General features: G+C 64.2%; 57 protein-coding genes (2 of these 57 running past the window's edge). 33 read left to right on the top strand and 24 right to left on the bottom strand.

Features of this window, described 5'->3' with window-relative positions; genetic code table 11:
* Positions 1-428, bottom strand: the 5' end (the start) of a protein-coding gene (tgt, locus tag ACEWPM_RS00780; RefSeq protein WP_393960587.1) for a tRNA guanosine(34) transglycosylase Tgt. The gene continues 703 nt to the left of window position 1, outside the view; the window shows 428 of its 1,131 coding nt (coding positions 1-428); the start codon lies at positions 426-428; its stop codon lies off the left edge, out of view.
* A gap of 102 nt (positions 429-530) precedes the next feature.
* On the opposite strand from tgt, the gene ACEWPM_RS00785 reads away from it, so the two are divergent.
* The 9 genes from ACEWPM_RS00785 to tpiA all read left to right on the top strand — a co-directional run bounded on the left by ACEWPM_RS00785 (position 531) and on the right by tpiA (position 6,659).
* Positions 531-1,421 carry an SPFH domain-containing protein gene (locus tag ACEWPM_RS00785; protein ID WP_393934608.1) on the top strand — a complete coding sequence of 297 codons (891 nt, stop codon included), beginning with the start codon at positions 531-533 and terminating at the stop codon, positions 1,419-1,421.
* Positions 1,418-1,714: an NfeD family protein gene (locus ACEWPM_RS00790; RefSeq protein WP_393960588.1), complete on the top strand. Its 297-nt coding sequence runs from the start codon at positions 1,418-1,420 to the stop codon at positions 1,712-1,714. The genes ACEWPM_RS00785 and ACEWPM_RS00790 overlap by 4 nt, the downstream gene beginning before the upstream one ends.
* 105 nt (positions 1,715-1,819) lie before the next feature.
* On the top strand, positions 1,820-3,220 hold the full coding sequence (rimK, locus tag ACEWPM_RS00795) for a 30S ribosomal protein S6--L-glutamate ligase (protein ID WP_393960589.1): 1,401 nt from the start codon (positions 1,820-1,822) through the stop codon (positions 3,218-3,220).
* A 78-nt stretch (positions 3,221-3,298) separates the two neighbouring features.
* Positions 3,299-3,661, top strand: coding sequence for an SUF system Fe-S cluster assembly protein (locus ACEWPM_RS00800; protein ID WP_393960590.1), 363 nt, complete (start codon positions 3,299-3,301; stop codon positions 3,659-3,661).
* 95 nt (positions 3,662-3,756) lie between these two features.
* Positions 3,757-4,374 (top strand): MarR family transcriptional regulator, encoded by a 618-nt coding sequence (locus tag ACEWPM_RS00805; protein WP_420767988.1) that lies wholly within the window; start codon positions 3,757-3,759, stop codon positions 4,372-4,374.
* A gap of 73 nt (positions 4,375-4,447) precedes the next feature.
* Positions 4,448-5,167, top strand: coding sequence for a DUF3307 domain-containing protein (locus ACEWPM_RS00810; protein WP_393960592.1), 720 nt, complete (start codon positions 4,448-4,450; stop codon positions 5,165-5,167).
* 29 nt (positions 5,168-5,196) lie between these two features.
* A complete protein-coding gene (locus ACEWPM_RS00815) occupies positions 5,197-5,562 on the top strand; it encodes a HesB/IscA family protein (protein WP_393960593.1) in 366 nt (121 codons plus the stop codon).
* Entirely contained in the window at positions 5,559-5,885 is a 327-nt protein-coding gene (locus tag ACEWPM_RS00820; RefSeq protein ID WP_393960594.1) for a TfoX/Sxy family protein, read from the top strand. Before ACEWPM_RS00815 ends, ACEWPM_RS00820 begins: the two co-directional genes overlap by 4 nt.
* Positions 5,886-5,897: 12 nt before the next feature.
* On the top strand, positions 5,898-6,659 hold the full coding sequence (gene tpiA, locus ACEWPM_RS00825) for a triose-phosphate isomerase (protein WP_393960595.1): 762 nt from the start codon (positions 5,898-5,900) through the stop codon (positions 6,657-6,659).
* Here the strand turns inward: tpiA and ACEWPM_RS00830 are convergent.
* Positions 6,654-7,115, bottom strand: coding sequence for an Lrp/AsnC family transcriptional regulator (locus ACEWPM_RS00830; protein WP_393960596.1), 462 nt, complete (start codon positions 7,113-7,115; stop codon positions 6,654-6,656). The genes tpiA and ACEWPM_RS00830 overlap by 6 nt on opposite strands.
* A 140-nt stretch (positions 7,116-7,255) precedes the next feature.
* Between ACEWPM_RS00830 and ACEWPM_RS00835 the strand changes: the two genes are divergently transcribed.
* The 6 genes from ACEWPM_RS00835 (at position 7,256) to ACEWPM_RS00860 (ending at position 11,565) form a co-directional block, all read left to right on the top strand.
* Positions 7,256-7,486: a hypothetical protein gene (locus tag ACEWPM_RS00835; RefSeq protein WP_393960597.1), complete on the top strand. Its 231-nt coding sequence runs from the start codon at positions 7,256-7,258 to the stop codon at positions 7,484-7,486.
* Positions 7,486-7,788, top strand: a complete 303-nt coding sequence (locus tag ACEWPM_RS00840) for a DUF2849 domain-containing protein (RefSeq protein WP_393960598.1) — start codon at positions 7,486-7,488, stop codon at positions 7,786-7,788. Before ACEWPM_RS00835 ends, ACEWPM_RS00840 begins: the two co-directional genes overlap by 1 nt.
* Positions 7,788-9,479, top strand: coding sequence for a nitrite/sulfite reductase (locus ACEWPM_RS00845; protein WP_393960599.1), 1,692 nt, complete (start codon positions 7,788-7,790; stop codon positions 9,477-9,479). The genes ACEWPM_RS00840 and ACEWPM_RS00845 overlap by 1 nt, the downstream gene beginning before the upstream one ends.
* Positions 9,466-10,227 (top strand): phosphoadenylyl-sulfate reductase, encoded by a 762-nt coding sequence (locus ACEWPM_RS00850; RefSeq protein ID WP_393960600.1) that lies wholly within the window; start codon positions 9,466-9,468, stop codon positions 10,225-10,227. The genes ACEWPM_RS00845 and ACEWPM_RS00850 overlap by 14 nt, the downstream gene beginning before the upstream one ends.
* Positions 10,224-10,628, top strand: coding sequence for a DUF934 domain-containing protein (locus ACEWPM_RS00855; protein WP_393960601.1), 405 nt, complete (start codon positions 10,224-10,226; stop codon positions 10,626-10,628). Before ACEWPM_RS00850 ends, ACEWPM_RS00855 begins: the two co-directional genes overlap by 4 nt.
* 73 nt (positions 10,629-10,701) lie before the next feature.
* Positions 10,702-11,565: a ferredoxin--NADP reductase gene (locus tag ACEWPM_RS00860; protein WP_393960602.1), complete on the top strand. Its 864-nt coding sequence runs from the start codon at positions 10,702-10,704 to the stop codon at positions 11,563-11,565.
* A gap of 79 nt (positions 11,566-11,644) precedes the next feature.
* Here the strand turns inward: ACEWPM_RS00860 and ACEWPM_RS00865 are convergent, their stop codons facing one another.
* Positions 11,645-12,493 (bottom strand): translation initiation factor 3, encoded by an 849-nt coding sequence (locus ACEWPM_RS00865; protein WP_393960603.1) that lies wholly within the window; start codon positions 12,491-12,493, stop codon positions 11,645-11,647.
* Positions 12,494-12,703: 210 nt separating this feature from the next.
* On the opposite strand from ACEWPM_RS00865, the gene infC reads away from it, so the two are divergent.
* The gene (infC, locus tag ACEWPM_RS00870; RefSeq protein ID WP_393960983.1) at positions 12,704-13,249 is read left to right on the top strand and encodes a translation initiation factor IF-3; all 546 of its coding nucleotides are present in this window, start codon (positions 12,704-12,706) and stop codon (positions 13,247-13,249) included.
* Positions 13,250-13,325: 76 nt separating this feature from the next.
* On the opposite strand, the gene ACEWPM_RS00875 is transcribed toward infC, so the two are convergent.
* The 8 genes from ACEWPM_RS00875 to ACEWPM_RS00910 all read right to left on the bottom strand — a co-directional run bounded on the left by ACEWPM_RS00875 (position 13,326) and on the right by ACEWPM_RS00910 (position 23,505).
* Positions 13,326-14,114 (bottom strand): FAD binding domain-containing protein, encoded by a 789-nt coding sequence (locus ACEWPM_RS00875; RefSeq protein WP_393960604.1) that lies wholly within the window; start codon positions 14,112-14,114, stop codon positions 13,326-13,328.
* Positions 14,115-14,199: 85 nt separating this feature from the next.
* Positions 14,200-16,581 carry a xanthine dehydrogenase family protein molybdopterin-binding subunit gene (locus ACEWPM_RS00880; protein ID WP_393960605.1) on the bottom strand — a complete coding sequence of 794 codons (2,382 nt, stop codon included), beginning with the start codon at positions 16,579-16,581 and terminating at the stop codon, positions 14,200-14,202.
* Between the two features lie 30 nt (positions 16,582-16,611).
* Positions 16,612-17,109 carry a (2Fe-2S)-binding protein gene (locus ACEWPM_RS00885; RefSeq protein ID WP_393960606.1) on the bottom strand — a complete coding sequence of 166 codons (498 nt, stop codon included), beginning with the start codon at positions 17,107-17,109 and terminating at the stop codon, positions 16,612-16,614.
* Between the two features lie 76 nt (positions 17,110-17,185).
* On the bottom strand, positions 17,186-18,181 hold the full coding sequence (locus ACEWPM_RS00890; RefSeq protein ID WP_393960607.1) for a molybdopterin-binding protein: 996 nt from the start codon (positions 18,179-18,181) through the stop codon (positions 17,186-17,188).
* A complete protein-coding gene (locus ACEWPM_RS00895) occupies positions 18,178-19,143 on the bottom strand; it encodes an XdhC family protein (protein WP_393960608.1) in 966 nt (321 codons plus the stop codon). Before ACEWPM_RS00895 ends, ACEWPM_RS00890 begins: the two co-directional genes overlap by 4 nt.
* 70 nt (positions 19,144-19,213) lie before the next feature.
* The gene (locus tag ACEWPM_RS00900; protein WP_393960609.1) at positions 19,214-21,142 is read right to left on the bottom strand and encodes an OmpA family protein; all 1,929 of its coding nucleotides are present in this window, start codon (positions 21,140-21,142) and stop codon (positions 19,214-19,216) included.
* A gap of 115 nt (positions 21,143-21,257) precedes the next feature.
* Positions 21,258-22,532 (bottom strand): vWA domain-containing protein, encoded by a 1,275-nt coding sequence (locus ACEWPM_RS00905; RefSeq protein WP_393960610.1) that lies wholly within the window; start codon positions 22,530-22,532, stop codon positions 21,258-21,260.
* Positions 22,533-22,596: 64 nt separating this feature from the next.
* A complete protein-coding gene (locus tag ACEWPM_RS00910; RefSeq protein ID WP_393960611.1) occupies positions 22,597-23,505 on the bottom strand; it encodes an AAA family ATPase in 909 nt (302 codons plus the stop codon).
* A gap of 185 nt (positions 23,506-23,690) precedes the next feature.
* On the opposite strand from ACEWPM_RS00910, the gene ACEWPM_RS00915 reads away from it, so the two are divergent.
* The 12 genes from ACEWPM_RS00915 to purF all read left to right on the top strand — a co-directional run bounded on the left by ACEWPM_RS00915 (position 23,691) and on the right by purF (position 35,784).
* Complete coding sequence (locus tag ACEWPM_RS00915) at positions 23,691-24,689, top strand: phosphoadenosine phosphosulfate reductase (RefSeq protein WP_393960612.1); 999 nt, start codon at positions 23,691-23,693, stop codon at positions 24,687-24,689.
* A 72-nt stretch (positions 24,690-24,761) separates the two neighbouring features.
* Positions 24,762-25,811, top strand: coding sequence for a dihydroorotase (gene pyrC, locus ACEWPM_RS00920; protein ID WP_393960613.1), 1,050 nt, complete (start codon positions 24,762-24,764; stop codon positions 25,809-25,811).
* A gap of 51 nt (positions 25,812-25,862) precedes the next feature.
* Positions 25,863-26,537, top strand: a complete 675-nt coding sequence (locus ACEWPM_RS00925; protein ID WP_393960614.1) for an orotate phosphoribosyltransferase — start codon at positions 25,863-25,865, stop codon at positions 26,535-26,537.
* Between the two features lie 179 nt (positions 26,538-26,716).
* Positions 26,717-28,231, top strand: coding sequence for a replicative DNA helicase (locus tag ACEWPM_RS00930; protein WP_393960615.1), 1,515 nt, complete (start codon positions 26,717-26,719; stop codon positions 28,229-28,231).
* A 63-nt stretch (positions 28,232-28,294) separates the two neighbouring features.
* Entirely contained in the window at positions 28,295-29,332 is a 1,038-nt protein-coding gene (alr, locus tag ACEWPM_RS00935) for an alanine racemase (protein WP_393960616.1), read from the top strand.
* Entirely contained in the window at positions 29,329-30,114 is a 786-nt protein-coding gene (locus ACEWPM_RS00940; RefSeq protein WP_393960617.1) for an MlaE family ABC transporter permease, read from the top strand. The genes alr and ACEWPM_RS00940 overlap by 4 nt, the downstream gene beginning before the upstream one ends.
* Complete coding sequence (locus ACEWPM_RS00945) at positions 30,111-30,857, top strand: ABC transporter ATP-binding protein (protein WP_393960618.1); 747 nt, start codon at positions 30,111-30,113, stop codon at positions 30,855-30,857. The genes ACEWPM_RS00940 and ACEWPM_RS00945 overlap by 4 nt, the downstream gene beginning before the upstream one ends.
* 161 nt (positions 30,858-31,018) lie before the next feature.
* Complete coding sequence (locus tag ACEWPM_RS00950) at positions 31,019-31,684, top strand: DNA repair protein (RefSeq protein ID WP_393960984.1); 666 nt, start codon at positions 31,019-31,021, stop codon at positions 31,682-31,684.
* 47 nt (positions 31,685-31,731) lie between these two features.
* On the top strand, positions 31,732-33,099 hold the full coding sequence (radA, locus tag ACEWPM_RS00955; protein WP_393960619.1) for a DNA repair protein RadA: 1,368 nt from the start codon (positions 31,732-31,734) through the stop codon (positions 33,097-33,099).
* 23 nt (positions 33,100-33,122) lie between these two features.
* Entirely contained in the window at positions 33,123-33,740 is a 618-nt protein-coding gene (locus tag ACEWPM_RS00960) for a CvpA family protein (protein ID WP_393960620.1), read from the top strand.
* A gap of 7 nt (positions 33,741-33,747) precedes the next feature.
* Positions 33,748-34,194, top strand: coding sequence for a DMT family transporter (locus ACEWPM_RS00965; RefSeq protein ID WP_393960621.1), 447 nt, complete (start codon positions 33,748-33,750; stop codon positions 34,192-34,194).
* Positions 34,195-34,305: 111 nt separating this feature from the next.
* Entirely contained in the window at positions 34,306-35,784 is a 1,479-nt protein-coding gene (gene purF / locus ACEWPM_RS00970) for an amidophosphoribosyltransferase (protein WP_393960985.1), read from the top strand.
* A 94-nt stretch (positions 35,785-35,878) separates the two neighbouring features.
* Here the strand turns inward: purF and ACEWPM_RS00975 are convergent, their stop codons facing one another.
* Positions 35,879-37,186, bottom strand: coding sequence for an acetamidase/formamidase family protein (locus ACEWPM_RS00975; protein WP_393960622.1), 1,308 nt, complete (start codon positions 37,184-37,186; stop codon positions 35,879-35,881).
* Positions 37,187-37,335: 149 nt separating this feature from the next.
* Here ACEWPM_RS00975 and ACEWPM_RS00980 point away from each other — a divergent pair, with 149 nt between their 5' ends.
* Positions 37,336-37,974 carry an SDR family NAD(P)-dependent oxidoreductase gene (locus tag ACEWPM_RS00980; RefSeq protein ID WP_393960623.1) on the top strand — a complete coding sequence of 213 codons (639 nt, stop codon included), beginning with the start codon at positions 37,336-37,338 and terminating at the stop codon, positions 37,972-37,974.
* Positions 37,975-37,993: 19 nt separating this feature from the next.
* On the opposite strand, the gene ACEWPM_RS00985 is transcribed toward ACEWPM_RS00980, so the two are convergent.
* Positions 37,994-38,227, bottom strand: a complete 234-nt coding sequence (locus tag ACEWPM_RS00985) for a hypothetical protein (RefSeq protein ID WP_393960624.1) — start codon at positions 38,225-38,227, stop codon at positions 37,994-37,996.
* Between the two features lie 147 nt (positions 38,228-38,374).
* Here ACEWPM_RS00985 and surE point away from each other — a divergent pair, with 147 nt between their 5' ends.
* The 3 genes from surE to ACEWPM_RS01000 all read left to right on the top strand — a co-directional run bounded on the left by surE (position 38,375) and on the right by ACEWPM_RS01000 (position 41,088).
* Complete coding sequence (surE, locus tag ACEWPM_RS00990) at positions 38,375-39,157, top strand: 5'/3'-nucleotidase SurE (protein ID WP_393960625.1); 783 nt, start codon at positions 38,375-38,377, stop codon at positions 39,155-39,157.
* Positions 39,154-39,813 (top strand): protein-L-isoaspartate(D-aspartate) O-methyltransferase, encoded by a 660-nt coding sequence (locus ACEWPM_RS00995; protein WP_393960626.1) that lies wholly within the window; start codon positions 39,154-39,156, stop codon positions 39,811-39,813. Before surE ends, ACEWPM_RS00995 begins: the two co-directional genes overlap by 4 nt.
* Positions 39,814-39,876: 63 nt before the next feature.
* Positions 39,877-41,088, top strand: coding sequence for a LysM peptidoglycan-binding domain-containing protein (locus ACEWPM_RS01000; RefSeq protein ID WP_393960627.1), 1,212 nt, complete (start codon positions 39,877-39,879; stop codon positions 41,086-41,088).
* 94 nt (positions 41,089-41,182) lie between these two features.
* Here the strand turns inward: ACEWPM_RS01000 and ACEWPM_RS01005 are convergent, their stop codons facing one another.
* Complete coding sequence (locus tag ACEWPM_RS01005; RefSeq protein WP_393960628.1) at positions 41,183-42,055, bottom strand: NAD(P)-dependent oxidoreductase; 873 nt, start codon at positions 42,053-42,055, stop codon at positions 41,183-41,185.
* 91 nt (positions 42,056-42,146) lie between these two features.
* On the opposite strand from ACEWPM_RS01005, the gene ACEWPM_RS01010 reads away from it, so the two are divergent.
* Positions 42,147-44,621, top strand: a complete 2,475-nt coding sequence (locus tag ACEWPM_RS01010; RefSeq protein WP_393960629.1) for a penicillin acylase family protein — start codon at positions 42,147-42,149, stop codon at positions 44,619-44,621.
* Position 44,622: 1 nt separating this feature from the next.
* Here ACEWPM_RS01010 and hflX read toward each other — a convergent pair whose 3' ends face one another.
* The 10 genes from hflX to dusB form a co-directional block, all read right to left on the bottom strand.
* Positions 44,623-45,951, bottom strand: coding sequence for a GTPase HflX (gene hflX / locus ACEWPM_RS01015; protein WP_393960630.1), 1,329 nt, complete (start codon positions 45,949-45,951; stop codon positions 44,623-44,625).
* A gap of 24 nt (positions 45,952-45,975) precedes the next feature.
* Positions 45,976-46,215: an RNA chaperone Hfq gene (hfq, locus tag ACEWPM_RS01020; RefSeq protein WP_336424422.1), complete on the bottom strand. Its 240-nt coding sequence runs from the start codon at positions 46,213-46,215 to the stop codon at positions 45,976-45,978.
* Positions 46,216-46,393: 178 nt separating this feature from the next.
* A complete protein-coding gene (locus ACEWPM_RS01025; RefSeq protein ID WP_393960631.1) occupies positions 46,394-47,938 on the bottom strand; it encodes a TrkH family potassium uptake protein in 1,545 nt (514 codons plus the stop codon).
* A 3-nt stretch (positions 47,939-47,941) separates the two neighbouring features.
* A complete protein-coding gene (gene trkA, locus ACEWPM_RS01030) occupies positions 47,942-49,318 on the bottom strand; it encodes a Trk system potassium transporter TrkA (RefSeq protein ID WP_393960632.1) in 1,377 nt (458 codons plus the stop codon).
* A 184-nt stretch (positions 49,319-49,502) separates the two neighbouring features.
* Entirely contained in the window at positions 49,503-49,745 is a 243-nt protein-coding gene (locus tag ACEWPM_RS01035; protein ID WP_393960633.1) for a hypothetical protein, read from the bottom strand.
* Positions 49,745-51,127, bottom strand: a complete 1,383-nt coding sequence (ntrX, locus tag ACEWPM_RS01040; RefSeq protein ID WP_393960634.1) for a nitrogen assimilation response regulator NtrX — start codon at positions 51,125-51,127, stop codon at positions 49,745-49,747. The genes ACEWPM_RS01035 and ntrX overlap by 1 nt, the downstream gene beginning before the upstream one ends.
* 5 nt (positions 51,128-51,132) lie before the next feature.
* Entirely contained in the window at positions 51,133-53,379 is a 2,247-nt protein-coding gene (locus ACEWPM_RS01045; RefSeq protein ID WP_393960635.1) for a sensor histidine kinase NtrY-like, read from the bottom strand.
* A 120-nt stretch (positions 53,380-53,499) separates the two neighbouring features.
* Complete coding sequence (locus ACEWPM_RS01050; RefSeq protein ID WP_393960636.1) at positions 53,500-54,852, bottom strand: response regulator; 1,353 nt, start codon at positions 54,850-54,852, stop codon at positions 53,500-53,502.
* Positions 54,852-55,955: a two-component system sensor histidine kinase NtrB gene (locus ACEWPM_RS01055; RefSeq protein WP_393960637.1), complete on the bottom strand. Its 1,104-nt coding sequence runs from the start codon at positions 55,953-55,955 to the stop codon at positions 54,852-54,854. Before ACEWPM_RS01055 ends, ACEWPM_RS01050 begins: the two co-directional genes overlap by 1 nt.
* A protein-coding gene (gene dusB / locus ACEWPM_RS01060; protein WP_393960638.1) for a tRNA dihydrouridine synthase DusB crosses the window boundary here: on the bottom strand, positions 55,952-56,253 show its 3' portion. It continues 700 nt past the right edge of the window; the window shows 302 of its 1,002 coding nt (coding positions 701-1,002); the start codon falls outside the window, past its right edge; the stop codon is at positions 55,952-55,954. The genes ACEWPM_RS01055 and dusB overlap by 4 nt, the downstream gene beginning before the upstream one ends.

Raw genomic sequence — 56,253 nt, forward strand, 5'->3', positions numbered from 1 at the left:
ACGATGTCACTGCCCAGCAGCCTCTGGATCTCCATCGACCGCTCGGGCGTCAGCATGTGTTTCGAGCCGTCGATATGGCTGCGAAAGGCGACCCCCTCCTCGGTCAGCTTGCGCAGATCGGCCAAGCTCATCACCTGAAAGCCACCGCTATCGGTCAGGATCGGCCCCTGCCAATTCATGAAGTCGTGCAGCCCGCCCAGCCGTGCGATCCGCTCGGCCGTGGGGCGCAGCATCAGGTGATAGGTATTGCCCAGAAGGATGTCGGCGCCGGTGGCAGCGACGCTTTCAGGCATCATGGCCTTGACCGTGGCGGCGGTGCCCACGGGCATGAAGGCTGGCGTGCGGATATCCCCCCGCGGCGTCGTGATCACGCCCGTCCGCGCCCGCCCATCCGTTGCCGCCAGCTGAAAGTCGATCCGCTTTGTCATCGCGCCAAGCCCTTATTCACTTTTGCCGCTGCATAAAGCGCATTAGGCTGCTTTGCAAAAGCGAACGCGCGGATCCTTCGCGCCGGTACCCGGGACGGTGATATGAACGAAGACGAACTACTGGACCTTTTGTCCTCCAACCTGCTGTGGCTCTTGCTGGCGCTGCTTGTCGTGCTGGTCATTTTCAAGGCCATCAAGATCGTGCCGCAATCCGAACAGCATGTGGTCGAGCGGTTCGGCCGCCTCCATTCGGTGCTGGGACCGGGCATCAACATGATCGTGCCCTTCCTAGACAAGATCGCGCACAAGATTTCGATTCTGGAACGTCAGCTGCCGACGGCCAGCCAGGATGCGATCACCAAGGATAACGTGCTGGTGCAGGTCGACAGCTCGGTCTTCTACCGGATCGTGCAGCCTGAAAAGACGGTCTACCGCATCCGCGACATCGACGGCGCCATCGCGACCACCGTCGCCGGCATCGTCCGGGCCGAGATGGGCAAGATGGACCTAGACGAGGTCCAGTCGAACCGCGCGCAGCTGATCCAGACGATCAAGAACTCGGTCGAGGACGCCGTGGACAACTGGGGCATCGAGGTGACGCGGGCCGAGATTTTGGATGTCAATCTGGATCAGGCCACCCGCGACGCGATGCTGCAGCAGCTGAATGCCGAACGCGCCCGCCGCGCCCATGTGACCGAGGCGGAGGGCCAGAAACGCGCGGTCGAACTGAACGCCGACGCCGAGCTTTACGCCGCCGAACAGATCGCCAAGGCCCGCCGCATTGCCGCCGATGCCGAGGCCTATGCGACCTCGGTCGTGGCGCAGGCCATCGCCGATAACGGGCTGGAGGCGGCGCAGTATCAGGTCGCTTTGAAACAGGTCGAGGCGCTCAATGCGCTGGGCGCCAGCCCGTCCTCGTCGACCATCCTCGTGCCCGCCAACGCGCTCGAAGCGTTCGGCAACGCGTTTTCGATGCTGAAGGGCAAGGCATGATCGAGGCGACCCAAGTCATCCCGCTCTGGTCCCTCTGGTGGGTCTGGATGGCGGCGGCGCTGCTTCTGGCCATTGCCGAGGTGGTCTTGCCGGGTTTTCTGGCGCTGGGCTTTGCCATCGCGGCGGCAATTATCGGCTTTTTTCTGATCTTTGCACCGACCGCGCTGGGTCTACCTGCCCTTCTGGCCATCTGCGCCATCCTGGCGCTCATCACATGGCTGATCCTGCGCCGGTTTTTCCGGCTGGAAAACGGTCAGGTGCGCCGGGTGCGCGGGGATATCAACAAGAACTGACATTGGGCCGGCACCCGCCCATGGCGCCGCAAAGGCTGTATCTTCGTTCGAATCGCGATAGAGAGGCAGTCCGCATTTACGCGTCCCATGAAAGGATTTCTGCCCATGTCCCCTTCCGAGCCGCCCGAGCCGCTGCAATTCGGATGGGAGGAATGGGTGGGCCTGCCCAAGCTGGGTGTGCCCGCCATTCGCGCCAAGGTGGATACCGGCGCGCGCACTTCCGCGCTCCATGCCTTCGATATCGAAACATTCGGACCCGCCACGCGGCCCAAGGTGCGCTTTACCCTGCATCCAATTCCGGGGCGCGACGATCTGGTCATCCCCTGCTCGGCACTGATCATCGACCGGCGCGAGGTCACGTCGTCCAATGGCGAGAGCGAGTCGCGCTTCGTGATCGAGTCGCCGCTAGCGGTGAATGGCGATAGCTGGCCGATCGAAATCACGCTGACCAATCGCGGTGGCATGGCCAGCCGGATGCTCCTGGGCAGGCAGGCGCTCAAGGATCACATCTCGATCGTGGCGACTGACCGCTTCTTGCAGCCTGAACTCAGCTACGACGTCTATTCGACCTCCAAGATGCGCAGCGAAGCGCCCGACCGCGCCCTGCGTATCGCCGTGCTCAGCCGCGAGGACAATTACAGCACCCGGCGTCTGGTGGAGGAAGGCGAGAAGCGCGGACACACCGTGGAGGTCGTCAACACCACCCGCTGCTACATGGCGATCAACGCCATGGCGCCCGAAGTGCATTACGATGGCAAGCGCCTGCCTCGTTTCGACGCCGTGATCCCCCGCATCGGTGCATCGATCACGCCATACGGCGCCGCGATCCTGCGCCAGTTCGAGACGATCGGCACCTATTGCGTCAATGGGTCAGCTGGAATCGTCGCCAGCCGTGACAAGCTGCACGCGCATCAGATCATGGCCCGCGCCAAGATCGGGATGCCCAACACCGCCTTCGCCGCCTCGCCCCGCGATACCGGCAATATCATCGGCCTCGTCGGAACCGCGCCGCTGATCGTCAAGCTGCTGGAATCGACCCAAGGCAAGGGCGTCGTTCTGGCCGAGACGAAAAAGGCCGCGGAATCAGTGATCGACGCCTTTAGAGGCCTCAAGGCCAATTTCCTCGTTCAGGATTTCGTCAAGGAGGCTGCGGGCGAGGATATCCGCTGCCTCGTGATCGGCGGCAAGGTCGTCGCCTCGATGAAGCGCACCGGGGCCGAGGGCGATTTCCGCTCGAACCTGCACCGGGGCGGCAGCGCCAAATCCGTGCGGATCACCAAGGAGGAGCGCGACACCGCCTTGCGCGCGGCGCGGGCGTTCGATCTGAACATGGCGGGCGTTGACCTTTTGCGCGCCGAAAAGGGGCCGAAAGTGCTCGAAGTCAATTCATCGCCCGGCTTCGAGGGGATCGAAGGCTCGACCGGCAAGAATATCGTCGGCAAGCTCTACGAGACGATCGAGGCGCGGGTGCGACCGGCACCCATTCGCAAGCGCAAGGGCGGCTGAAACCCCGACGGGTCGCGCACTTTACGCAGAGCGGCATAAACCCTATATAAACCCTCAGGCAAAGCTGCAGGAAATGACATGACCGAAAATCCACAGCCCTTCGAAGGCATTCCGCTGATCGCACCCTCCTCGACCGGACATCCGAAATACGAGGAGATCGTCGAGGCATGCCGAAGTGTGTTCGATCCGGAAATCCCAGTAAATATTTATGATCTGGGCCTGATCTACACCATCGACATCGACGAGGAGAACGCCGTCAAGGTCATCATGACCCTCACCGCGCCGGGTTGTCCCGTTGCGGGCGAAATGCCGGGATGGGTCGCCGACGCGATTGAGCCGCTGGACGGAATCAAGCAGGTCGATGTCTCGTTGGTGTGGGAGCCGCCTTGGGGCATGGACATGATGTCCGATGAGGCGCGTCTGGAATTGGGCTTCATGTAAGGCAAGTTAATTTGCTTGCTTTTTAAAAATGCAAGCCTTATTGCTTGCTTGTGAATTGGACCGTCTTCACTGGTGATATCGTGGACTCGTCTGCCATGCCGGCAGATGCGCTGGACGCGATCATGCGGGATGTCCAGAAAATATCTTGGGAATGTTCCGGCTGGGGTCATTCGGATGATGACGATACCATAACCGGATTTGCCCGGCGCGGCGGCGATGGTTGGCAGATCGCCATCAATCGTCCTCGCTTCGCGCTGCGCTTTTCCCTCTATATCAAGGCGCGTTTGCGGCTGATGGAGTCCGAGTATTCCACCCGCATCGCGGTCGCCTTCGGTGAAGGTGAGTTGCCGGATGTGATGAGTGAGAGCTCGAAAACCCCTGACGGCCTCGCCTTTGCAGATCTCAACAGCGCGCATGGCCCGGCTTTCATAGCCTCCGGGCGCCTTCTGGAAGAGCTTGCCGGCGATACCCTCATGGCCCATGCCGACGGCGGTGCAATGGACGCAGCCTTTCGCCTTGCAGACTACATTTCACAAAGCTGGACGCAGGCGCAAGCCCGCTCGCTTTGCTTGATGCTCCCCCCCGGCGCCGGTCCCCGCCGCGCCGCGGCCGAACAGATCGGCATCTCGCGCCAAGCGGTGGATCAGGCGCTGAACAGCGCTGGGTATCCTGCGATCATGGCGGCAATCGAGGCGATCGAGGCAAAGGGATGACGCGCTGCAAGCCAAACCCGTTGCCTTTCGGAAAAGCAAGCTCAATAACTTGCCCGATTGAGGTGTTTATCCGATGATCGCCACCTTCGCCGCCCTCCTCTTTGCCCATGTGGTCGCGGATTTCGTCCTGCAGACCGCGTGGATCAATGCCCGCAAACACCGCCCCTCCGTCATGATGCTGCACGGGGCGCTGGTACTGCTCTGCGCGCAAGTCGCGCTGGGACAATGGACCAGCCCGTGGCTCTTGGCGCTGGCGGCGGCACATATCGTCATCGACGCGGTCAAGATCCGGGGCGGGTTTCACCACCTGCGCGGCTTTCTGACGGACCAGGCGGCGCACATCGCCACGCTGGCCCTGCTCGCTGCCTTCGTGCCCGAGCTATGGGCGACCGGCGCCTGGCAGGCATTGCCCGCGCTTTTACCCCTGATGGCACTTCTGACCGGCCTGATCGTGACACTGATCACGGGACAGTATGCCGTGGCCCTGTTGATGCGCCCGCATGGAAACCGTATCCGCAACAATGGCTTGAAGGATGGCGGGCGCCAGATTGGCCTGCTGGAGCGGGGTCTGATCTTTGCGTTGATTCTGATGAGCCAGCCCCTGGGTGTCGGGTTTCTGATCGCAGCCAAGTCCATCCTGCGCTTCGGCACTGCAACGCGCGATCAGCGCACGGCGGAATATGTCATCATCGGAACGCTCGCCTCCTTCGGCTGGGCCATCCTGACCGCCGAGGCGACCCGCCGCGCCCTCGATCTGCTGCCCCCGCTTGAGATTGCGGGCCTCAGCCCCTAGATTAGGCGCAAAGGCAAAGGATCGCACTCATGTTCGGAATTCCCGGCAAACAGGCCGTCACCATCACCGACCGCGCGGCGACGCAGATCGCCAGGCTCATGGCCAAGGACGGCCATCAAGGCCTGCGCATCGGCGTCAAAAAAGGTGGCTGTGCGGGCATGGAATACACGATGGAATACGTGACCGAGGTCGATCCCCATGACGAGGTGGTCGAAGAGTCCGGCGCGCGGGTGATGATCGCGCCCATGGCCCAGATGTTCCTTTTTGGAACAGAGATCGACTACGAGGTCGGCCTTCTGGAATCAGGCTTCCGCTTCAACAATCCCAACGTGACCGAGGCCTGCGGCTGCGGCGAGTCGATCAAGTTCGACGAAACCCTCAGCCAGAACGGGTGAGCGTTTCGGACGCAGAGATTGCGCATGTCCGCGATCTCTTTGCGCCCCCCGGATCCATTACCCAGCGCAAGATGATGGGCGGCGCCACCTTCTATTCAAATGGTATGATTGTTGCCATTCTGTCCAGCGAAAGCACTGCCTGCCTAAAGGCCGAAGGCGTCCTGGCGCAGCGGCTGGAGCGGGCGGGCACCGAGACATTCAGCATGACGCGCAAGGATGGCCACGTCACCACGATGGGTTACCGGGCCTTATCCGAGGCAGCGCTTGACGATCCGGCCACAGCTTGCGATTGGGCACGGGACGCGCTGAGCGCGCAAGCTTGAGGGGCGAAGAAAATGCGGCGCAAACTTGCAGCAGGCAATTGGAAGATGAACGGGCTGAGCGCAGATCTGGACACGCTGGACGCGCTTTGTGCCGCACATCAGGATGCGGCGGTCGATTTGCTCGTCTGCCCGCCCTTCCCCCTCATCCCCGGCGCCGCGGCGCGGGTTAAGGGCCATGCACTGGCCATAGGCGGGCAGGATTGCCACGCAGAGACGTCGGGCGCTCACACGGGCGATACCTCAGCCGTGATGCTGGCGGATGTCGGCGCCAGCGCTGTCATTCTGGGGCATTCCGAGCGGCGCAGCGATCACGGCGAGACGTCGGATGACGTGCGCGCCAAGGCCAAGGCCGCCCATGCCGCCGGGCTGCTGGCCATCATCTGTGTTGGGGAAAGCCTCGCGCAGCGCGAGGCGCAGAACACGCTCGACATCATTGGCGGGCAGCTTTCGTCCTCTATTCCCGACACGGCGACGGGCGAGAATACCGTTGTTGCCTACGAGCCGTGCTGGGCCATTGGCACGGGCCTCACCCCGACGACGGATCAGATCGGCGAGGTGCATGACTTCATCCGCGCCCGGCTGGAGCGACGCTTTGGTGCTGGTGTGGGTCGCTCGGTCCGCCTGCTCTATGGCGGATCGGTCAAGGGCGCCAATGCCGCCGAGATTTTCGCCGTGTCGAACGTGGACGGCGCGCTGGTCGGTGGGGCGAGCCTAAAGACGGATGATTTCTCGCCTATCATCAGCGCCTTGGAGGGCGCGGCTAAAGCGTCATAGCGGCAGAATTGTGGTCGATTTGATCTCTTCCATCGAGAGCAAAGCCGTCACATTATGCACTTTCACCTCTGAAATCAGCGCCTGGTAGAACGTGTCATAGGCGCGGGCATTCTTGACCCGCACCTTGAGGATATAATCGATATCACCCGCCAGCCTGTGCGCCTCCTGCACCTCGGGGCGCCCCTTGAGCGCACGCAAGAACGCCTGCTGCCACGCTGCGTCATGCTCGGATGTTCGGATGAGGACAAAGAAACAGGCCTCGAATCCCAGCGAGTCAGCATCCAGCAGATAGGTCTGGTGCTTGATCACACCCGCCTCCCGCATCTTGCGGATGCGGTTCCAGACCGGAGTCTTGGAGCTGCCTACCGACTTGGCGATGTCATCCAGTGATTGGCCGCCATTGACCTGCAACTCGCCAAGGATCTTCCGATCCAGATCATCCAAACGAACAGCCATTCCAGTTTTTCCTCAATCATGGAATTTCGCGGTGGATGCCGGTGCAATATGGAACGTATGTCCTTATTGATCCGCCCCCATAGCGCTTTGGTGGGAATATTTTCTATATATGAAGGCAAGTCAAACGGAATGGACAGGCCATGAGACATTTTTCGATCGTCATCGCATTGCGCGGCAGCCGCGTCGTCCGGTCGGCTTGCGGCAAAGCCGTTCCGGCCCGCGCCGCAGGCGGTGATAAGATGGACTGCCTGCTGGCAGCCACGCCCGATGCGGGCTTTGGCATAGGCTTTCACAAGGCAGGCCCGCCGCCGCAGATCATACCGGGCGCTTCAACCGTATCCGCCCTCTTCCCATTTGAGGAGACCGTCTGATGCCCCGCGACTTTACGCCCAAAGTCATCACAGCCAATGCGCTCTTGGAGGGCGATGTTGTCTACCTGACCGAAGCGGACACGTGGACCCGCGACCTTGCCGAGGCCGAGATCCTGACCGACGAGGCCGATGCGGAATTGCGCCTGCTGACCGCACAGGGCCGCGCCCGCGAGGTCGTCGGCGCCTACCTGGCCGAGGTTGCGTCCACCGCGAGCGGTCCGAAACCGGCACATTTCCGCGAGGAATTTCGCCGCACCGGCCCTTCCAACTACTTTCATGGCAAGCAGGCAGGGACGCTCTGATGTATAGCTATTCCGAATTCGACGCTGCCTTCGTGGCCGAGCGTAACCGCCAGTTTCGTGCGCAGGTCGCCCGGCGGCTGGACGGCTCGCTGACCGAGGCTGAGTTCAAGCCGCTGCGCCTGATGAACGGCCTATACCTACAGCTCCACGCCTACATGCTGCGCGTTGCCATCCCCTACGGCACGCTGAACGCGCGCCAGATGCGCCAACTTGCAATGATCGCAGAGCGATGGGACAAGGGCTATGGGCATTTCACCACACGTCAGAACATCCAGTATAACTGGCCCAAGCTGGCCGATGTGCCCGATATCCTCGATGCGCTTGCCGAGGTGCAGATGCACGCGATCCAGACCAGCGGAAACACGATCCGCAATGTGACGGCGGATCACTTCGCCGGTGCAGCCGCGGATGAGGTCGCCGATCCGCGCCCCATTGCCGAGCTGATCCGTCAATGGTCGACCGATCATCCCGAGTTCCAATTCCTGCCGCGCAAGTTCAAGGTCGCCGTGACCGGCAGCCCGATGGACCGCGCCGTGACGCTGGCGCATGATATCGGTCTGCGCATCGTCAGCCGGAACGGTGTGACGGGTTACCGCGTCATCGTCGGCGGCGGTCTGGGCCGGACGCCCATGATCGGCAAGGTTCTGCATGACTTTTTGCCCGAGGAGGATCTGCTCCCCTATCTGGAAGCGGTCGTCAGCGTCTGGAACAGCATCGGGCGGCGTGACAACAAGTTCAAGGCGCGGATCAAAATTACTGTCCATGAGCATGGCGTCGACGATATCCGCGCCCGCGTCGAGGAACGCTATGCCCTGATCCGCCCGGCCTTCTCCGGTGTCGATCAAAAGCTACTGGGCGCCATCCGCGCGCAATTCGCGCCGCCCGTGTTCCGCGAGGCGGGCACGGATGGCTACTACGCGGCGCGCGCCACTGATCCGGTGTTTCGCGCCTGGGCCGACACCAACATCGCCGCGCACCGCGCGCCGGGCTATGCCATCGTCTCGATCAGCCTCAAGGCCCATGGCGAGACCCCCGGAGACGCCACCGCCGAGCAGATGCGCCTCATGGCCGATCTGGCCGAGCGCTACGGCCATGATGAGCTGCGCATCAGCCACGAGCAGAACGTGATCCTGCCGCATGTCCAAAAGTCGGACCTACCCGAGCTCCACGCCGCTCTGCGCGAAGTGGGCCTCGCCACGGCTAATATCGGCCTCATCAGCGATATCATCGCCTGCCCCGGCATGGATTACTGTGCGCTGGCCACCGCCCGCTCGATCCCCATCGCGCAGGAGATTGCAACACGCTTCGACGCTCTCAAGCTCGAGCATGAGATCGGCGAGATGAAGATCAAGATCTCCGGCTGCATCAACGCCTGCGGGCATCACCATGTCGGCCATATCGGCATCCTTGGCCTCGACCGGGCGGGGGTCGAGAATTACCAGATCACCATCGGCGGCGATGGCGGCGCGGATGCCCAGTTGGGCGACCGCACTGGACCGGGTTTTTCGGCTGAGGAAATCGTACCCGCCATCGAGGCGATCATGCTGGCCTATCTGACGCATCGCAGCGAGGCATCCGAAACCTTCCTGCAGACCTATCGCCGCCTTGGGATGGCGCCGTTCAAATCCGCGCTTTACGGCGAGGAGGCTGCACGCCCGCGCAGAAAGGCCGAGGCGCATGTCCCGGCATGAAACGCCGATAAGCCCCTTGCAAGCACGCGCTGACGCGCTGAACGCGGCCTATCGTCACCACTCTGCGATAGCTGTGCTGGCACGTGCGCTGCATGATCGGGACGTCGGCCAACTGGCGCTGGTCTCGTCCTTCGGCGCGGAATCCGTCGTGCTCTTGCATATGGTGGCGCTGGCGCGGCGCGAGACGCCGGTGATCTTCCTCGAGACCGGCATGCTCTTTGCCGAGACGCTGGTCTACCAGCAGGAGCTGGCCGAACGGCTGGGTCTGAAGGACATGAGGATCATCCGCCCCGATGCGGAGAGCCTAAAGGCCGGCGATCCGGCCGCGATGCTGAACCAGACCGATCCCGACGCCTGCTGCGCCCTGCGCAAGACGGTGCCATTGGCCCGCGCGCTGAGCGGGTTTGACGGCTGGATCACCGGACGCAAGCGCTATCAGGGTACGGCGCGTGAGGATCTGGAATTCTTCGAGGTCGACGAGGCCAATGGGCGGCACGAAGGCCGGCTCAAGATCAATCCGCTGGCCCATTGGCAGCGCGGTGACGCGCGCACTTATATCGAGGAGAACCGTCTGCCGCGCCATCCGCTGGTGGCGCACGGCTACCCTTCGATCGGTTGCATGCCCTGCACGTCCCCTGTCGCAGCGGGCGAGGATGACCGCGCGGGCGGTTGGAAGGGCCGCTCCAAGACGGAATGCGGCATTCACTTCCAAAACGGCAAATTAATCAAACAAGGAGAAAGCGCATGAGCGTTATCGTGAAGGATGCGGGCTTTGGCCCCGATGACTGGACCGCGCCCATCACGGCGCTTGAGGATGCGCGGGCAGGCTACGGCATCGACCTTGCTTCCTCGGTCGACCCAGCCGAACTTGCCGGTCGCCTGCCCGAAATCGCGCTGATCCGGGTGGATTTTCCCAACTCGGCGGATGGTCGCGGCTTTTCCATCGCACGCCAGCTGCGCCTGATGGGCTACAATGGGCGTCTGCGGGCGCGGGGCCATGTTTTGGCCGATCAATACGCAATGGCGCGGCGTTGCGGCTTTGACGAGGTCGAAATCGACGAGGCGCTGGCCGACCGCCAGCCCGAGGAGCAGTGGCTTTTCCGGGCCGAATGGCGCGCGCATGATTACCAGGCCCGCCTGCGCGGCTGAACGCGGCCTTTATTTGATCCAGCCCAAGGACTATACGGAAGGCACCGGTTTAAAACGCCGGTGACATGAACATATGAACGAGATGACCCACGTGCCCAATACCGCCGCCCAGAAGACGCCGCCGCGCGCCACACCCGCCCTGCCCGACGCACAAACCGTCACGCAAGTCACGCATTGGACCGACCGGCTCTTTTCCTTCCGGGTGACGCGCCCGGTTTCGCTCCGGTTCCGCTCGGGCGAGTTCGTGATGATCGGCCTGATGGGCGATCCCGATCCCGTCACGGGCAAGCAAAAGCCGATCCTGCGGGCCTATTCCATCGCCTCGCCGTCTTGGGATGACGAGCTGGAATTCTATTCGATCAAGGTGCAGGATGGCCCCTTGACGTCGAAGCTGCAGCATATCCAGCCCGGCGACGAGGTGATCCTGCGCCCCAAGCCTGTGGGCACGCTGGTGCATGACGCACTCCTGCCCGGCAAGCGCCTGTGGCTCTTCGCAACCGGCACGGGCTTTGCGCCTTTCGCGTCGCTGCTGCGCGATCCTCAGACCTACGAGGATTACGATGAGGTCATCATCACCCATACCTGCCGCACCGCGGGCGAGCTGACCTATGGCGCGCAGCTGATCGAGGATGTGCGCGGCGATGAGATGCTCGAAGAGCTGATCGGCGATAATTTCGCGGCCAAACTGCGCTATTACCCCACCACCACCCGCGAGGAGAGCCCCAAGATGGGCCGCATCACCGACCTGATGCGCTCGGGCGAGGTGTTCGAGGATCTGGGCGTGCCGCCCCTCGCCCCCGAAACGGACCGCGCGATGATCTGCGGCAATCTTGCCTTCAACCTAGAACTGAAGGACCTACTCGAGGAATACGGGCTGCGAGAGGGGGCAAATTCCGCGCCCCGGGAATACGTCGTGGAGAAGGCTTTTCTGGACTGATCCGCCCCTCTGAAAGACATGAAAAAGCCCGCGCCGGACAATCCTGCGCGGGCTTCTTTTTCGGCGGGATGGCGCGGGTTTACATCCCCAGCGCAGCGCGCGCCTGCTCCAGCGCGGCGCGCAGCAATTCGGGATTGTCCCGTGCCTGCTGCAGCGTCGTCTTGAGGAGCGTCTTTTGCGTCTCGTTGATGTCGGAATTCTCGATCATCTGCGCAGCGGCATCCATGTCGAAATTCTCGACAGTCAGCGGAGCTGCAGAATCGGAAGCGGCATCAGTCGCGGTATCCGCGCCCTCGGTCGCAACATCGGTTGCCGCTTCGGACGCGGCCTCTTCGGCGGATTGGCCTGCTTCGGTTGCTACTCCCGTTTCTGCGTCTGCACCTTCTGCAGCCGTATCCGTCGCAGCGTCGCCGGCCTCAGTGGCCGTATCGGCAGCCTCATCTGCAGCTTCCGTCGCTGCATCCGCCGCCTCAGTCGCGGTGTCGGCGGCCGCATCGGCGCCCTCGCTGACAGCCTCGTCAACCGCCTGCACCGCCTCGCTGCCCTCTTGGGACATCGCGTCTACGGCCTCTTGCGCTCCTTCGACTGCGGCATCCGCCGCGTCTTCTGCCACGTCGGCGGCATCCTCGGCAGTCCCCTCGACGGCGTTCATCGCATCGTCGGATTGATCTTGAACCTCGTCGCTGGCCGCCTCGATGGCATCACCGGTCTTCTCCGCAGCAGCCTCGGTCTCAGCCGCCGCCTCTGCTGCGGCGGCGTCCGCCTCATCCACGGCTTCATCCGCCGTCTGCTCGATCTCGGCGGGCGCGTCGATCGTCTCGCCCTCGGTCTCGGTCTCGATGATTTCGGTCGGCGAGTTGCCGGTGACCAGCACATAGCCGCCGATCAGTACGATCGCGGCCAGCGCGATCCAAAGAAGGTTTCTCATCTCATCATCCCCATAATGTCCGTGCCGCGCCCTGTACAAGGCGACGAGGCTATATTTAACACTGTGATATCTGCCTGCCGCTCCGGCAAGGTGCAAGGGCCATCCCCCCGATATCGGCGCGTATCGGCCTATTTTGACGCTTGAATCCCGGCCGGGCCATGACTACCTTGCCACCTCATAGATTTTATCAACCATCGAAGGAGCAAAGCCATAGCCCGCAGACCGCACAACGCGCCGCCGACGCGCGACACAGGCCCCCGCGTCAACGAACGTATCCGTGACGCCGAAATCAGACTGATCGGGGCCGATGGTGATAATGTCGGTGTCGTCTCGGGCGCGCGCGCCCTCGAGATGGCCGAAGAGGCAGGGCTGGATCTGGTCGAGATTTCGCCGAATGCCAAGCCTCCGGTTTGCAAGATCATGGACTTTGGCAAGTATAAGTACGAGACGCAGAAGCGCGAGGCCGAGGCGCGCAAGAAGCAGAAGATCATCGAGGTGAAAGAGGTCAAATTCCGGCCCAACACCGATACGCATGACTACGACGTCAAGATGCGTAACGTCTTCAAATTCTTGGAAAATGGCGACAAGGTCAAGATCACCTTGCGTTTCCGCGGCCGTGAGATGGCGCACCAGGATCTGGGCCGCGAGCTGCTGCAACGGATCGCCGCCGATGTCGAAGGCACTGGCAAGGTAGAGAACATGCCGAAGATGGAAGGCCGCCAGATGATCATGATCATTGGTCCTCTCTCGCGCTGAACCACGAAGCTCTCGTTAGAATGCGAAAACGGCCCGGATCGCTCCGGGCCGTTCTACTTTGCGCTGCCTTTCCGTTCTAGCGGGCCGCCGCCAGTGCGCGGCGGGTCATGACACCCACAAGATGCGCGCGGTATTCAGGCGTGCCGTGCAGATCGCCCATCATGCCATCCGCAGGTACGCTCAGCCCCTCCAAGGCCTCCGCGTTGAACGATTTCGACAGCGCGTCCTCCGCCTCCTCCCAGCGAAAGACACCCCCCTCGGATGCGCCCGTGACTGCCACGCGCACACCCTCCGCAAATTTGGCCACGAACACGCCCACCAGCGCGAAACGCGAGGCCGGCTGTTCGAACTTGGCATAGCCCGACGCTTCGGGCACCGGGAATTTCACCTCGACTATGATCTCGCCCTCTTCCAGCGCCGTATCGAACATGCCCTGAAAGTAGTCATCGGCCGCGATCTCACGATTATTGGTGCGGATGGTCGCGCCCGCCGCCAACGCCGCGGCCGGATAGCAGGCCGAGGGATCGTTATTTGCAAGGCTTCCGCCGATCGTACCGCGATTGCGCACCGCCGGATCGCCGATTCGCGAAGCCATGGCTGCAAGCCCGGCAAAGTCTCCCGCTTCCGCCGCGATGTCGCCATGGGTGGTGCTGCCACCGATGCACATCCGCCCCGCATCATCGGTGCAGATGCCCTTCATCTCGGCAATTCCCGACAGGCTGACCAAAACCGACGGCATCGCCAGTCGCTGCTTGAGCGTCGGGATCAGTGTCTGGCCCCCGCCCAGTGGCTGTGCCTCCTCTGTGGCGAGCGCCTTGACCGCCTCCGCTATGGTCGTGGGTCGCTCGATTTCGAATGCATACATCCCGTCATCTCCCAAACTGCGACAAGCCATTCTTCTTGCCGGAAATATCCCGGGGCCCGGGGCAGAGCCCCGAAACGCCCACTTCTCAACTCTGCTGCATCGCCTGCCAGACGCGGCTCGGCGTGACGGGCATGTCCACATGGTCCACCTTGTACCCGCCCGATTGCAGCGCATCGACGACCGCGTTGATCACCGTAGGCGTCGATCCGATGGCCCCCGCCTCGCCGCAGCCCTTTACGCCCAGCGGATTGTGCGTGCAGGCCGTCCCGTTCGAGTGGTCGATCTTGAAGAACGGCACGTCATCTGCGCGCGGCATGCAGTAATCCATGTAGCTGGCCGAAAGGAGTTGCCCGTCCGCATCATAAGTGCAGTTTTCCAGCAGCGCCTGGCCAATGCCTTGCGTTAGCCCGCCATGCACCTGTCCGTCCACGATCATCGGGTTCACGATATTGCCGAAATCATCGGCGGTGGTGAATCGCTCGATCGTCACCTTGCCGGTCTCCGGATCGACCTCGACCTCGCAGGCATAGGCCCCCGCCGGGTAGGTGAAATTGTTGGGGTCATAAAACGCGGTCTCCTCCAGCCCAGGCTCCACCTCGTCCAGCGGGTAGTTATGCGGAACGTAAGCCGCCAGCGTCACGTCGCCCCAGGCCAGCGATTTGTCGGTGCCCGCCACGGTGAACTTGCCGTCCTTCAGCTCGATATCCTCGTCCGAGGCTTCCATGATATGGGCCGCGATCTTCTTGGCCTTGGCAATGATCTTCTCGGTGGCGCGCACCATCGCACTGCCACCCACGGCGATCGAGCGCGAGCCATAGGTGCCCATGCCCATCGGTGTATTGGCGGTATCGCCATGCTCGATCTCGATCATCGAGGCATCAATGCCGATCATGTCCGCCACGACCTGCGGAAATACCGTCTCATGCCCCTGCCCGTGGCTATGACTGCCAGTCATCACGGTGATGCCGCCGGTGGCATTCACGCGCACCGTCGCACTCTCGTAGAGACCCGCGCGTGCGCCCAGTTGCCCGACGAGGTTCGAGGGCGCGATGCCGCAGGCCTCAATGAAGCAGTTGACGCCGAGGCCGCGCAGCTTGCCGTTCTTTTCGCTTTCCTTGCGGCGCGCCTCGAAGCCAGGAAGGTCCGCCTGCGCTTCCAGTTTGTCGATCAAGCGATTGAAATCGCCCGAGTCATACTCGACCGCCACGGGCGTCTGGTACGGGAACTCCGTGATGAAATTCTGCCGCCGCAGCGCAATGGGGTCGATCCCCAACTCGCGCGCGGCCTTGTCGATGACGCGCTCCAGCTGGTAGGTCGCTTCGGGCCGGCCCGCGCCGCGATAGGCATCGACCGGCACGGTATTGGTAAAGACCGCGCGCACGTTCACATAGACCAGCGGCGTCTTGTAGTTTCCGGCCATCAGCGTGCCGTGCAGCCATGTGGGAATCGACGGCGCGAAGGTGCTCAGATACGCGCCCATATTGGCCAGCGTGTCGGTGCGGACGGCGGTAAAGTTGTTGTCCTTGTCCAGCGCCAGTTCGATCTTGGTCACATGGTCGCGCGCCTGCGCGTCGCTCAGGAACGCCTCGGACCGCGTGCAGGTCCATTTTACTGGCCTGTTCAATGCCTTGGCGGCAAACGTGCAGAACGCTTCCTCGGCGTAATGATAGATTTTCGAGCCAAATCCGCCGCCCACATCGGGCGCCACGACGCGCAGCTTGTGCTCGGGGATGTTCAGGACAAACGCGCCCATCAGCAGGCGGATCACATGCGGGTTCTGGCTGGTGGTGTAGAGCGTCGACTCGCCGGTCCCGCGGTTGAAATCGCCGATCGCAACGCGCGGCTCCATCGCGTTGGGCACGAGGCGGTTGTTGATAAGCTCGACTGTGGTGACATGCGCGGCGTTCTTGATCGCATCATCGACCGCCTGCTTGTTCTCCTCGACGAAACCCCAGTCAAAACAAAGGTTACTGGTCAGCTCTTCATGTACTTTCGTGCTGCCATCCTCAAGCGCCTTCGCCATGTCGATGACCGCTGGCAGTTCCTCGATATCGGGAATGATCGCCTCGGCGGCGTCCCGTGCCTGCTCGCGCGTTTCGGCCACGACGGCGGCGATGGGATCGCCCACATGGCGCACATGAGTCTCGCACAGCACCGGGTGGCGCGGCTCCTGCATCGGGTTGCCGAAGCGGTCCGTCACCTGCCAGCCGCAGGGAATACTACCCAGATCCTTGAAATCCTCGCCGGTAAAGATGCGCAGCACGCCCGGCATCTTTTCCGCCTCGCTCAGGTCCAGCCCGTTCAGCTTGCCGTGGGCAACGTCCGAGCGCAGGAAGTGCACATAGGCCTGACCGCGCAGGTTGATATCGTCCGTATAGTTGCCGGTTCCGGACAGGAACCGGACATCCTCGCGCCGTTTCGGGCTGGCGCCGATGCCGCCGTGATCGGGTGCATTATCCTTGGGCATATGTCTCTCCCTGGGGTTGGCGGGTGGGCGTCACTCGGCAGCGATGCTGCCGGCGATCTGGCTCACGTCCTGGCCGCTTGCGGCGAGGATCGCCTTGACGATGTTATGATAACCGGTGCAGCGGCAGATATTACCGCTGAGATAACTGCGCACCTCGGCCTCGGTCGGCTTTGGGTTATCCTTGAGCAGGGCCGCCGCACTCATCACCATGCCGGGCGTGCAAAAGCCGCATTGCAGGCCATGATAGTCCTGAAACGCCTGCTGGATCGTGTTGAGCGTGCCATCGGGCGCCGCCTGCCCCTCGATCGTGTCAACCTCGGCGCCCTCCGCCTCAGCGGCGAAGATGGTGCAAGCCTTGACCGCCTTGCCATCGACATGCACGACGCAGGCGCCGCATTGGCTGGTATCGCAGCCGACATGCGTGCCGGTCAAACCCAGCGTTTCGCGCAGGAAATCGACAAGAAGCGTGCGGCCTTCGATGGTGCCGCTCGCGGTCTTGCCATTCACGGTCATCGTGACCTGTGACATGGGCGCCCTCCCTATGAGCTATCTTTGTTGTTGCCCCGGAGTTAAGCACGGAGATACGCCGTTGAGAAGTCTGTTTTTACACCGATTTCTTGCCGCGGCGCGGCATCGGGCGGCTGGGTATCTCTTTGAGCAGGCCGCCCACACCCATAGCGGCAATATCACGCGAGGTGACGGGGATACCGCAGGCGATGCGCGACAGAACCCAATCAGCGCCATTCAGGCTGGGCGCACGCGCGCAGCCGGGCAGGCCGATGACCGGCCGCGCGCCCAGATCGCCCAGGAAGAGCAGGTTGCCGGGATCGACAGGCATGCCAAAGCGTGTCACGACGCCCCCCGCCGCGCGCAGCGCTTCGGGTCCCGTATCATGCGCGTCGGACGTGGCCGAGGCGGTCAGGATCAGTACGATATCACCCTCGGCGCGCGCTACGGCTGCGGCCAGCGGCGCGGTGTCATGAGGCACGTGGACCACGTCGCAAAGCGTCATGTCGAGCGCCTCGACGCGGGCTGCAATCGCCTCTCTGCCCTTGTCCCCCGCCCCTGCAGATGTCTCGGTCACGATCAGCGTCGCGGTCCGGTGCTGCGGTGCGGCAAGGCGCATGGCGCCGCGCGATATGTCGCAGGCGCGGGTCAGATCCGCGCCCGGCACGGCGTATGAGATGATCTTGACCGTGGCAATCATGCCGCCCCGGCGCATCTGGGCCATGTCCGGCACGGTGGCGATGGTGATCATTGGATCGACACTATTTGCCGCATGGATCGCTTCGGCGTTCAGTTGCACCACCCCCGGCCCATCGGCGATCAGGTTGACGCGCCCGGTGCCCGGCGCGCTGAGCCGGATGCCTTCGGCCCCCTCTGCCAGCGCCTCGGCCAGATGCTGCGCGGCGGTATCCTCGTGCAAATCCTCCGGCACCAGCCTTGCGACCGTGACCGTCTCCAGCCCCGCCGTGCGAAGTTGATCCAGATGCTCGCGCTCCAGCAGCAACCCCTTGCGGAGGCGCCCACCCGGCACGGCCTCGGAATGGGCGAGGATGGCGCCAATCGCCGCCTTTAGGGGAACAGGCCCGAACTTCACGCGCCGCGCCTCAGCACCTGCGTCATCTGGGCAAGGATGCTCAGCGCGATCTCGGCCGGACCTGCCGCGCCGATATCGAGGCCGACAGGCCCATGAATGCGCTCCAGATCCGAGTCACTAAACCCGACCTCGCGCATCCGGTCCAGCCGCGCGGCATGGGTCCGACTGGACCCCAGCGCGCCAATATAGAAAACATCGCTGCGCAACGCCTCGGTCAGGGCCGGATCGTCCAGCTTGGGATCATGCGTCAGCAGGACCAGCGCCGTGCGCCCGTCCAGCCCCAGCGCGCGCAAGCCATCATCGGGCCATTCGTCCATCAGGGTCACACCTGGAAAGCGCGCGGCGCTGGCGAAGGCGGCGCGCGGGTCGATCACGGTGGGGTCATAGCCCACCTGCCGCGCCATCGGCACCAGCGTCTGCGCGATATGGACCGCGCCCACAACAATCAGGCGCAGGGGCGGATTGTGGATGGCAACGAATGTTTTGCCGTCCTCGGCAAACCCCGAGCGGTCCATGCGAAAACGGTCCTCGTGGCCCTCCGTCTCGATCCGGGGCGGCCCGTCTGGCGGACTGACCAAAGCGGCGGCGCGGCGCGCCTCGCGAGCTTTCACCAATTCGGCCAAGACTGCCTCGGGCAGTGCAGTGCTGATAGGCTGGACCAGAACGCGAATCGTGCCACCGCAGGCAAGGCCCACCGCAAAGGCATCGCCATCCGCGACGCCGTATTCCAGCATCCGCGCGCTACCCTCCGCAATGGCTTCGGCCGCCTCTGCGACGACCGCGCCCTCGACGCAGCCGCCGGAGACTGAGCCCGCCATATCTCCCGCGCCGGAAATGGCCAGCATCGCACCGACACGGCGCGGCGCGCTGCCCCAGGTCTGAACCACGGTGGCGAGCGCGGCGCCCCGCCCATCCCGGTGCCAGTCGAGCGCGATGCGCGGAATATCGTCCAGATCATCCATGCGAAAACCCTCCGCCCCCAATATGGGGCGAAGGGCCGGAACACTCAATCGGAACCGTCAGATACGGAGCTTAGCGGTCGCCGCCCAGCAATGGCGTGATGTTACGCACGGCACCGCGGCGGTTGGCGCGAATGTCGCCTTGCTGGCGGATACGCAGATCCTGTTCGCCATAGCCCTGCACGATCATGTTCGACGGTGGCACGTCGAAATATTCGGTCAGCGCCAGAGCGACCGATTCGGCGCGGCGGTCCGACAGGGCGAGGTTGTAGCTGGCATCGCCCACTGTGTCGGTATGACCCTCGATCAAAAAGACCTGGCCGGGGTCTTCGTCGATGGCTGCGGCCATCGCGCGGCCCAGATCGGACAGGTCCTGCGCCTCTTCCGATCCGATCACCGCTGAGCCAGTCTTGAAGTTGATCGCATCCAGCGCGATCACCGGCACCAGGTGGCGCACCGCGTCGATGCGGCGGATCTGGTTCAGCGAATACGTCCGGTCCGGCAGCGTGCCATTGGCCGAATCAAGTGCGGCGCGCAGCTGATCGACATCGGACGTGCTGTAGTCGTAGTCGCTTGCCCGGTTGGCCTGCGCGCGCTCCAGCTCGCTCACATCGACGCGGGCATAGCTCTTGGTATCGTCAAAAAGCACGACACTGCGCCCGTCCGGCAAGATCCGCGTGCGGCGCAGAACCCGGCCATCAGCGGCGCGGATGGTCACGGTCTGGCTGCCATCGGCGGCGGTCACGGCGCTGCGCGTCGAGCCGTCGGAATAGGTCTGGGTCTGCACATCGCTGCCGGGGCGCCGCAGAAGCGTGTCGTCATCCTTGATGATTCGGTAGCCGCCCGAGGGCTCCTCCACCACAACGCGGTCGCCGGTGTTGGACACGACGCGCCCGCCACCATCCAGCATCCGGCCGATTGCATAGGCGCCAAGGCCCGCCGCGGCAGCGATACCAAGGTTCTGCAGCAGATCATTGTCATCATCTGCGGTATTCGGCACGACCGTCTGCGCCGTCGCTGCATTCTGGCCGCTGGCGGAGGTGTCGAATTCCTCGTTTGAGGCGCGTGCGTCCTCTTCGGTCACGGTCACGTCCTGCGTCTCGATGACCTCGCCTTCGCCAGATGCGGCTGCAGCGGCAGCGGCGCTTTCGTCAGCGATCTCGGCAGCGGTGGCCTGATCAGCGGCGCTGACCTCGGGCAGGATATCAGGTGTGTCATTCTCCGTAGATTCCGTCCGTGGAGCCTCCCCAATGATGTCAGGCGTGTCATTCTCTCCCGATTGTGGCGCCGCTCCCTGCTCGGCGGCTTCGGCGGCCTCACTCTCAGCCCCGGACGGAGCCTCGGCTTCGGATTGTGCGTCTGCGGTGGCCTCTGTCTCGGCGGCCTGCTCTGCTTCTGCTTCGATCGTCGCCGCTTCGGCCTCGGTCTCAGCTTGGTCGGCTGCTTGCGCTTCGGCTTCGGCCTTCTGGGCAGCTTCGGCTTCGGCCTCTGCCGCTGCGGCCGCTTGGGCCTCGGCTTCCGCCTGCCGCGCTGCTTCTGTTTCTGCCTGTTGGGCGGCCTCTGCCTCGGCTTCCGCCTGCGCGGTAGCCTTCGCTTCGGCCTCGGCTTGCCGGGCGGCCTCTGCGGCTTGTTCTTCCGCAGCCTTGGCTTCGGCAGCAGCTTGGGCTTCCGCCTCCGCGCGCGCGGCCTCTTCTGCAGCGGCCTTGGCGGCTGCTGCCTGTGCAGCCTCCTCCGCAGCCGCAGCTTCTGCCGCGACTTGTGCTGCCGTAGCCGCGTCTGGTTCCTGTTCAGTCGATCCTGTCGTTGGGGCATCGCCGAGAACATCCGACATCAGCTCCTGGGCGGCAGGGTTATTCTCGTTCTCGGCCAGCCGCATGTCGACAGCGGGCTTGCTGGCAGCAGCTCGGGGCTGCGCCTTGTCATAGGCGGCGCCGGGCAGTGGTCCGGCAGCGTTCAGGACGAGGGCGAGGGCGGTTGTAGAGGTCAGCCAATGGCGAATCATTTGAGTACTCCTGTGGGCTAGGGTGCAATCGGGCACGGCGTGGCGCGCCGGGCAGGAATTTGCACCTACAACGCGCGCATATCCCTGATCGTTCCCCACATGAGCAGCGGCCCTGTCAGCGCAGGCGCATCAGGCGCGTCTTGTCGCCCGCCGAATTCGGAATGGCGAGGGCAGTGGCCAGATCCTCGAGCGTGGCGACCGAGTGGCAGGGCAGCAGCGCGTCCACATGCGGCAACATCGCGGCGATACCCTGCGCCTTGGGTGCAAACCCGTCCCAGCGCAGCAGTGGGTTGAGCCAGACCAGCCGCCGCGCCATTAGCCGCAGGCGCTGGACCTGCGCCGCCAGCGCTTCCGGCGCGCCACGGTCCAGCCCGTCGGTGATCAGAAGGACCAACGCGCCCTGCCCCAGCACCCGGCGCGCCCAGTCGCGGTTGAAGGCGGTCAGGCAATCGCCGATCCGTGTGCCGCCCTCCCAATCCTGCACCTCGCGCCCTGCCGCGGCGAGAGCGGCATCGACATCGCGCGTGGCCAGATGCCGCGTGACGTTGGAAAGCCGCGTGCCGAAGGTAAAGGCATGGACCTGTCCCCAGCCGCCCTTGGCCGCGGCCTGACTGCCGGCGCGGGTATTGGCGACGGCATGCACGAAATGCAGAACCATGCGGCTATATTGGCTCATTGAGCCCGATATGTCGCACAGCACGACCAGATCGGGCGGTTTGGCGCGCGGGGCGCGGCGGGCGATCTGGGTGATCTCGCCGCCCCGGCGCATGGCCAGCCGCAGGGTCGCGCGCGCGTCCAGCACGCGGCCCCGCGCATCCGCCCCCATCCGGCGCGAGGGCAGCGGCGGCACCGGGAGCGTCAGCTGGGACAGCATACGCTTGGCGGCGGCGATCTCATCTGCGCCCATCTGCTCGAAATCGAGGCTGCGGAGCCGCTCGCGCGCCGAATGCGTGGCGCTGGAATCGATCTCCAGTACGGCCTCGTCGCCTTCAGGCTCGGGCATCTCGCGCTCGGGCGCCTCGGCCCCGTCCAGCAGCGCCTCGGCGGCGCGCTTCTCCGCTGCCTGTGCCGTGCGGTCCTCGTTGAGGCCGCGCATGGCCGGCAACAGCGTGGCCATCATATGCTCGAGAAAGCGCGGATCGCGCCAGTAGAGGCGGAAGATCTGGGCGAATACGGCGCGATGCTCGGGGCGGGTCACGCAGGCGGCATGGAGTGTCCAGTAAAAATCAGTGCGCGAGGTGAAACCCGCCGCCGCCACCGCGCGCACCGCATCGACGATACGGCCCGTGCCCACGGGCATCCCGGCGCGCCGCAGGGCACGGGCGAAATGCACGATATTCTGTGCCAAGCGCGGGTTTTCCGGGATATCGATGTCGGGATATTCTGGCATGGCGGCAGCGCCGGGGGCTACCCCCGGACCCTCGGAGTATTTCGGGAAGGATGAAAGACCAGACTCATGCGGGCGCGATGGCGGCGCGGGCCTGATCGAGGATGCGCGTGGCCTCACTGGCGTTCAGCTTGGCGATGTCATCCTGATATTTCAGCAGCGCGCCAAGCGTATCCGCGATAACCTGCGGGCTGAGCGCGACGGCATCGAGCGCCAGCAGGCATTTGGCCCAGTCGATAGTTTCGGCAACGCCGGGTTTCTTGAAAAGATCCTCGGTGCGCAGGGCTTGCACGAAAGCGACCACCTCGCGGCTGAGCGTGTCGGGCAACTCGGGGGCGCGGGCGGCCAGGATCTGGGCCTCGCGCTCGAAATCGGGGTAGTCGACCCAAGCGTAGAGGCAGCGGCGCTTGAGCGCGTCATGCACTTCGCGGGTGCGGTTCGAGGTGAGGATAACAATGGGTGGCACCTCGGCGCGGATCGTGCCCAGTTCGGGGATGGTGACCTGGTAGTCGCTGAGCGCCTCCAGCAGGAAGGCCTCGAAGGGCGCGTCGGTGCGGTCCATCTCGTCGATCAATAGGACCGGAGCGCCGCCGGGCTGGGGGCGCATGGCCTGCAAGAGCGGCCGCTCGATCAGGAACTCATCGGTGAAAAGGTGATCCTTGAGCGCAGTGCCATCTACGGTGCCGCCCGCCTCGGCGGCGCGCAGGGCGATCATCTGAGCGGCGAAATTCCACTCGGCCACGGCGCTGGAGGCATCGAGCCCCTCATAGCATTGCAGGCGGATCAGGCGGCGACCAAGCGCCGCCGCGATGGCTTTGGCGATCTCGGTCTTGCCGGTGCCCGGCTCGCCCTCAAGAAACAAGGGACGGCCCAGCCGCAGCGCCAGGAAAAGCGCCGTGGCAAGCGCGCGCCCACACACATAGCCCTCGGCGGCGAGCATGCTTTGCACGTCCTCGATCTTGGTTACCTGCCCCATCTTGCCCCGCCTTCATGTTCCGGTCAAACGGGCCGCGCCGCGGCCCTTTCGGGCATCCTGTCGCGCCCCCGGCGTGCTGTCCAGCAAACCACACGGATTTTTCAAAATTTCGCCTGAATTGAGGCATAGACAAATGAATGATACCTGCCTTTTGGCAACCGCCGGCAGAAGCGAGGACGATATCGATGCAAGACGCGCCCGACAGTTTGGATACGCCCCTCGCCGATCTTGGCGGGCGCGATGCGTGGCTGGAGAAGGTCGCCGAGATCGCGTCGGAGGACGGCTATGTTGAGCGTCTGGGCCTGCGTCACAGCGCGATTTTCATCGAGGACAAGCCGACGCTGCTGGTCACGTTCGAGACGCATCAGGGCATCGAGGCGCTGTCGCGCGAGGCGCAACCGCTGGGCTGGGACATGGTCAAGGCGCTGGGATGGTCGCATCTGTGCCTCGTCTCCGAGGGCGATACCTGGTTTCGCGACAAGGCTGTCTACGGGTATTTCGACCGGCTGATCGATGACGGCTTCTTCGAGGATTTCGATCAGGTCATCTTCTACGGCGCCGGTCCTTGCGGCTATGCCGCCGCCGCGTTTTCGGTCGCTGCCCCCGGCGCCAAGGTGGTGGTCCTCGCCCCCCAGGCGACGCTGGACCCTCGAGTGACCGAATGGGATAACCGCTATCGCCACATGCGCCGCACCTCCTTTACAGATCGCTATGGCTATGCCCCCGACATGCTGGACGCCGCGGCAGAGGCCTTTGTCCTTTACGACCCCGAGGACGACCTGGACGCGATGCATGCCTCGCTTTTCGCGCGCAAGAACGTCACGCTCTTTCGTATGCGCTTCATGGGCCCCGAACTGGAAGCCGGGCTGATGCGCCTGCAGATCCTCTTTCGCATTCTCGCGCAGGTCAGCGCGGGCAAGCTGGACCGCGCGGCCCTCGCCCACATGTTCCGTGCGCGTCGGCGCGATGGCGGCTATCAGTTCAACCTGTTGCAGCGCCTCAAGCGGGATGCACGGCACTACCTGATCGTGCTGCTTGCGCGCAAGGTGCTGGCGCAGCGCAACGCCCGGCCGTTCCGCCGGGCGCTGGAATCTGCGACCAGGACAGCCGAAGAGGATGGCATACGCCTGCCGCCGCTCCGGGATGCAGAAGCCAGCGCGCCAGACAACCGCAACGACGACTAGGCCTGAGCGAGGCATCATCTTTTGCCCGCCAAGGTCTGGCGCGCTTGGCTGCAGCGGTGTATTGAGCGCGCCATGACAGATCAGCTGACCCTGCGCGTTCCCGATGACTGGCACCTGCACCTGCGCGATGGCGCGATGCTGCGGGCGGTCCTGCCGTGGACAGCCGCACATTTCGCCCGCGCCATCATCATGCCCAACCTCGTGCCGCCCGTGGTCACCCGCGCCGATGCCGATGGCTACCGCTCCCGCATCATGGCGGCCCTGCCCGAGGGCGCGACGTTCCAGCCTCTGATGACGCTCTACCTGACCGAAGAGACAGACGCTGATGACGTGGCCGCGGCCCATGCCACCGGACTGATCACGGCGGTCAAGCTTTACCCCGCGGGCGCCACAACGAACTCCGCCAGCGGCGTCAGCGATTTTGACCGCGTGCAGGGCGTGCTCGAACGAATGGCAGAAATCGGCCTGCCGCTTTGCGTGCATGGGGAAGTGACGGACCCCAGCGTTGACATCTTTGACCGTGAGGCGGTCTTCATCGACCGTGTGCTTGATCCGCTGCGGCGCCGCGTGCCGGGCCTGAAGGTGGTGATGGAGCACATCACGACGTCGCAAGGCGTGGATTACGTGAAGGCGCATGACGCGGGCCTCGGCGCCACGATCACCACGCATCATCTGGTGATCAACCGCAACCACATCCTCGCAGGCGGCATCCGCCCACATTACTACTGCCTGCCCGTCGCCAAGCGCGAAGAACATCGACTGGCCCTGCGCGCCGCCGCCACCTCGGGCGATGCGCGCTTCTTTCTGGGCACAGACAGCGCCCCCCATACCGACCCCGCGAAGCTGCAGCCTTGCGGCTGCGCCGGCTGTTTCACCGCGCCCAACACGCTGCCGATCCTCGCGCATGTCTTCGAGGACGAAGGCGCGCTCGACCGGCTCGAGGCTTTTACGTCGCTGAATGGCCCCGCCTTCTACGGGCTGCCGCCGAATGAGGCCACGTTGACCCTCAACCGGGGTACACCCGATCTGATCGCCCAAATCGAAACCGAGGATGGCCCCGTTACCGTGTTCGATCCCGGCTTTGCGCTGAACTGGCACGTGTCGGATGTATCTTCTGGCTGAAAATATCCTCGCCGAAGGCGAAACCCTATCCGCGCAACAAGGACCGCACCCATGATTCCCAGCACCTATCCCTCCGCCGACGAGATCGCCCGCCTGACCGCGCGCATGCTGCTGGAAATCGGCGCGGTCCACTTCAACGCCGAGACACCCTACATCTATTCCTCGGGCCTGCCCGGCCCGACCTATATCGACTGCCGCAAGCTCATCTCCTATCCGCGCATCCGTAGCACCCTGATGGACTTCCTCGCGGTCACCGTCATGCGCAATGCCGGCTTTGAGGCGTTCGACAACATCGCCGGCGGCGAGACAGCGGGCATCCCTTTTGCCGCCCTCATGGCCGAGCGGTTGGCGCTGCCCATGACTTATGTGCGCAAGAAGCCCAAGGGCCACGGGCGCGGCGCGCGGATCGAGGGCACGATGGACGAGGGCCAGCGCGTGCTGCTGGTCGAGGATCTGACCACCGATGGCGGCTCCAAGATCGGCTTTGTCGATGCCATCCGCGAGACGGGCGCAACCTGCGCCCACACCGCCGTGATATTTTACTACGGCATTTTCCCCGACACGGTCAAAACGCTGGGCGATCACGGCGTGACGTTGCATCACCTTTGCACATGGTGGGACGTATTGGCCGAAGCGCGCGCGCAGGGCACGTTCGACGACGCGACGCTGCGCGAAGTCGAGGCGTTCCTCAAGGCGCCCCGTGCCTGGCAGGACGCGCGCAGCTAGCCTCTGGCGCATTTAGGCAACAGGTGGCACGTCGAAATACCACATATTGACAGACAGTCGCGCTGCACCGCAATATACGTCCAGTCAAGGTGCCGCGCGTTCTATCCACAGAGATATACAATTTGCCCCGGCGCCTGCCCTGCCTGTAAGAGCTTGGGCCGAGCAGCCGGGAATCGGAAATGAACGAAATCACCACATTCAACGCCACCGGAACCGCCGCAGGCGCCGAGGTGCAAGCCGCTGACACGATGCCCCATTCGATCGAGGCCGAGCAGCAGCTATTGGGCGCGATCCTGACCAATAACGATGTCTTCGACCGCATCGCCAGCATCATCGGTCCGCAGCATTTCTACGATCCGGTTCATGCTCGCATCTTCGAGACCGCCTCGGCCCGCATCGCCAAGAACAACCTCGCCTCGCCCGTCACGCTCAAGGCCTTCATGGAAGAGGATGAGGGCCTGAAAGAGCTGGGCGGCCCGGCCTATCTGGTGAACCTCGCCGGCGCGGCCATCAGCACCTATGCAGTCCGCGACTATGCCCAGATGATCTATGATCTCGCGATCCGCCGCGAGCTGATCGGCCTTGGCCATGACATCGCCGGCAAGGCCGCGCGCATGGACGTGGACTCCGAGCCGAAGGACCAGATCGTCGAAGCCGAGCAGATGCTCTACAAGCTGAGCGAGCAGGGCCAGACCGAGAGTGGATTTCAAAGCTTTCTCAAGGCGGTATCGGATGCGGTTAATGTCGCCAACGCCGCCTATCAGCGCGAGGGCGGCCTTGCCGGCGTCTCGACCGGCCTCGTCGACATGGACAAGAAACTGGGCGGTCTGCACAAGTCCGACCTTCTGATTCTCGCTGGGCGCCCCTCGATGGGCAAGACATCACTGGCGACCAACCTCGCCTTCAACATTGCCAAGGCCTACCGGCGCGGCACAAGGCCCGACGGCACCGAAGGGTCCATCGAGGGCGGCGTCGTCGGCTTTTATTCACTTGAAATGAGTGCCGAGCAGTTGGCGGCGCGCGTCCTGTCAGAGGCGTCCGAAGTGCCGTCCGAGCAGATCCGGCGCGGTGACATGACCGAGGGCGAATTCCGCCGCTTTGTCGATGCCGCGAAACAGTTGGAATCCTGCCCGCTTTATATCGACGACACGCCGGCCCTTCCCATCAGCCAGCTGGCAGCGCGCGCCCGTCGGCTAAAGCGGACCCATGGCCTCGACGTGCTGATCGTGGACTATCTGCAGCTGGTGCGCGGCACCGGGCGCAGCGAAAACCGCGTGAACGAGATTTCCGAGATCACCATGGGTCTCAAGGCGATCGCCAAGGAATTGGACATTCCCGTCATCGCGCTGTCGCAGCTGTCGCGCCAGGTCGAGTCCCGCGAGGACAAACGCCCGCAGCTGAGTGACCTTCGCGAATCGGGATCGATCGAACAGGACGCGGACGTGGTCATGTTTGTCTTCCGCGAGGAATATTATGCCGAGCGCGAGAAGCCTTCCGACGACAAGCTGGAGGAGATGGCCGCCTGGCAGGAGCGGATGGAGCGGCTGCACGGCAAGGCCGAGGTCATCATCGGCAAGCAGCGCCACGGTCCCATCGGCACGGTCGAGCTCAGCTTCGAGGGCCGTTTCACCCGCTTTGGCAACCTGGTGCAGCCCTGGCAGAATGGCGGCGGTGGCGGCGAGCAGGAATTCTGATGCGCCGCCCCTGCCCCGCGCTTTGGTCTTGACCCTGCGCGCGCCCGTGTCAAAAGGCCGACCATGAGCACAGCCACCCTTACCGTCGATCTGAATGCAGTGACCGCCAACTGGCAGGTCTTGGCCGCGATGAGCCGCGCCGAGACCGCCGCCGTCGTCAAGGCAGATGCTTATGGCCTGGGAGCCGCGCGGGTGGGTCGTGCCCTGGCCCGTGCTGGCGCGCGAACTTTCTTCGTTGCCGTGGCCGAGGAAGGCGCGGCCCTGCGCACCGCCCTTGGCCCCGGTCCGATGATCTACGTGCTGTCGGGTCATATGGCCGGAGATGCGGACATGCTGGGCGACATGGATCTGACGCCTGTGCTCAATTCTCTTGACCAGATGATCCGCCATCTGGAGGCATTGCCGGGCCATCCCTTTGCGCTGCAACTCGACACGGGCATGAACCGTCTGGGCATGGAGCCCAGCGAATGGTCAGCCGTGCGTGACATCGCCATGGCCAAAGGCCCGCAGCTGATCCTCAGCCATCTGGCCGCCTCCGAAGATCCCGGCGACGATATGAATCGCCAGCAACTCCAGACTTTCCGCGAGATGACAGCAGGGCTCGACTGCCCGTTGAGCCTGGCCAATACCGGGGGTGTGCTGCTGGACAAGGCTTTTCACTTCGATGTCACCCGGCCCGGCATCGGCCTTTTTGGCGGGCGCCCTTTTACGGATGCACGTCCCGTGGTGTCGCTGGATATTCCGGTGATCCAGTGTCGCGACGTCGCCGCCGGCGAAGTTGTCGGATATAACGGCACTTGGCGTGCACAGCGCCCCAGCCGCATCGCGACCCTTTCGGCCGGCTATGCCGACGGGCTGTTTCGGTCGCTGGCCGGACGCGCATCGGTATGGGTGGATGATGTTTGCTGCCCTTTGGCCGGACGCGTGTCGATGGACCTGATCGGCGTCGATATCACGGAGGTGGCAGGTGATCCCAAGTCGGTTTCGCTGCTGGGGCCAGATCAGGGTATCGACGACATCGGCGATGCGGCCGGCACCATTGGCTACGAAATCCTAACCGCGCTTGGCGCGCGCTATACACGGCGGTACCTGGGCGCATGAGCGTGATTTTCAGCCTCTTGGCGGCGTTGGGACGTCATGTTCTGGCGGCGCTTGCCGGGGTTGGGCGTGTCTCGCTCTTCGCCGGTAGGACGGTGTCGCATCTGGCCCGGCCGCCCTTTTACGGGCGCGAGTTCTATCATGCGCTGATCCAGATCGGCTGGCTCTCCTTGCCGGTCGTCGGCCTGACTGCGCTGTTTACGGGCGGGGCGCTGGCTTTGCAGATCTATGCGGGCGGCGCGCGTTTCAATGCGGAGACGGTGGTGCCCTCCATCGTGGCCATTGGACTGACGCGCGAGCTTGGGCCCGTCTTGGGCGGGCTGATGGTGGCGGCGCGCGTGGCCTCCTCGATTGCTGCCGAAATCGGCACGATGAAGGTGACCGAGCAGATCGACGCGCTCACAACACTTTCCACCAATCCGATGAAATACCTCACCCTGCCGCGCGTTCTGGCCGCGACGCTTGCCGTGCCGCTGCTGGTGGGCGTGGGCGACGTGATCGGCATCATGGGCGGCTTCGCGGTGGGGGTCGCACGGCTGGATTTCAATGCGGCCACCTACATGCATAACACGCTGGATTTTCTGGAATCCTGGGACGTCATCAGCGGCATGATCAAGGGGGCCGTCTTTGGCTTTATCGTGGCGCTGATGGGCTGCTATTACGGAATGAATTCGGGCCGGGGCGCGCAGGGTGTGGGCCGTGCGACCAAATCCGCCGTCGTCACCGCCTCGGTGCTGATCCTCGCCAGCAACTACGTCCTGACAGAGGTGTTTTTCTCGGCATGATCACCCTCGAAAACGTCCGCAAGGCCTTTGGCACCAATCACGTTCTGCGGGGCGTGGATCTGACGATCGACAGCGGCACGTCGATGGTCATCATCGGGGGCTCCGGCACCGGCAAGTCGGTCCTGCTGAAATCCATCCTCGGCCTCGTGCCACCCGATAGCGGCACGATCCTGCTGGATGGCAAAGACGCCACGCGCGGCGACCGCGATGCGTTTCTGGCGCGCTTCGGGATGCTGTTTCAGGGCGGCGCGCTGTTTGATTCGCTGCCCGTCTGGCAGAATGTCTCGTTCCGCCTCTTGCGCGGCTCGCTCAAGCGGCCTCCGCATGAGGCGCGCGAGATCGCCATCGAGAAGTTGCGCCGCGTGGGTCTCACCCCCGAGCAGGCCGACAAATTCCCGGCCGAACTGTCGGGTGGCATGCAAAAGCGCGTCGGCCTTGCCCGCGCTATTGCCGCCGAACCCGAGATCATCTTCTTCGACGAGCCGACGACCGGTCTCGACCCGATCATGGCGGGCGTCATCAACGACCTCATCCGCGAGATCGTGACCGAGATGGGCGCAACCGCGATGACCATCACCCATGACATGACCTCAGTACGCGCCATCGCCGACAATATCGCCATGCTGCATGACGGGGTGATTCAGTGGACCGGCCCGGTGAGCCAGATGGACAATTCCGGCGATCCCTATCTCGACCAGTTCATCCATGGCCGCGCAAGCGGCCCGATCGAGGCCGTGCGTTAGTTCAGACACCCATCGCGCTGCCCATTTGATTGTCCCCCAGGCCGAAACAAACAGCCGCCATCGGGCAATTTGAACACACGATTTCGCGATGACGCGCAAATTTTCATTATTTCCTTCGTGAACGGCAGGAATGGTGCGCAAGCACGCTGTCCCTGTTGACGGTGACTGTCATGGCCGCGCTGGGGCTGCTGCCATGGCTGGAGATCAGTGCGCGAATCGGCGGGACACCCTACGCCGCTGCCGGTCAGGCATTCCAGATCGGCGTGACCGCGCTGGCGGTGATGCTGTGCTTTTTCCTGCCGTCGAATGCGCGGATCATGCAGCTTGAGAACTCTCACCGGCGCTTTGCCATCAACATGGAAGATGTGGCGCGCGCCTATGCCGCCGCTCATGCCGCCGACCGGGCGGGTGTCTTTGACATCCATTCCGCGTTCGACGCAGTGCGCGAGCGGCTTGCGCATCTCAACGAGCATCCCGACCTCGGCACGCTGGAGCCTGCGATGCTGGAGGTGGCGGCTCAGATGTCCTATCTCAGCCGCGAATTGGCCGAGACCTACTTGGACGAAAAGGTTGCCCGCGCCCGCGTCTTCCTGATCCAGCGCCAGCAGGAAATTGAGGCCTTCGAGGCACGATTGGAAAAGGCCAAGCTGGTCTGCCAGGAATTGAAACACTGGGCCAGCCGCGTCGATCTTGATGAAAGTGTTGCGCGCAGTCAGTTGGGACGGCTCAAGGACGATCTCAAGACCGTTCCTTCCGAGCTTGAAACCGCCGACGCGCCACGCGGCCTACGCGGCCTTGTGGACGTGACCAAGACCGCCGCCGAGTAGCGATCTGGGCATTTGACTGCCCTGCCCGCTTGGGGCATGAGCGGCGCATGGCAAAGAACCAACCGACATTCACCTGCACGGCTTGCGGCGCGGTCCATAGCAAATGGTCCGGCCGTTGCGATGCGTGCGGCGCGTGGAACACCATTCAGGAGGATGAGGGGCTGAGCGCCGGCCCTGCCGCGAACTCGCTGGGCGCCAAGCGCGGCACCGGCATGACGCTGAGCGATCTTTCGGCCAAGGAGGCGCCGCCGCCGCGCACCGGCTCGGGCCTGAATGAGCTGGACCGCGTACTGGGTGGCGGCCTCGTTCCTGCCTCGGCGATCCTTGTGGGCGGCGATCCGGGCATCGGTAAATCCACGCTGCTGCTGCAGGCGGCGGCCAGTTTCGCGGACCAGGGGCTGAAGACGATCTACGTCTCGGGCGAAGAGGCCAGCGCGCAGGTGCGCATGCGGGCCGAGCGTCTGGGCCTCTCGGGCGCGAATGTGCAGCTGGCCGCCGAGACGAATTTGCGCGACATCCTGACGACCATCGAGGTGGAAAAGCCGCAACTGGTCATCATCGATTCGATCCAGACCATGTGGCTGGATACCATCGGCAGCGCGCCGGGCAGCGTTTCACAGGTGCGCGCCGCCGCGCATGAGCTGACCAGTTTTGCCAAGCGAAAGGGCGTCAGCGTGGTCCTTGTTGGCCACGTTACCAAGGACGGCCAGATTGCCGGCCCGCGGGTGGTCGAGCATATGGTCGACACGGTTCTCTATTTCGAAGGCGAGCGCGGTCATCAGTTCCGCATCCTGCGTGCGGTCAAGAACCGCTTCGGCCCCGCCGACGAGATCGGTGTGTTCGAGATGACCGGCGCGGGCCTTGCGCAGGTCACGAACCCTTCGGCGCTGTTCCTGTCAGAGCGCGGCACGCCCTCGCCCGGATCGGTGGTCTTCGCCGGTATCGAAGGCACGCGGCCCGTTCTGTGCGAGTTGCAGGCACTGGTCGCACCGTCGCCCCATAGCCAGCCCCGCCGTGCCGTGGTGGGCTGGGATGGCGCGCGCCTCTCTATGATCCTCGCCGTGCTCGAATCGCGCGTCGGCATCCCGTTTGCCGGGCTCGACGTTTACCTGAACGTCGCAGGCGGTATGAAAATTACCGAGCCAGCCGCCGATTTGGCCGTCGCCGCCGCGCTTCTCTCTGCGCGAGAAGACGCCGCCCTACCCGCAGATACGGTGGTTTTTGGGGAAATTAGCCTCTCCGGGGCGCTTCGTCCGGTAAGCCAGACCGAAAACAGGTTGAAAGAAGCGGAAAAACTTGGTTTCACGGCGGCAATCCTTCCCGAGGGTGGCAAATCCGGCGGGAAGAGTGGTCTGAGACTGACGCGTGCGGCGGACTTGACCGGTTTCGTAGGTGACATTTTCGGCGCGGGATAAGCGCGCATCAGGATCGGGGCGACATGGACGGATTTACCATTATCGACGGCGTGGTGGCGCTGGTTATCGTTCTGTCAGCATTGCTGGCCTATAGCCGAGGCTTCGTGCGCGAGGCGCTGGCCATCGCGGGATGGATCGTGGCCGGCATCCTGGCTTTCATGTTTGCGCCGCAGGTCGAACCGCTGATCAAGGAAATCCCGATGGTCGGAGATTTCATCGCCGACAGCTGCGAGCTGAGCATGATCGGCGCCTTTGCCCTGGTTTTTGCCGTGGCGCTGATCGTCGCCTCCTTCATCACGCCGCTCTTTTCCTCGCTGGTGCAGCGCTCGGCGCTTGGCGGGCTGGATCAGGGGCTTGGCTTTGTCTTTGGGGTCGCGCGCGGCGTCTTGCTCGTGGCGATTGCCTATTTCGTCTATGACACCGTCGTCACCGGGCAGGATATCCAGATGATCGACGATAGCCGCTCGGCGCGGGTGTTCAGCCAGATGACCGGCAAGATCGAGGACGGCAATCCCGAGCAGGCGCTGGGATGGATCACCGCGCAATACGAGGCGCTTGTCGGTGCCTGCGACGCGCCCGAGGCGCCTGCAACCGACGCACCGGCAGAGGGCACCATCACCCCGGCTGAACCGGCGGAGTGAGGGCCAGGTGACCAATCAAATCCTCATCGCGACCGTCCTCATGGCGGTCGCTGGGGCGATGATCGCAAGCCAGGCGCCCATCAATGCCGCCCTCGGGCGCAGCATCGGCAGCCCCATCGGGGCCGCCACCGTGTCCTTCGCTGTCGGTTTTGCGGTTCTTCTGATTGCCACATTCGCCGTCGGCGACGGGGAGAGCCTGCTGCGCGTGCGCGCGGTTCAGCCCTGGCTGCTGGTCGGGGGCGCGATGGGGGCCGTCTTTGTCTTCGCCGCGCTTTGGAGCGTTCCACTGCTGGGGGTGGTCACCACGGCCTCGCTGATGATCTTCGGCCAGATGGGCGCAGCGCTCCTCTTGGATCATTTCGGCGCGTTCGGCGTCGCCCAGCATACGATCAGCCCGACACGCCTTCTGTCGACCGCGCTGGTGGCGGGCGGTGTGATCCTGTCGCGCTGGTGAGGCGCGCCCCGGATCACTTCGGCGAGATCATGCCGTGACACGGGCGCCATCAGTCCTTATGTGTGACACATCTGTGAAAACCGGATTCGGAGCGCCCCTTTGACCAAAATCATGCCTCCCGCCCATCCCTTCGATACATCCTATCTGCGCGACGCGGATGACGGCGACAAGCTCAAGGAGGAATGCGGCGTCTTTGGCGTCATCGGCGTTCCCGACGCTGCGAACTTCACCGCGCTTGGTCTGCACGCGCTGCAACATCGCGGACAAGAGGCCGGCGGCATCGTCAGCTATTGCGCCAGTGAAGGGTTCAATAGCGCCCGCCGCTTTGGCTATGTGCGCGACAACTTCACCAAACAGAGCCTGATGGAGACGCTGCCCGGCGAGCTCGCCATCGGCCATGTTCGGTACTCCACCTCGGGCGGCAAGATGCCGGTGATCCGCGATGTGCAGCCCTTTTTTGGCGAATTCGCCATGGGCGGCGCGGCGATTGCGCATAACGGCAACATCACCAACGCCATGGCGCTGCGCAAGGAACTGATCGAGCGCGGCAGCATCTTTCAGTCGAATTCGGACTCCGAGTGCATTATCCACCTGATGGCCCGTAGCCTGCAACGCACCATCCCCGAGCGGATGGAGGATGCGCTGCGCAGGGTCGAGGGCGCGTTCTCGGTGGTCGCCATGACCCGGACAAAGCTGATCGGCGTGCGTGACCCGCTTGGCGTGCGCCCGCTGGTTCTGGGACAGGTCGGGGATGGCTGGGTGCTGAGCAGTGAGACCTGTGCGCTCGACATTATCGGGGCCAAGTATATCCGTGAAGTCGCCCCGGGCGAGTTGGTGGTCATCACCAAGAGCGGGGTGGAGAGCCATTTTCCCTTTCGCAAGCAAAAGCCCCGCTTCTGCATCTTCGAGCATGTCTATTTCAGCCGCCCCGATAGCATCATCGGCGACCGCAGCGTCTATGAGACGCGCCGCCAGATCGGCGTCGAGCTGGCCAAGGAAAGCCCGGTCGAGGCGGACCTCGTCTGCCCCGTGCCGGATTCGGGCGTGCCTGCCGCCATCGGCTTCAGCCAGGAATCCGGGATCCCCTACGCGATGGGCATCATCCGCAACCAGTATATGGGCCGCACCTTCATCGAGCCGACCGAGCAGATCCGCAATATGGGTGTGCGCCTCAAGCTCAACGTCAACCGCGCCCTGATCGAGGGCAAGCGCGTGATCCTCGTCGATGACAGCGTCGTGCGCGGCACCACCAGCCGCAAGATCCGCGAGATGATCCTGGATGCCGGAGCCGCAGAGGTACATTTCAGAATCGCGTCGCCGCCCACCGCATGGCCCTGCTTCTACGGTGTCGACACGCCCCAGCGCGACAAGCTGCTGGCTGCGACCATGTCCGAGGATGAAATGCGCCAGCATCTGGCGGTGGACAGCCTCAAGTTCATCTCGCTCAATGGGCTATATCGCGCGGTCGGCGAAGCGACCGGCCGCGATGCGTCCAGCCCGCAATATTGCGATGCCTGCTTCTCGGGCGAGTATCCGGTGCGGCCATCCGACCAGATTGAGCAGGGGTTCGAGTTGAAAGCGGCAGAATAATCCGCGCGTAGCTTCTCGAAGCTGCCTGACAAAAACCCGCGCGCCAGAGGGTATGGCGCGCGGGTTTTTGTTGTTCGGTGCCTCAGAGGCCGTATTACTCGCGCGCGTAATCGCCCAGTCCGACCGCGTCGAGCTTGGCCAGAGGCGCAAGGAACGTCACCTGAATGACGCCCGGCGCGCGGCCGATCTCGATTGCGCCGTTGATCGTCGCGCGGTTCCGGATCTCGGCAACGCTGACATCGAGCAGCTTGGCCGCGCGGGCCAGACCGTTCTCGATCGCATCGTTGAGATTGGCCGCCGTGCCGATGACCGAAATCGGAGCCAGTGCCTCTATATCGGACACGCCCCATTTGGCGGCAAGGCGCTGTCCCTTGGCTTTCTCGACTTCCGTGAAAGGCTTGGCCATGGGCGGCAGGTCTTCTTCCAGCGGGAATAGGACCGGCCCGTCCAGTGGGTAGGCCTTCACCACTTCGACTTGGAGGGTGACGCTGCCCGAGACGTCCATCGTGTGGCCGGCGATCTCGCCATCGCCCTGCCCGGCATGCATGTCGCCCATATAGACACCTGCGCCCGGCACCTTGACCGGCGCCACAAGGATCGAGCCCGCGCGCACCGCGTCGATGTCCATATGGCCGTCTGTCTTGTGCTCGGCCAGTTGCTCGGGCGTGATGCCATATTCATGCGGCGCGCCCACCAAGAACGCGCCGAAATCGCCCGCATTGTGGCTGTCGGGCATAGGCATGGAAGGGCAAGTGCCTAGCTGGCCCATGAAAGGGCGCATACGCACGAGGGTGCCGGGCATGTCGGAGGGCGCATAGTGCAGGATGGAATGTTGCCGGCTCTGATCGGGCAGCGCAGAATAGTGATCGGCCTCACCCGCCATTTTTTCCGCCGCCTCCTTGGGCACGGTCAGGCCCACGGCGCGGGTGTCGTCGAAGGTGACGGTGTAGCCATGCACGATCTCGAAGGGCTTCACCGCATTGCCGCAGCTATCGCATTTGACCGAATCCTGCCCCACGCCCTCGATATGGGTCTCGGGCCAGACTTTATCGCAGACCGGGCAACGCGCAGCCACATAAGGATCACCCAGGCAGAACCCCTCGGGCGAGCTGTCATGTCCCGATGCGGTGGCGATGGATGTCACCGTGATGTCCCGGATCCGGATGGCGACCCCGTCGCCCACCTCGGCACCCTCGACGTAAATGGGCTGCGTCACCTCGTGGCCGCCCCGCAGGCTGGGCGTGATCATCGGCCCCCAGCATCCCGGCGCGGTATTCGCGATGATCGTGCCGCCGTTCTCGACCGGCCCCAGCATGGGCTGGTTCGGGTCGAGAACGCTATTGGTGAAATCGTTGACGACAACACTGCGCTGTGCCTTGCCAATATTGGTTCCGTCCGGCATCTGGACCTCCTCGGGATCTAATGAATACCGTGAAACTATAGCCCCCGCCGGCAGATCTGCAACCTCCGCGGGGGCGCGGCTGGCGCGCGCAGCATAACGACGCAAGCGCGGTGCTTGACGCCGCCGCGCATGGGGTGCAAACCGCGCACATGACACAAGTAGCCCTCATCACTGGTGCCTCGCGCGGTCTTGGCGCGGCCCTCGCCCTAGAACTCGCGGCCTCGCATCACGTCGTCGCCGTCGCCCGCACCACCGGCGCGCTCGAAGAGCTGGACGACCGCATTCAGGCGGCGGGCCATTCGGCCACGCTGGCGCCCATGGACATCACCAATGCAGATGCGATGCGGCAGCTTTGCCGCAGCATTCATGACCGTTGGGGCCGCATCCATTTCTGGGCGCATACCGCCGTGCATGCCGCGCCCCTGACACTGGCCGCGCATCTGGACGCGCGCGACTGGGACAAATCCGTTGCAACAAACGTCACTGCGACTGGCTATCTCATCCCCTTTATCGCGCCGCTTCTGGGCGAGGATGGACAGGCGATGTTCTTCGAGGATTTCAAGGCGGGCGAGAAATTTGCGGGCGCCTATGGCTCGACCAAGGCCGCGCAGATCGCCCTTGCTCGCTCGTGGCAGGCCGAAAGCGCCAGGCACGGCCCAAAGGTCCATATTGTCAGTCCCGGCCCGATGGCCACGGCGACGCGCGCGCGCTTTCACCCCGGCGAGGACCGCGAGGCGCTGGCCGATGCCGGGACCGAGGCGCGCCGCCTGCTGTCCTTGATGGGCTGAGGGCCCTCTGCCGGGCCGATCAGGCCCAGCGAACCAGACCGATGATTGCGGAAGTCGCATAAAATGCTTGCAGCAGCAGAAAGGTCCAGCGCGCATCAATCACCGCCCAGCCTGCGAAAAGCGCAGACGAGACCAGAAGCAGGCTGAAGCCCAGCATTTCGTTGCCGGTATTGGATGCGATCAACAGGGCATAGGCCATTGCCAATACCGAGCCGGATATCTCAAACGTGGTCGTCATACTGCGAGTCGTCATGCAATGTCTCCCTCCAAGAGCGTTGCCGATTAGGGTCGTTTCCATCGTCGATCAAGAGCTATCGTTCATCCGAAGCGGTGCAGGCGCTTGCCCGTCTCCGGCGCGACCGGTAGAGAGGGGTGCGGGCGGCACAGGCAAGAGGCGATAATGCGCATACTCATCACCAATGACGACGGCATCAACGCGCCGGGGCTGCAAGTGCTGACCGAGATCGCGGAGGCGCTGGCCGGCCCTAGGGGCGAGGTGTGGTGCGTGGCGCCCGCCTTCGAGCAATCGGGCGTCGGGCACGCGATTTCCTACACGCAACCGATGATGGTCAGCGAGATGGCCCCGCGCCGCTACGCCGTGCAGGGCAGCCCGGCCGATTGCGTTCTGGCGGGCCTGCATGACATTCTCAAGGGCAGCCCGCCCGATCTGGTGTTGTCGGGGGTCAACCGCGGCAACAACGCGGCCGAAAACGCGGTCTATTCCGGCACGCTGGGCGCCGCAATGGAGGCTGCGCTGAATGGCATCCGCTCCATCGCGCTCAGTCAGTTCTACGGGCCGGCCAACAAGGATTTGGACGACACGTTCGAGGCTTCGCGCGCGCATGGTCTGGACACCGTTCAACGCCTTCTGGACAAGGGCGTCTGGACCCGCGACGATTACGGCATCTTCTACAACGTCAATTTCCCGCCCGTCCCCGCCCGCGACGTCAAGGGCTTGCGCGCCGCGCGGCAGGGGTTCCGGCGCGACATGGGCTTTGGCGTGCAGCCGCACCTGTCGCCCTCGGGCCGCCGGTTTCTCTGGGTCACGGGCGCGCCGCAGCAGCAGCCGACCTCGCCCGGCTCGGATGCGGCGGTCAATCTTGACGGCTATATTTCGGCCACCCCGATGCGCGCGGACCTGACGGCGCATGATATGCTGGAGTCGCTGAAAGCCATCGAATGACCGACGCGCAAGACGATCCCGCCGAACGCAAGATGCAGTTCCTCTTCGCGCTCCGCTCGAAGGGGATCACGGATACACGCGTGCTGACGGCAATGGAGCGGATCGACCGCGGCCCGTTCATCCGCGGCTATTTCGCCGATCGGGCCTATGAGGACATGCCCCTGCCGATCGCCTGTGGCCAGACGATCAGCCAGCCATCGGTCGTGGGGCTGATGACACAGGCGCTGAAGCTCAGCGGGCGCGACAAGGTGCTCGAGGTCGGCACCGGCTCGGGCTACCAGGCGGCCATTCTCAGCCTCCTGGCGCGGCGCGTCTACACGGTCGACCGGCATCGCCGCCTCGTGCAGGAGGCCAGCGAGATCTTTCGCGCGCTCGATCTGACCAATATCACCGCGCTCACCGCCGATGGCAGTTTTGGCTTGCCCGATCAGGCCCCGTTCGACCGCATTCTGGTGACCGCCGCCGCCGAGGATCCGCCCGGACCTCTCTTGGCCCAGCTCAAGATCGGCGGTATCATGGTTGTTCCGGTTGGCCAGTCCGACACGGTGCAGCGACTGATCCGCGTGACCCGCCTTGAGGCCGGTTTTGACTATGATGAATTGCGGCCCGTGCGCTTCGTGCCGCTGATCGAGGGGCTGGGGCGCGATACGGCCTGACGCCAGACGTAAAACAGGATATGCCCCGACACAAACCGGGCCAAACATGAGGACGAGAACGACATGAGCAGCCATTCGCGCCCCCTGACGCCTCCCGTGCGGTGGTGCCGCCTGAACGCCCTGCTGGCCGGCACCTGCCTGCTGGCGATGGCGGCCTGCGGCGATACAATGGATTTCGATCTGCGTGGCCCAATCGGCGGGCTCGACACCGAGCAGGCGGCACGCGCGGCCACGGCTGACAGGCCCGAGCCTGACGCGCGCGGCATCATTTCCTATCCCGGTTACCAGGTCGCCGTGGCGCAGCGCGGCGATACGCTCGCCAGTCTGGCACAGCGCGTGGGCACAGACGCCAACGCGCTGGCCCGTTATAACGGCATCCAGACTACCGACCCGCTCCGTGCGGGTGAGGTCATCGCCCTGCCTGGCCGTGTGGCCGAGCCTGCCGGCGGTCCGATCCGGCCCGGCAGCACCGACATCACGCAGATCGCGGGCGCGGCCATCGACAACGCCGCCCCCAGCCAGATCGAGACAAGCAGCCTCTCGCCCGCCCCCAGCCAGAGTGGTGTCGAGCCGGTACGCCACCAGGTGACGCGCGGCGAGACCGCCTATACCATCGCGCGCCTCTACAACGTGTCGATCCGCAGCCTTGCTGAGTGGAATGGCCTCGGCCCGGATTTCGCCGTGCGCGAAGGGCAATACCTGATCATTCCCGTCGCCCTGCCCGGCGAGAAAACGGCAGCCTTCGATGCCAGTGACGTTCCCGCTGCGACGGTGCGTCCGGGCGCAGGATCGCCCACGCCCGAACCCCCAAGCGCGGCCAAGCCCCTGCCCGCCGAGGACACCGTGACCGCCGCACAGGCGCAGGCCGCCCCCAAGGAAGCCCCCGATCTGGGCAAGGAGCAAACCATCGCTTCGGCCCCCAAGGCGCGGATGAGCTATCCGGTGCGCGGCGATATCGTGCGCCCCTATTCCAAGGGCAAGAATGATGGCATCGACATCGCTGCCAGCCCCGGCACCGCCGTCAAGGCCGCGGATGGCGGTACGGTTGCGGCCATTACCAAGGACACCAAGGGCACGCCGATCATCGTCGTGAAACATGCCAGCAACCTGCTGACGGTCTATTCCAACGTCGACAATGTGGCCGTGAAAACAGGTGACAGCGTCAGCCGCGGCCAGACGCTGGCCAAGATCCCGTCGACCGGCGCCGCAGCGGTCCATTTCGAGGTTCGCAACGGCTTCGACAGCCTTGATCCGGTCCCCTACCTGACGGAATAGGCACAGAAACCAAGGGGCGCGCCGCATTCCGCAGCGCGCCCCAATTTTCATCTTTCCGAAATACGCAAATCCAGCGCCCGCAAGGCGCGGCGCGTCACCCGATCTCGCGCAAGCGTTTGAACAGGCTGGATGTATCCCAGCGACCGCCGCCCATATTCTGCACATCTTTGTAAAACTGGTCGACCAGCGCCGTCACCGGCAGGGCGGCGCCATTCTCATCCGCCGTCTTGAGACAGATCCCCAGATCCTTGCGCATCCAGTCGACCGCAAAGCCGTGCTCGAACTTGCCATCCAGCATCGTCTCCCAGCGGTTGGCCATCTGCCAGCTGCCCGCCGCGCCCTGGCTGATCACCTCGACCACCGAGGCGCCGTCCAGACCGGCCTTCTCGGCGAAATGCAGCGCTTCGCTGAGGCCTTGAACAAGGCCCGCAATGGCGATCTGGTTACACATCTTGGTCATTTGGCCCGCACCCGAGGCGCCGATGCGGCGGCAGAGCTTGGCATAGACCTGCATGATCGGCTCGGCGGCGGCATAGGCGTCCTCGTCGCCGCCGCACATGATCGAAAGCTGGCCATTCTCTGCCCCCGCCTGCCCGCCCGAGACGGGCGCATCGACGAATTTGAACCCAGCTTTGCCCGCCGCATCGTAAAGCTCGGAGGTCACCGCAGCCGAGACGGTGGTGTGATCGACAAATACCGCGCCACCTTTCATAGCGGCGAAGGCACCGTCATCGCCCAGGCAGACGCTGCGCAGATCGTCGTCATTGCCAACGCAGGCCATCACGAAGTCCGCCCCCTCCACCGCCTCGCGCGGCGTCGGCGCAAAACTGCCGCCATGCTCGGCGTCCCATGCCTCTGCCTTGGAGGTGGTGCGATTGTAGACGCGAACCTCGTGACCTGCTTTTGCCAGATGTCCCGCCATCGGATAGCCCATCACCCCCAGGCCCAGAAATGCCAGCTTTGCCATTTGTCTCTCTCCCGTTCACATTGCCGCGCACGGCCATTGTCCTTGACCTCCTTTGTGACTATCCCCTGCGCAGATGACAAGGCAGGGCGTCATGGCACAGGTGTTCAAATGGCTGATGCGGATCGCGGGCGCGCTTGTTGCGCTGGCGGTGCTGGCCGCTGTTGCCCTTTATTTCCTGTTGTCGCGGTCCTTGCCTGACTACGACAAGACGCTGACCGTCTCCAGTCTGTCGGCCCCAGTCGAGATTGTGCGCGACAATGCCAATGTGCCGCATATCTTCGGGCAATCCGAAGAGGATGTGTTCGAGGCGCTGGGATATGCCCATGCGCAGGATCGCCTTTGGCAGATGACCATCTTGCGCCGCAGCGCGCAGGGGCGCCTGTCGGAGGTGTTCGGCAAGCGCAGTCTCGCCATCGACCAACTCATGCGCCGCTTCGATATCTACGGCGCTGCGCGTAAGTCGCTCGAATGGCAGGATCCGGCGACGCGCGCGGCGCTCAGTGCCTATGCGCGCGGCGTGAATGCCCGCCTGACGGAAGTCAACGAAAGCGCGCTGGGGCGCGGCGCGCCCGAGATGTTCCTCTTCAATGCGCCCATCGCGCCCTGGGTGCCGGCCGATTCCATCGCCGTCATCAAGTTGATGGCCGTCCAGATGTCGCCCCATCTGCAAAACGAGGTTTTGCGCGCCCGTACGTCTCTGGCACTGGATGATCCCGCGCGGCTTGAGGATATCATGCCCGACGCGCCCGGCAGTGGCATCGCGGCGCTGCCGAAATACGCCTCGTATTTCGCACCCGGCGCGCTGCCGCGTTTTGCCCGCGGGGTTCCTACGCCTCAGGGACCGCTATCGCCCATCGCGCCCGCCAATCTTGCCGGAGCCTCCAACGCCTTTGCCGCCGCGCCTGCGCGCTCGGCGGCGGGCGGCACTCTTCTGGCGAATGATCCGCATCTGGGCCTTACGGCGCCGTCCATCTGGTATCTCGCCCGGCTCGAACTGGCCTCAGGCGGCGTCATCGGCGCCACCATCCCCGGTGTGCCGCTGGTGCTCTCGGGGCGCAGCGACCAGCTGGGATGGGGCATCACCTCGGCCTATCTCGATGATCTCGACGTTCATATCGAGGAGATCAACCCCGACAACCCCGACCAGTATCGCACGCCCGACGGCTTTGCAGAGTTTGTCACGCGCCGGTCGATCATCAGAATCAACGGCGAAGAGCCCGTGACGCTGACCTTGCGCCATACCGAGAACGGCCCCGTCCTGCCGGGCTCGCAATATAGTCTGGGCACGATCACGCCGCCCGGCCATGTCGCCAGTGTTTCCTGGACCGCGCTCAGTCCCCGTGACACCACGATGAGCGCGGGCATCGCCCTGATGCGCGCGGCCAGTGTCGACGAGGCGCTTGCGGCCGGTGAGGAGTTCGTCGCGCCCGCGCAGATCCTGACCGTGGCGGACGAGCGCGGCATCGCGATGAAGCTGGTCGGCGCCATGCCCCGCCGGAGCGCCGGGCATGATACCGAAGGACGCCTTCCCAGCCGCGGCTGGCTGCCCCAAAACCGCTGGCAGGGGCGCTATCCCTATTCGGCCAATCCCGAATTCATCGACCCGCCGGGCGGCATCCTGGGCAACACGAACAACAAGATCGTGGACCGCCCCTTTCCGTCGCATGTCAGCTACCTTTGGGGCGACACGCAGCGCATTCATCGGTGGCAGCGCCTGATGCAGGGCCGCGAGGTGCATACGCGCGACAGTTTTGTCGAGGCACAACTCGACACGGTCAGCTTCACAGCCCGCTCTCTTTTGCCGCTGATCGGTGCCGATCTGTGGTTCACCGGCGAAAGCGCGCCCGAAGGCACGCCCCTTCGCCTGCGCCAACGCGCGCTGGAGCTATTGGCCGAATGGAATGGCGAGATGAACGAGCACCGCCCCGAACCGCTGATCTACGCCGCGTGGCTGCGCGCGCTTGGCCAACGCCTTGCGCAGGACGAATTGGGGCCGCTGGCGGATGAGTTCACCCATACCGATCCGGTCTTTGTCGAGCGGGTCTTTCGCGACGTCGACGGCGCCTCGGCCTGGTGCGATGTCAAGCAGTCGAGTCCGATCGAGACCTGCACCGATATCGCGCGGCTCGCGCTCGATGATGCGCTGGTCTGGATATCGGACCGCTACGGCACTGCGCTGGAATCGCTGCGCTGGGGTGACGCGCATCAGGCGGCGCATGACCACCCGGTTCTGGGTAACGTGCCGCTCCTGCGCTATTTCGTGAACATCCGCCAATCCACGGGCGGCGGCGACAATACCCTGCAACGCGGCCGCACGTCGGGCACGGGGGACGCGCCGTTCAGCAACGTGCACGCGGCGGGCTATCGCGGGGTCTACGACTTCGCCGATCCCGGTAGCAGCGTCTTTGTCATCGCGACCGGGCAATCGGGCCATTTCCTCAGCCGTCATTACGATGATCTGGCGCAGCTCTGGCGGCGGGGCGAATATATCCCGATGTCGCTGGACCCCGAACTGGCGCGCGCGGGTGCTGTGGGTGTGACAGTGCTGACGCCCGAAGCGGAATGACCTAGTTCAGCGCGTCGAATTCGGCGCGCTGACGGGCGGTCCAACGGACGGTGAGGCGATAGCCGTCCTCCCCCTGAGCCTCCTCCTCAATCACACCCTGCTCATGCAGCCAGGCCCGCTTGCGCCCCTCCGCATAGGGCAGATCAATCTGCTCGACCCGCGTGTCGCCCGTGAGCATGGTGCCGATCAGGCTGACAAGCGCCTCCATTCCTTCACCCGTAACGGCGGACAGGGCCTGCACATCCTCGGTCCGTTCGGCACGGGTGACCAGGGCGGCGCGCTCTTCCTCAGGCATCAGATCGATCTTGTTCCAGATCTCGATGCGTGGCACATCACCGCTGACCTTGAGGCTCTCCAGGATCGCCTCGACATCGGTCTTCTGCGCCTCGGTCTCGGGATGCGAGATGTCGCGCACATGGCAGATCAGATCGGCGCTCAGCACTTCTTCCAGCGTGGCGCGGAAGGCCGCGACCAGCTCGGTCGGCAGGTCCGAGATGAAACCCACCGTGTCGCTCAGGATTACCTCGGGCCCGCCGCCGGGCAGCGCGATGCGCCGCATCGTCGGGTCGAGCGTGGCAAAAAGCATATCCTTGGCCATCACCTCGGCGCCCGTCAGGCGATTGAAAAGCGTGGATTTCCCGGCGTTCGTATAGCCGACCAGCGCAACGATGGGAAACGGCACCTTGGCGCGCGCCGCGCGGTGCAGCGTGCGTGTCTTGGCCACCTTGTCAAGCTGCCGGCGCAGGCGCACCAGCTGTGTGTCGATGGCGCGGCGGTCCGCCTCGATCTGCGTCTCGCCGGGGCCGCCGACAAAGCCGAGTCCGCCGCGCTGACGCTCGAGGTGAGTCCAGGCGCGGACAAGGCGTGTGCGCTGGTAGGACAAAGCGGCCATTTCCACCTGCAGCACACCCTCGCGGGTCGCGGCGCGGTCGCTGAAAATTTCGAGGATAAGGCCGGTGCGGTCAAGGATCTTGACCCCCCATTCCTTTTCCAGATTGCGCTGCTGGACAGGGCTGACCGGGCCATCGACAAGGACCAGTTCGACCTCATTCGCGGCGAACTGCGCCTTCAGCTCGGCGATCTTGCCTTTGCCAAAGAGCTTGCCCGGATGCACCTTGGGCAGGCGCACAACGGTGCTGCCCAGCACCTCGAGGCCCGGCAGCGCATGGCCGAGCGCCACTGCCTCTTCCAGCGCCAGCTCGGGCTTGCGCGAATGGCCGCCAGATTTCCAGATATCGGGATGCACGACCCAAGCGCGCGTATCGCGCGTTCGGGTGTCATAACTGCCATCCGCATCTGGGCGCAGCTCGAACTCGTCATCGTCGATCATGAAGGAACTTTCAGGATGGGCCGATCAGGCCGCATCGTCACCGTCATAAAGGCTGATCGGCTGCGAGGGCATGATTGTCGAAACCGCATGCTTGTAAACCAGTTGCGACTGGCCATCGCGGCGCAGCAGGATGCAGAAATTGTCAAACCACGTGATGACGCCCTGCAACTTCACCCCGTTGATCAGGAATACCGTCACGGGTGTCTTGGTCTTGCGCACCTGATTGAGAAATGCGTCCTGCAGGTTTTGACGGTCTGATGCCATATTGGTCCCCAAATCCATTTTTCTTGCAATATGCCGCGGATCGGCATTCGAGTGTTTGTAATAGGTAACCACCAATATGGAGCGCCAGAGATGGAGTTTCCAGCCCTAAAATCAAATGACTGCCGCAGGTTGCCGGATCCGGCAAATCCTCGCCCGCGCGCCTCGGCGACGGTGCAAGTCAGTCGCGCCAGAGGCTCGGGCTGATCAGGGCGATGACCGCCAGCATTTCCAGCCGTCCCAGCACCATCGCGGCGCAGACCACCAGCTTGGCCGCGGGAGCCATCAGGTTCAGCGCGATGGGTACCTCTCCGGCGATCTGGGTCAGCGGGCCGGTGGTGGACAGGGACGCGATGGCCAGGATGATCGCCTGCTCGAACTCGACGCCAAAACCGGCCAGAACCACCGTGATCAGCGCCAGCGTCATCGCGAATAGCATGAAGAAGATCCAGGCCACGAAGGCACCCTGCCGCCGCATTCGGCGGCTGCGCGCGCCAGCACGACCTACCGAGTTGGGATGGACCAGCCGCTCCATCTCGCGCTGGCCGTTGAGGTAAAGAGCATAGACGCGTAAGAGCTTGACCCCGCCCGCAGTGGTAGCCACGCCGCCACCGACCAGCGCGGCGCCCATCAGCAGCAAGCCCGGCGTGCCGAGGCCCGACCAGTCGCGCGCGATATCCCAATGCGCGCTCTCGAACCCGGTGGTCGACAGGAACGACGCGATACTGAAGAGCCCGCCCCACAGGGCACTGAGCGCCGATGCCAGATCGTCCATCTGATCCGCGCCCGCCGCAGCGATCCAATGGCGCGAGAAAAGCAGCACGGGAACGGCCAGCACGATCAGCATGCCGAGGCGAAATTCAGGATCGTTATGAAGGCCCGGCCGCACCGAGGTGACGGTGTCCGAAGAGAATGTCAGCCGCGACAATCCGAACATCAGAAAAAAGAAGATGACCACCTCTCCCCCGATACCGGACCCGGCCTGCTCGACGCCGCCGATGGGCGAGATACCGCTGGTTGCCATCGTGGACATGGCATGGATCAGCGCCACCAGCGGTCGGTCGCCTCCGACGGCAAGGAAAAGCCAGAGAGCTCCCGTGAGGCCGATATACAGCGGCGCCAGTGCCGATGTGACTTGCCACACGCGCCGGCCCGATCCAGCCCGCTGAAAGCGGCCTTGCTGATCATCGCCCTGTCCTGGTTCGGCCGTGGCCGTTACCTCGAACCCTCCAAGGTTGAGCGGTGCAAGGATGGCCGAGGCAGCAATCCACATCAGAAGACCGCCCATCCAGCCGACCATGCCGCGCCACAGATGCAGACTACCGGTCAGGCGCGCCGGTTTGTCGAACATGGTGGCGCCGGTGGTGGTGACCGAGGAGACCATCTCGAAATAGGCATTGAGAAAAGAGGTCGTGCGCAGCCCTTCGTAGAACGGGATAGCGAGAAAGACGGGCAGCGCGATGAACGCAAGCGAGAGCGACATGAGATTATCCAGATCGCTGGCCTCGCGGCGCTTGTTTCCGCCCATCGCCAGCGCGATCAGCCCGATCAGGACCAGCCCCAACGCGCCGGAGTACCCGAAGGACCGCGACACCGTGTGATCGCCCTGCGCCAGCGCATGCAGCGCCGGCACGAACATCGCCACCGACGCAATGGCCGCCAGAATCAGGATCAGCGGCAGCCGGGCCAGCGGGGATTGGTGCAGGGGGCGAGGAGGCGCGCGCATGGCCTAGAAGAAGTCGATCGAGACCTGAAGCAACTGCTCCACCCGCTCGACATCCGAAGCCATCGCGAAGATGACGATCACATCGCCCTCGTCGATCCTCAGCGCGCCGGTCGGCTTGAGGATCTTGTCGCCCTTCTGCACCGCGCCTACCAGCACCCCCTCGGGAAAGTCGATATCGCGGATCATGGTACCCGCGATCGAGGAGGTGGACATCACCTGCGCCTCAATCACCTCGGCCTCGGCATCGCCGATGGAATAGACTCCGCGCACGCGCCCATGGCGGATATGGCGCAGGATGCTGCTGACGGTGGTTGCGCGCGGGTTGATATAGGCATCGACGCCGATCGGCTCCAGCAGCGGAATCAGTGTGGGGTCGTTGATCAGCGCGATGGCAAAGGGGCAACCTTCGGATTTGGCGCGCACGGCGGCCAGAAGGTTGGTCTTGTCGTCGTCGGTGACAGACAGCACCGCGTCGGCCTTGCCGATGCCGGCCTCGGTCAGGATCGACCGGTCCAAGGCATCACCGTTCAGCACGATGGTCCGCTCCAGCGCGTCGGCCGCGCGCTCGGCGATGCGGCGGTCGCGCTCGACCACCTTGGCGCGGATACCGCGCCCGCGCGCCTCCAGCGCCTTGGCGACCGACAGGCCGACATTGCCGCCGCCCAGGATCACCACGCGCTCCTGCTTGTGCGCTTTCTTCCCAAACACTTCGAGCGTGCGGGGAATATCCTCGTTCGGGGCAAAGACATAGCATTCGTCCCCGACAAACAGCTGATCCGCGGCCTCTGGTGCGAACAGCCGGCCATCGCGGCGCACGGCCAGCACCACCACCCGCAAAGTCGAAAAAAGGTCCGAGAGCTGGCGGAGGGGCGTGTTGACGACTGGGCAGTCCTCATCCAGCCGCAGGCCCATGAGCTGCGCCTTGCCGCCCATGAATTTCTCGGTATCGAAGGCGGCGGGCGCGGCAAGGCGTTGCAGCGCGGCCTCGGCCACCTCCTTCTCGGGGCTGATCACCACGTCGATCGGCATGTGATCGCGCCGGTAGAGATCGGAATAGATGGCATCCAGATAGGACTGGCTGCGCAGGCGCGCGATCTTGCGGCTGATGGCAAAGACCGAGTGGGCGACCTGGCAGGTCACCATGTTCACCTCGTCCGAATGGGTGGCGGCGATGATCATGTCCGCGTCTCGCGCGCCTGCCCGCTCAAGGATATCGGGATAGCTGGCGAAACCGGCCAGCCCCTGGACATCCAGCGTATCGGTCGCCCGGCGCACCAGATCCGGATTGCTGTCCACGACGGTCACGTCGTTCTTCTCGCCCGAGAGATGGCGCGCAATCTGCCAGCCGACCTGCCCCGCGCCGCAAATGATGACCTTCATGCCAAGCCTTTCAAAACTGCAGGCCTGATGTGCCTGACAAACACGGGGCGGTCAAATGGTCTCAAGCGCCGATGCCCCAGGCACCGCGCCGCCATCGGCCTAGCCTGCCCACCATTGATAGATAGAGCAGATCCACGCCGCCGAGCAGAATAATCAGCGCAATGAACCGCTCGGGCCCTATGGTTCACTCGACAAAGGCGGCGGCGAGAGCCTGAAACGCGAGGATCACGGCGATGATGCCAATGATCGGACCGAACCAGAGAACCGTGTCCCCAACCGTGCCGGGCTGCCACGGGAAGTGGCGCCAGCCGGCGAAGGCGACGCCGAATCCGGCTGTGGCAATGGCCACGAACAGAACGAAGACGCCCAGCCAACCTCCGGTGTCCTGTCTCTTCTTCTCCGGATCGCGCTTGGGAAAAATTCGCATCACCCCATCCTGGAAGGCGATTTTCCAGATGTGACCACGCCCAACGATTTCAGCTTGCGATGTAGTGCGCTGCGCTCCATCCCGACGAATTCGGCGGTGCGGCTGATATTGCCGCCATAGCGGTTGATCTGGGTCAGAAGATATTCCCGCTCGAACGCCTCGCGCGCCTCGCGAAGCGGCATGGTCGAGAGCGACCCCGAGAGCACGACGCGACCGTCGCTGGGCGCGGCCTCGGTCTCGCCGGGCAGCTCACGCGCCTCGATTTCGCCCGCGCCGTCGCCGAGGATCAGAACCCGCTCGATCACATTGCGCAGCTGGCGCACATTGCCGGGCCAACCCATTGTCTGAAGCTGTGCGCGCGCTTCGGTGCCCAGGCCGCGCAGCGGCAGGCCCTGGGTCTTGTTCAGCATCTCGATGAAATACTCGGCCAGAAGCGGAATATCGTCGCGGCGCTCTTCCAGCGAAGGCACGGCGATGGGCACCACGTTCAACCGGTGAAAAAGTTCGCGCCGAAAGCGGCCCTCGGCAATCTCGTCCTCCAGATCGCGCGAGGTCGAGGAAATAACGCGCAGATCCACCTGCACCTTGTCAGAGCCGCCGACGCGCAGGAATTGTTGATCGACCAGCACCCGCAGGATCTTGCTTTGGGTGCCTTGCGGCATGTCCGCCACCTCGTCGAAATAGATGACACCGCCATTGGCCTCTTCCAGCAGGCCCGGCTCAACACCCTTGTCTTCGCTTTCCCGGCCAAAAAGCACCTCTTCCATACGCTCGGCCTCGATCGAGGCGCAGCCGACGCTGACAAAAGGCGCGTCGGCGCGATTGGAATTGACATGGATGTAGCGCGCCGCCAACTCCTTGCCGGACCCCGCCGGCCCCGACAGCATCACCCGCCCATTTGAGCGCGTAACCTTGTCGAGCTGCCCGACGAGCGCGCGGAACGTCGCGCTGTCGCCCAGCATGTCTGCCGGTGTCGTCTCGCGGCGTTTGAGAGTTGAGTTCTCACGGCGCAGACGGCTGGTTTCCATGCCACGGCGGATGACCACCATCAACTGGTCGATATTGAACGGCTTTTCGATGAAATCGTAGGCACCCTGCTTGATCGCGGCGACCGCGATCTCGATATTGCCATGCCCCGAGATGATGACGACCGGCACCTCCGGATAATCGCGCTTGACTGCCTTCAGGATGTCGATGCCATCCATGTTGCTGTCTTTCAGCCAGATATCCAGCACGAGAAGACCGGGCTGCTCGGCGGCGATGGCGGTCATCGCCTCGTCCGAATTGCCCGCCAGACGGGTGCTGAACCCCTCATCCTCGAGAATGTCGGAAATCAGTTCGCGGATGTCCCGCTCGTCGTCCACAATCAGAATATCGCTCATGTTCATTATGCTCCCACGGCCTCGTCGTTGCTCGTCCGGTCAATTTCAATTTCGGTCAAATCCAGCCTGATCACCGCCATCGCCCCGGGATGGGCCCCATCGGAGAAAGGCTCGGCATCCATCAAGGTCAGCGTGCCACCATGCTCCTCGATGATCTTCTTGACGATCGGCAGCCCCAGCCCGGTGCCCTTGTCGCGCGTCGTCACATATGGCTCGAATAGGCGCGAGCGGTCCTCGGGCAGCCCGGTGCCATTATCGGAAATACTCAGCTCGGCGCGGCCCCCGGAATGGGTGCTGCGCACCCGGATGGTGGGCTGGTATCCCTCGGGCGCAAGACCCTTTTCGATATATGTTTCGGTGGCTTCGCCGGCATTCTTGATGAGGTTCGTCAGCGCCTGGCTGATCATCGTCGCATCGACATCGGCCCAAAGGGGGGCGTCGTCCAGATTTGTCTCGATGCGCACGTCGGGCTGGCCCGCCTCCTGCAAAAGGACCGCCTCGCGCAGGAGACGCGTCAGGCTCTCGGGTTTGCGCTGCGGCTCGGGCATACGGGCAAATTTGCTGAACTCGTCCACGATGCGGCGCAGATCGTCGGTCTGGCGGACGATCACGCCCGTCAGTTGCGCGAGGGATTCGGCATCCTCTTCGCTCAAGAGCTTGGAGAATTTGCGCTGCGTCCGCTCGGCCGAAAGTTTGATGGGTGTCAGCGGGTTCTTGATCTCATGCGCGATGCGGCGGGCGACATCGCCCCAAGCGGCCATGCGCTGTGCGCTGACCAGATCGGTCACGTCATCAAAGGCGACGACATACCCTTCGCGCTTGCCGCTATCGGTTCGGCGGGTTGACATGCGCACCAAGAGGCTCTCCTGCTCGCCGCTGCGGGTAACGCGGATCTCGTCCTGGACAAAGCCGCTGGCGCTTTTGCGCAGGCGTTTGAAGAGCTCGGCGAATTCGGGCACCGCAACGGACAGATCGACCGACTGGCGGTCCTCCTGCCAGTCCAGCAACTTTTCCGCCGCGCGGTTGACGAAGGTGATGCGGCCCTTGGCATCGAGGCCGACAACGCCCGACGAGACGGAGCCCAGCACCGAATCGAAAAGGCGCCGCCGCCGTTCGATCTGCTCGGTATTCGACAGGAGCGCGGCGCGCTGACCCTTCAACTGACGCGTCATCTGGTTGAAGAAGGTGCTGAGCTGCGCGATCTCGTCGTCGCCCTCTTCCTCGCGCACCTGCACGTCCAGATCCCCTGCCCCGATGCGCTGCGCCGCACTGGTCAGGCGGCCCACGGGGCGGGCCAGACGCTCGGCAAACCACAGGCCCAGCCAGACCGCGGCGAGGATGAGGATGACGGCAAAGCCCAGATAGAGCAGGCCGAACTCGAAAAGGACCCTGCCCCGCTCACTTTCGCGCTGCTGGTAGAAATTCGCGGTTTCCTTGGTGTCGTCCAGGAGGTTCAGAATATCGCCATCTACATTCCGGCTGACATAAAGGTAGCGGTCTGCAAACCCGTCCAGCGGGATGAGCGCGCGAAATTCATTGTTGTCCCAGTCCTGGATGATCAGCAGGCCGTCGCCGCGCGCCTCGTCCAACCGCTCGGCGCTCGGCTCTTCATAGTCGAAGAGATACGAGCTTTCTCCACGCGCCCGGATCTCGCCCGTGCCGTCGATGACAAAAGCCTCTCGCAGGCCGCGCTGGATCTCGCGCTGACCCTCGGACAGGATCTGCCGAATGTCACCATCATCCATGAAAACACTGCGCTGCTTTATCTCTTCAAGGTATTGCGCAAGCGCCTGCGCGTCGATGATCAGATCGCGGCGATGTTCGTCCTCATAGGCCTCCGCGGCGGCGACGGAGTTGCTGACGACGCGCCCGACCCGGTCGGAAAACCACGCTTCAAGACCCATGTTCACCGACAGCGTGGCAAAGACGGCCACGGTGATCGTCGGCAATAGTGCCATGATGGCAAAGACGCCGGTCAGTCGCAGGTGCAGGCGCGAGCCGGCGGATTGCGAACGCCGTGCCGACACCATCTGCACCACGCGTTGAAGCACCAGCGCAGCGACGGCGATGACATAGATCAGGTCGGCCAGTAGCACGATGCGCAGCACGTTCGACTGCGCGCCCTGGTCCAGCGGGCCCATGACAAGGAAGGTGACAAGGGCAAGGATCGGCCCCAACACCACCAGACCGAAGGTCGCCGCCGTCTGGAAACGCTTGGCACGGCGCAGACGCGAGATCCGCTCCCAGCCCATTCTGCGTGTCCTTGCGGCCACTCGCACCCCCCAGCGCATCGTCGCACCCCACGGCGCGCCTACCACATATGGTGGCGCGCCCGGAATGATTTCCATTTGCGCCACAGTCATGTTGCGCTTTTACATCAACTTGCGCCGGCGTGTCACCTCAATATCAAGCTCGGTCATTTTTTTACGCAGGGTATTTCGGTTAATGCCCAGCAGATCGGCGCATTTGGCCTGATTTCCGCCAACCGCGTCCAGCGCGATCCGTAACAGGGGCGCCTCGATTTCGCGCAGAACGCGCGCATAGAGTCCTGCAGGAGGAAGCTCTTCTCCGTGCAGGTCGAAATAGCGCTGCACATGTGCGGCGACCGCCTCGGGCAGCGTCTCTGTCAGCGCAGCGGCGCTTGGCGCGGCGGGGGGTGAGGCGCGCGCGGCCAGCAGGGCATCCACCTCGGCGCGCGGAATGACCGGCGCGCGACCCGAAACCGCAAGCCGATGCGCGGCATGTTCCAGCTCGCGCAAGTTGCCGGGCCAATCATGGGCGCGCAGCGCCTCGAGCGCATCGGGCGCAAGGCGGCGTGTCTCGGCACCCTGCGTTTCGGCCAGATAGAGAAAATGCGTGGCCAACAGCGCGATATCGTCGCGGCGCGCGCGCAGCGGCGGAACGTCGATCTCGGCCCCGGCAAGCCGGTAATAGAGGTCCTCGCGCAGGGCCATGGTGCCCTGCGCCGTGCCGATCAGCCGAGGCTGGGCGCCGGCGGGAGCGCGCCCGGCCGCGTCAATCAGCAAAAGCGCCCGCAGCTGCGCAGCCTCGCCGAAATCATGCAGCCCATCCAGCACGATGGTCCCGCCCCCGGCACGCGCCAAAAGGCGCGCGGGCGCGGCATCGTCGCCTAGATCCGCCGGCCCTACGGTGACGAAAGGCTGCGCGCGCCGGTCCGAGACGTCATGGACCACCCGTGCGATCAGGGATTTTCCGGTACCCGATTCGCCTGAGATCCAGACCGGAAGATCAGTATTCATCACTCGCGCCAAAACGCGGAAAAGCGCCTGCATCGGCGCGCTCTGACCAACAATGGGCAGCTCTTCGGGCGGCCGATCGGGCGTGGGCGCAGGCCGGGTGCGGCGACTGTCCAGCGCGCGGGCGGTGCGCGTCATGAGGTCCGGCAGATCGAAGGGCTTGGGCAGATAATCCCAGGCCTCGGCCTCGGCGGCGCGGATGGCGGTCATCACGCTGTTCTGCGCCGAGATGATGATCACCGGCAGGCCCGGACGCTCGGCCGCGATCTTGGGCAGCATTTCAAGGCCGTTGCCGTCTGGCATGATCACGTCCGAGATCACCGCATCGCCCATGCCTTCGTCGATCCAGCGCATCAAGGTGGTCAGGCTGGAGGTTGCATGCACCTTGCAGCCCGCCCGCGTCAGGGCCTGCGACAGGACCGTGCGTATCGTGCGGTCATCATCCGCTATCAGGACCGTGCCATCCATCAGGAAGCCTCCGTGCTGCTGCGCGCCGCAAGCGGCAAGGACAAACGAAATACCGTGCGGCCGGGCCGCGATGTGGCGGCGATCCAGCCGCCATGGCCTTCGATGATCCGCGCGGCGAGGGCCAGGCCCAGACCGGTGCCGTTCTCGCGGCTCGATACAAAGGGCTCGAACAGGCTGGCTGTCAATTCGGCCGGCACGCCGGGGCCGTCATCGATGACCTCGATCTGCAGAGGCAACGGCTCGCCCGCGCCATCCTGCCCCCGGCGGCGCGCGCCCTGCTCGAAATAGCTGCGCAGGGTGATCGCGCCGCCCTGGCGCCCGGCGGCCTCTGCGGCGTTCTTGAGCAGGTTTTGCAGCACCTGCAGCAGCATGTCGGGATCGGCCCAGGCATCGGGCAACGAAGGATCATAGACCTCGTCGATGCGCATCTCCGAGGCAAAGCCCAGCAGCGCACTGCGCCGCGCGCGCCGCAGCACGTCATGCACATTGACCCGCCTCAACCGCGGCGGCGCGATATTGCCATAGCTTTCGACCTGCCCCAGCAGCGCGACGATCCGGCGGCTCTCGCTGACGATGAGATCGGTCAATTCGCGGTCCTCGGGGCCAAGGTTCATCGACAGAAGCTGCGCCGCGCCGGTGATACCCGCCAGCGGGTTCTTGATTTCATGGGCCAGCATCTCGGCCATGCCGATGACCGAGCGCGCCGCCGGGCGCGTGGCCGGGTCCAGCACCATGTGCCCCGACAGCTCGCGTGGGGTGATCAGGAGCAGCATCGTGCCCTCGCCCAAGGGCGTGCCATCGTCGGCTTGGCCCGCATAGGGCGCGATCTGCAGGCTGCACTGGATCGGGGCATGCGCGCCCGCCGCAATCGCCACGTCCGAGACGAAAAGCGGCGCGCCATCGTCCCGCGCGCGCGTCAGGGCCGCCTCGATCGGCGTGTCGAACTGCATCAGCGACCAGATCGGCTGCCCCTCGATGACCCGCGCCGATGCGTTCAGAAAGGCCTCGGCAGAGGGATTGGCGCGGAGCGCGCGGTCCTCATGGTCCAGTAGCAGCGCAGGCAGCGGAAGCGCCGCCCAAAGCGTATCGCCTGGCCCGCTCATGCCGCCGCCTGCAAGCGGCCCGAAACGGCTTGGGGCACAAGACGCAGCACCTCTGCCGGCCTGTCCGAGGTCAGAATCTGTCGGCGCAGCGCGGGATCCGCCGCCTCCATATACCAGCCCAGATGCTTGCGCGCGACGCGCCCGCCAAGCGCGGTGCCATAAAAATCCAGCATCGCCTCGTAATGCGCGCAGATCATGTCGGCCAGCGTGGCGCCCTGAGGTATGCGCGGCGCGGGCGCGCGCCCAAGGTGGTGCGCGATCTCGGCCAGCGCCCAGGGACGCCCCTGCGCGCCGCGCC

The organism is Roseovarius maritimus (assembly GCF_043355895.2).
Taxonomy (GTDB): domain Bacteria; phylum Pseudomonadota; class Alphaproteobacteria; order Rhodobacterales; family Rhodobacteraceae; genus Roseovarius; species Roseovarius maritimus.

Coding starts and splice junctions, on each gene's coding strand:
- ACEWPM_RS00785 (WP_393934608.1), top strand. CDS start 531: ATGAACGAAGACGAACTACTGGACCTTTTGTCCTCCAACCTGCTGTGG.
- ACEWPM_RS00790 (WP_393960588.1), top strand. CDS start 1,418: ATGATCGAGGCGACCCAAGTCATCCCGCTCTGGTCCCTCTGGTGGGTC.
- rimK (WP_393960589.1), top strand. CDS start 1,820: ATGTCCCCTTCCGAGCCGCCCGAGCCGCTGCAATTCGGATGGGAGGAA.
- ACEWPM_RS00800 (WP_393960590.1), top strand. CDS start 3,299: ATGACCGAAAATCCACAGCCCTTCGAAGGCATTCCGCTGATCGCACCC.
- ACEWPM_RS00805 (WP_420767988.1), top strand. CDS start 3,757: ATGCCGGCAGATGCGCTGGACGCGATCATGCGGGATGTCCAGAAAATA.
- ACEWPM_RS00810 (WP_393960592.1), top strand. CDS start 4,448: ATGATCGCCACCTTCGCCGCCCTCCTCTTTGCCCATGTGGTCGCGGAT.
- ACEWPM_RS00815 (WP_393960593.1), top strand. CDS start 5,197: ATGTTCGGAATTCCCGGCAAACAGGCCGTCACCATCACCGACCGCGCG.
- tpiA (WP_393960595.1), top strand. CDS start 5,898: ATGCGGCGCAAACTTGCAGCAGGCAATTGGAAGATGAACGGGCTGAGC.
- ACEWPM_RS00830 (WP_393960596.1), bottom strand. CDS start 7,115: ATGGCTGTTCGTTTGGATGATCTGGATCGGAAGATCCTTGGCGAGTTG.
- ACEWPM_RS00835 (WP_393960597.1), top strand. CDS start 7,256: ATGAGACATTTTTCGATCGTCATCGCATTGCGCGGCAGCCGCGTCGTC.
- ACEWPM_RS00840 (WP_393960598.1), top strand. CDS start 7,486: ATGCCCCGCGACTTTACGCCCAAAGTCATCACAGCCAATGCGCTCTTG.
- ACEWPM_RS00845 (WP_393960599.1), top strand. CDS start 7,788: ATGTATAGCTATTCCGAATTCGACGCTGCCTTCGTGGCCGAGCGTAAC.
- ACEWPM_RS00850 (WP_393960600.1), top strand. CDS start 9,466: ATGTCCCGGCATGAAACGCCGATAAGCCCCTTGCAAGCACGCGCTGAC.
- ACEWPM_RS00855 (WP_393960601.1), top strand. CDS start 10,224: ATGAGCGTTATCGTGAAGGATGCGGGCTTTGGCCCCGATGACTGGACC.
- ACEWPM_RS00860 (WP_393960602.1), top strand. CDS start 10,702: ATGAACGAGATGACCCACGTGCCCAATACCGCCGCCCAGAAGACGCCG.
- ACEWPM_RS00865 (WP_393960603.1), bottom strand. CDS start 12,493: ATGAGAAACCTTCTTTGGATCGCGCTGGCCGCGATCGTACTGATCGGC.
- ACEWPM_RS00875 (WP_393960604.1), bottom strand. CDS start 14,114: ATGTATGCATTCGAAATCGAGCGACCCACGACCATAGCGGAGGCGGTC.
- ACEWPM_RS00880 (WP_393960605.1), bottom strand. CDS start 16,581: ATGCCCAAGGATAATGCACCCGATCACGGCGGCATCGGCGCCAGCCCG.
- ACEWPM_RS00885 (WP_393960606.1), bottom strand. CDS start 17,109: ATGTCACAGGTCACGATGACCGTGAATGGCAAGACCGCGAGCGGCACC.
- ACEWPM_RS00895 (WP_393960608.1), bottom strand. CDS start 19,143: ATGGATGATCTGGACGATATTCCGCGCATCGCGCTCGACTGGCACCGG.
- ACEWPM_RS00900 (WP_393960609.1), bottom strand. CDS start 21,142: ATGATTCGCCATTGGCTGACCTCTACAACCGCCCTCGCCCTCGTCCTG.
- ACEWPM_RS00905 (WP_393960610.1), bottom strand. CDS start 22,532: ATGCCAGAATATCCCGACATCGATATCCCGGAAAACCCGCGCTTGGCA.
- ACEWPM_RS00910 (WP_393960611.1), bottom strand. CDS start 23,505: ATGGGGCAGGTAACCAAGATCGAGGACGTGCAAAGCATGCTCGCCGCC.
- ACEWPM_RS00915 (WP_393960612.1), top strand. CDS start 23,691: ATGCAAGACGCGCCCGACAGTTTGGATACGCCCCTCGCCGATCTTGGC.
- pyrC (WP_393960613.1), top strand. CDS start 24,762: ATGACAGATCAGCTGACCCTGCGCGTTCCCGATGACTGGCACCTGCAC.
- ACEWPM_RS00925 (WP_393960614.1), top strand. CDS start 25,863: ATGATTCCCAGCACCTATCCCTCCGCCGACGAGATCGCCCGCCTGACC.
- ACEWPM_RS00930 (WP_393960615.1), top strand. CDS start 26,717: ATGAACGAAATCACCACATTCAACGCCACCGGAACCGCCGCAGGCGCC.
- alr (WP_393960616.1), top strand. CDS start 28,295: ATGAGCACAGCCACCCTTACCGTCGATCTGAATGCAGTGACCGCCAAC.
- ACEWPM_RS00940 (WP_393960617.1), top strand. CDS start 29,329: ATGAGCGTGATTTTCAGCCTCTTGGCGGCGTTGGGACGTCATGTTCTG.
- ACEWPM_RS00945 (WP_393960618.1), top strand. CDS start 30,111: ATGATCACCCTCGAAAACGTCCGCAAGGCCTTTGGCACCAATCACGTT.
- radA (WP_393960619.1), top strand. CDS start 31,732: ATGGCAAAGAACCAACCGACATTCACCTGCACGGCTTGCGGCGCGGTC.
- ACEWPM_RS00960 (WP_393960620.1), top strand. CDS start 33,123: ATGGACGGATTTACCATTATCGACGGCGTGGTGGCGCTGGTTATCGTT.
- purF (WP_393960985.1), top strand. CDS start 34,306: ATGCCTCCCGCCCATCCCTTCGATACATCCTATCTGCGCGACGCGGAT.
- ACEWPM_RS00975 (WP_393960622.1), bottom strand. CDS start 37,186: ATGCCGGACGGAACCAATATTGGCAAGGCACAGCGCAGTGTTGTCGTC.
- ACEWPM_RS00980 (WP_393960623.1), top strand. CDS start 37,336: ATGACACAAGTAGCCCTCATCACTGGTGCCTCGCGCGGTCTTGGCGCG.
- ACEWPM_RS00985 (WP_393960624.1), bottom strand. CDS start 38,227: ATGACGACTCGCAGTATGACGACCACGTTTGAGATATCCGGCTCGGTA.
- surE (WP_393960625.1), top strand. CDS start 38,375: ATGCGCATACTCATCACCAATGACGACGGCATCAACGCGCCGGGGCTG.
- ACEWPM_RS00995 (WP_393960626.1), top strand. CDS start 39,154: ATGACCGACGCGCAAGACGATCCCGCCGAACGCAAGATGCAGTTCCTC.
- ACEWPM_RS01000 (WP_393960627.1), top strand. CDS start 39,877: ATGAGCAGCCATTCGCGCCCCCTGACGCCTCCCGTGCGGTGGTGCCGC.
- ACEWPM_RS01005 (WP_393960628.1), bottom strand. CDS start 42,055: ATGGCAAAGCTGGCATTTCTGGGCCTGGGGGTGATGGGCTATCCGATG.
- ACEWPM_RS01010 (WP_393960629.1), top strand. CDS start 42,147: ATGGCACAGGTGTTCAAATGGCTGATGCGGATCGCGGGCGCGCTTGTT.
- hflX (WP_393960630.1), bottom strand. CDS start 45,951: ATGATCGACGATGACGAGTTCGAGCTGCGCCCAGATGCGGATGGCAGT.
- hfq (WP_336424422.1), bottom strand. CDS start 46,215: ATGGCATCAGACCGTCAAAACCTGCAGGACGCATTTCTCAATCAGGTG.
- ACEWPM_RS01025 (WP_393960631.1), bottom strand. CDS start 47,938: ATGCGCGCGCCTCCTCGCCCCCTGCACCAATCCCCGCTGGCCCGGCTG.
- trkA (WP_393960632.1), bottom strand. CDS start 49,318: ATGAAGGTCATCATTTGCGGCGCGGGGCAGGTCGGCTGGCAGATTGCG.
- ACEWPM_RS01035 (WP_393960633.1), bottom strand. CDS start 49,745: ATGCGAATTTTTCCCAAGCGCGATCCGGAGAAGAAGAGACAGGACACC.
- ntrX (WP_393960634.1), bottom strand. CDS start 51,127: ATGAGCGATATTCTGATTGTGGACGACGAGCGGGACATCCGCGAACTG.
- ACEWPM_RS01045 (WP_393960635.1), bottom strand. CDS start 53,379: ATGGGCTGGGAGCGGATCTCGCGTCTGCGCCGTGCCAAGCGTTTCCAG.
- ACEWPM_RS01050 (WP_393960636.1), bottom strand. CDS start 54,852: ATGGATGGCACGGTCCTGATAGCGGATGATGACCGCACGATACGCACG.
- ACEWPM_RS01055 (WP_393960637.1), bottom strand. CDS start 55,955: ATGAGCGGGCCAGGCGATACGCTTTGGGCGGCGCTTCCGCTGCCTGCG.